A 57,671-nucleotide genomic window follows, 5' to 3' on the forward strand; every position below is an offset into this window, starting at 1 on the left:
TTATATGTAAAAGAGCTATTAGTAGGTTTTCAGTCAAATGCAGCAGTACGTCATGTTTTTATTGATGAAGCACAAGATTTCTCGCCGTTTCAGTTTGCTTTCATTCAGCGTATTTTCCCAAGAGCAAATCTAACGATACTAGGTGACTTGAACCAATCGATTTACGCGCATGCGTCAGATGAAACGTTCAGTATGCTCAAAAACTTATTAAACAAGAAGAATCCTGAAACGATTACTTTGCAGAGAAGTTATCGCTCTACAAAAGAAATTGTAGAGTTTACTAAAAGTCTATTGAAAGACGGAAGCGAGATTATTCCGTTTAATCGTTCGGGTGAAAAACCCGTTATTACAGCAGTAGATCGTGAAGAAGATCATCTTGATCAGGTGAAGGATCTTGTAGGTAATTGGTTGAACAAAGGTCATGAAACGATAGCAGTGATCTGTCGTTCGGCTAAAGAGAGCAAGGCAGTTTATGAGAAACTGAAAGATAGTCTAGATGTGCGGCTCATGATTGATGAGGATGCTTCTTTTCAAAAAGGAGTAATCGTCATCCCATCCTATTTAGCCAAAGGAATCGAGTTTGACGCAGTAACGATCTTTGATGCATCTGGTTATCAAATTGAACGAGAACGTAAATTGTTTTACACGGTTTGTACTCGAGCGATGCATGAATTAACCGTTTTTTACTCAGGGAAACCATGTCCATTTATAGAAGGGGCATCCCAGAATTTGTATGAAGTTGTTCAGTAAAAAGTAATCGATCCGTTGTTTCTTTAAGAAGCAGCGGATTTTTTTCTCTCATAAAACCTGTTACTTTTTGTTGTTATCTTAATATGTTGCTATTGATCCATTCCTTTCTTCTTTGCAAGTTGGTTGTAGCGGAAGGTTGCCGACTCCTAAGGGCGCGAAGTGGCAGGAGGCTCACCGTTCGCCCCGTGGAAAGCGAACAATCTGCAGCGGAAACCAACTACTTTCAAAAGCAACAATGAATACGAAAACACTCTTTATTTTTGATTTCTTTCTTTTAGGGTAACGATAACAAAAAGGAGGAAAAGGAAATGGCTTTTGATTATGATCTTGACTTTGATACTATCGATTTTCGAAAACATCCTGAAAAGTATCGTGTCGGCCGTGGTGAGCAAGGGGTATTATTAGTGGAACCTTATAAGAGTGAGATCTTGCCGCATTGGCGCTTTAAGACCCCAGAAGAAGCAGAAAAATCTTCTAAGAAGATCTATGAACAGTTTCTAGACTATAAGAAAAATAATGACTTTGTTGGAGCGGATATGGCAAGGAAGTTTTTACAGATGGGATACACACGCGCAAGACGGTACACGAACTATAAAGGCGGAAGGAAGTATAATGAAGAAGGTGAGGTGAACAAACGAAAAATAGATCCTGTAAAAGCAAAATCAGCGTCAATCTTTGAGGAAAAGTGGAAATTAGCACGGACGGATGAAGAATATTTAAAAATGAAAAAAGCACATCAAAAAGAATTTGGGTAAGCATCTCCTTCTAGCAAGGAGATGCATTTTTTCATTATAGTGCTGGTCGTTCTATTATACGTTCACTACCTCAGTTTCAGAAACAAACTCACCAAAAACTAATTTTTCAAGTGGTGCTACAAGAGTTACAAATTCGTCTAAACGTTCTTTCATCTCTGGATCTTGATCGAAGTCCTCCATAGTCATGCGTGCATGTTCTTCAGATTGGAAGCGCAGAAGGCCGATCCAAAGTTCTTCTCCTTCATCAACTTGTAGTTTTTCAGAAATAGAGGAGAACCCATAATTTTTTGGAGAAGTGGATAATTTAAATATCTGTTCTGTTACACCTCCGTATTCTTGAAACTTTTTATTCGATCTTGACGATATTTCAAGGAACTTCTCTTTCACTTCAGGTTTCAATTTATAAAAATATACGAGTAGGTATGCCATCATTTAACCTCCGATTTTTTTAGCCATTTTGATAAAACTCCATCGATTACAACGCTGGGTCTGTCCCAGTGCAATAAGTGTGTCGTATTTGGCACTATATGTAGTTCGCCGTTCGCGTTCTTTCTAAACGTTTCAGCGGTCTGCAATCTCATTTCAGACAATCGCTCAGGTACGGTGGCGACAAGTAGAGTGACGCCTGGCGGAAGAAGGTGATAGATATCTTCTGTTTCGTTCAGATACATGCCACGAATGATATGACGGGCAGTTTCACCTTTAGCATGCCAGCAAACCTTACCTTCTCTTTCGACACCTAGATCCTTTACAGCAATATCTTTTAACGGTGACCACATCAAGTAATTCTTTTTTTCTGCTTGGAAAAAGTCATCCCAAGAATCGAACACATACTCATCAAAATCTTTTTCATAATGATCCATTTCTTCTTCTAAAGACGAAGACCATATACGCTTTGTTTGATAGCCTCCGTCGATTAAAATCGTATCCAAAACGTGTTCAGGATAACGAACCAAATAGTGTAGAGCTAGAAAGCTTCCCCATGAATGGGATATGAGATAGAAATCGCTTACATTTAATTGTTTTAACAAACCATGAAGCCAATCAACAAGTCTAGGCATCTCATAATCCACAGCTGTGTCAAAGGGCTCAGACTTCCCGTGTCCAGGAGCATCGAATGCAATGATATAAAAATTCTTCTGTAACTCCTCGGCAACTTCTAGAAAGCTAAGGCTCGTACTTCCTAATCCGTGTAAGCAAACAATAGTAGGATTGTGAGCTTCACCCCATTCTGTAAGGTGGACTGTTTTTTCTTTGTATGTGATTGAAGATCTTCTCATCACTTTTCCAACTCCTGATTAATCGATAAGTGTTCCGTTTCATTCACTTAGTGAAGTTTTGTATCTTTCAATAGTATCATATTATTATAAAATCGTTTGAATAGTTTGAAAAGAACTAAAGGATTTAGAACCATTAAATGGTAATATGATAGTGTTAAGTTAAATAAAGGAGGATGGTTAAAATGAATAGCAGCCAATATGTAAAGCGATCTTCGTTGCTGCTGCTAGCTATAATTCCTGTATTATTGGTGGGTTATTATTTTGCAGTAAATCATGAGAATCTGTTCTTTCTATATGAGTGGACGTTAATAGTGCTTGTACTTGGAGCAGGTTTAATGTCTTTAACCGGTGCCGTTAAAACAAAAGAAAAAGAAAAGTGGGTCTTACTTTCAATCGTAGCGTTTTGTGTTCAGTTTGCAGTTTTAGGTTTGTTTTTAGGGCCGTTGCATTATTATTCTATGTTTTTTGTGTATTATCCAGCAGCTATACTAGGGATGATTGTGTTTGGAATCACGCTCTCTAAAGTGGATAGCTATCGATTCATTTCTGTTATCTTTATGATAATTTCCGTGCTGCTTATTGTATACATGATTCTCTTACAATCGTTATGGGGGCAAGATCTAACGTAAAGAAAGCGGGGGATTAGATGTTACCGTGTCTTAAGAGAATAACGGTGATCACGTGGAGTCTGCTATTCTTATTAGCGGGGTGTACTTCATTCCGCTCCTCTAATGAAGTAAAAGTGACTTCTGAAATGAATGAGTTGATCTCGGATTATATCATCCAACATTATGATGGCGTATATCCCGAAACGGATAAACAGTTTGAAGTTCATAAGATCTATGGAGCGAAAGAAACTGGAGGAGTAACATCGGTCTATCTATATTCTTTGTTTTTGGGCTTTAACGAAAAAACGAAGACTGAGGGGCAGTCCGGCCATTCCGTTCCTGCCATAATCAAACTCAGGAGTGAAGGCGGCAAGTATGTGATCGCACATTATGAGGAACCGCGGGATGGAGCTGATTTTAAACGATCATTATATAAAATCTTTCCGAGAAAATACGCAGGAAAAGCATTAGAAGACACGAAAAATTCAGCAGATCTTCAAAAGGAAATGAAGCAAAAAGCAGAAATGTGGCTAAGAAAATAGCACTATTTATGTTCACAAAACGTCCTAAAGAAAAGTGATTCAAATCACACATTCTCTTTTATCATTCTTTTACGATAGAGTTGTAAGAAGAATACAAGGGGGAATTGACATGCTACAGCAAAGAACCATTGAAATTATTAAGTCAACCGTACCTGTTTTGCAAGTACACGGAGAAGCGATTACTTCACGTTTTTATGAAATGCTGTTTCAGAAGCATCCTGAGCTTTTGAATATCTTTAACCACGCAAACCAGAAAAAAGGACGTCAACAAGCCGCATTAGCAAACGCAGTATACGCAGCAGCAGCCAATATTGATAAGCTTGAAACCATCATTCCAGTCGTAAAAGGAATTGCCCATAAACATCGGAGTCTAGGCGTGAAGCCGGAGCATTATCCTGTGGTCGGTGAAAACCTGCTACTTGCCATTAAAGATGTTCTTGGAGATGCTGCAACAGATGAGATCATCAACGCTTGGGCAGAAGCGTATGGTGTGATCGCGGATGTCTTTATCGGTATTGAACGTAACATGTATAGTGATGCGGGTTGGGAAGGTTTCAGACCTTTTGCCGTAACTCGTAAAGTAGAAGAAAGCTCTGTTATCACGTCCTTCTATTTAGAACCGGAAGATGGCATGCCACTTGCAAAATTTAAGCCCGGCCAATATGTGAGTATCAAGATGGATATACCAGGTCAGGAACACACACATATCAGACAATACAGCTTGTCTGACGCTCCAGGACAAAGCAGTTATCGGATCTCTGTTAAAAAAGAAATCGGTAGAGATACTGTCGATGGAATGGTTTCCGTTTATTTGCACGAGAGTGTTAAAGAAGGAGACATCCTTCATTTGAGCGCTCCAGCAGGTGATTTTTATTTAAATACAGATTGTGAAAAGCACGTTGTCCTTATAAGTGGTGGTGTGGGACTTACTCCTATGGTAAGTATGTTGAAAACTATAGCAAGTGAGCAACCGGAACGAGGAGTTACATTTATTCATGCTGCGATCAATGGCCAAACACACGCATTAAAGAAAGAAGTACTAGATATTGCAGAAGCTTCAGATCATATCACTACACACTTTGTGTATGAAAGTCCTTTAGATGAAGATTTAGGCTTCACGAAGAGGGGTTACATTGATCAAGCTTGGTTGAAGGAGATCTTACCTATAAAAGATGATGCAGAATACTATTTCTGTGGCCCGATTCCATTTATGAGAGTGATAAATACAGCTCTGCAAGAGTTGAATATACCAAAAGAAAACATTCATTTTGAATTCTTTGGACCTGCCTCTGATCTACAGAAGGAAAGTATCAAGTCATAAAGAAGCAAAACACCTTCCTGAACGCGGAAGGTGTTTTGCTATCTACCGTAATGATAGTGAAAACGTTGTATCATCGATTTGCGTTTCACTAAGAGGAGAACCAATAAGGCCATTAGACTTATTAAAATAATCCATGCCCCTAAATAGATACCACCGATCGTAAATGCTCTAGAAATTTTTACAGAAAAGAAAATCCATCCTACAATGCCTACTGTACCTATGCATAAGTTAAGCATTAGGCTGACAAAGAAGTGGGGAAGCACCATGCCCGTATGTGATACTGTGAATTTAGCGTATTTATAGCTGATCGGTAAACCTAGTAGAAGAAACAAGGTATAAAAAATGACGTTAAGGTCTGCTTCACTCAAAGGGTTCACTCCTTTTTGTTGTGTAATACTCCTTTATTCAAAAAGAACGAAAAACATGACAAATGATAAAAGACTCGATAAGGTAAATCCTTGCCTCATCGAGTCCTTCTTATACATTAATTGTCCGTTCCTGTTTTCATAATCCTATCAAACTGCTCTTGAGACAATTTCTTAACTTGTACAGGAGTTTTTGTCTTTCTTACTCTTCTTGTTCTTTTCGTGTAAGCACCTTTTGCGAGGTATTGACGTTTCATGGCTTCAACCATAAAGTTCAACGCGAGAATGGTAATTGCAAATCCTGCGAGAGGAGCAAATACGATCCAGCGATCACCACGAATTTGATAGTAGTTAGCACCGATCATGCTCGACCATTCATTGATCATAGCAACAGGCACCGTATTATTTTCTAGTGGATCGAGAGTGATAAAGTCAGTTCCACCGATAAAAACTTGTAAAATGCCAAGATGTGCTGCCAGTAGTAGGGTTGCGATTAGCTGTTGGCTGTATAGAATGCTTAATCGCGGTTTTAGATAAGGTAATACGTGTTTCCGAAGCTTGTGAATTCTGCCTCCACCAAGAACTTTAACGGAAGATATAAATTCATTCTCTAAAAACTTTGACGTTTCGTTGGCTACCGTTACCATCACGGTAGGGACTGCAATTAATATGAGAATCAGCAAAGAAAATATGGTTTGTTGATTCTTCGGAACAGACCAAGTGAAAATTTGGAGAACAGGATAGATAAGTAAATAGGCAACAATGGTTGCAGGAGCATAATAAAAGGATTCAAAGAGTTTGCTTGAAGCCCGAAGTATAGGTTTTGGCAGCTGACTCAAGATTAATCCTAGTATCGTTCCGAAAAATAGGCGAGCGAATGCGACTAAGAAGGCAAATCCTAGTGTATACTTTGCGCCGTCGATCACCTTGTGCAACATGCTGACACCAAATCGATCTGTTCCAAATGGCATTTCTTTAAAAGGAGCGATTGGTGCTGAATCAACAGGTTGTTTTTGTTCGTCAAATCGAATTTGCATCACGGGTTGTTTTTCATTCGGTACAAAATGTGAATAGATAATGCTTCCGAAAAACAAGGTGACAATAATTAGAAAGCCACTTAAAAATAACGGACTTCTCCATACAGACATCTTACGCCACCTCCTCATCATTACGCCCTAGCTTATACTCCAGAACGTAAGAGGAAAGTGTAAATAATAGATAAAACGGAACGAACATGAGCAAAACACTAACTGTAATGACATCCGGTGTCGTAGGACCGTTATCTAGCATAAAATCAGTGATGCCGGGAATCGCCATAATGGTTTCTACCATAAAGAGTGTAGAGATTAGTAACCAATACACGTTCTTTGAATAATAGAACAGACTTAAAAGTGAATTTCTTAGCATGTGAATATAAAGGATCAGCGCATATCGTATTCCTTTTGCGCGAGCAAATTCTACATACGTTTTTGAATCTTCATCATCGAGTAGAAACAGCAACGTTCTTATTAAGAAAAGAGTTGGCAAGATGCTCAAGCAAAAAATCGGTAAGAAATAGCTAGGATTTTGATCGCTATGTACGATTGGGAACAAGAGATTTCCCGTATTTCTAACATACAGAATCATGCTATATTGAATGATAACAACGATAAATATATCGGGTAAGGACTCGAGTGAAAAAAACAAGAAGCGAATTCCTTTTTGAATGCGGTCAGGTAAAATCTTGATGATTAAAGCTAGTATGATCGATGAAGCTATGGCTAGAAAGAATGCACCTAATACTAGTTTTATAGAATAAAGATAAGGTTTTAAAATGGTTGGGAATAGTAACTTCTCCTGTTGATATTCATAAAAAGTCACGTTTGAAAACGTTATGAGGTTTATGAACAAATCCCATATCTTATCAAGATAAGGCTCGAAAAATAATCCTAAATCCTGGTTTAAAAAGAGTGCATTCTCGAGTGCACCAGAATCTAGTAAACGAGCAACAGCTTCAATACCTTGAACATTGCTGAAGAATAGATAAGGAAGTGCACCAATGAAAAAAACACCTACGATCGGCATCAAAAAATAAACAATGCGCCGAAGGACAAGCAAATACATAAAATTTTCCCCCTAAATCTCTTTATCTCTTTTTATCTAATAAAGTTAACTATAATCATTCGACATAATCCATTATTTTCCTCTAAAGAGAATAAAAAAAGCTCCCACTTGGGGAACGTTATTTGAGTATGCTTAAGTATGTTTTCCATGGACCGACGTCACAAGCATAACGCTTAGCCAGAATTCTAGTAATCTGATTAATGTGTGTAAGATCATGAACGGCCCAGGTTGAGAGTAATTGGTGTAGGGTTATAGAGCCAAACTCAGGGTGTATTCCAGTTTTATTTTATTGAATGGTATCGTACAAATCGATTTCTAATTGATTACTTACATCAAAGGTATGAAATATCTCGATGTGCCAGTTTTTAAGGAGTCTGTTATATCCATTCTTTTGTATCCAGTTGTGCAACATTTCATAGCTGTTTTTAATTTCATCGTTTCTTCCCATATGTTTGGTCACTGCATATTTTTGAGGTGGTATGGTTAACTTCACCATGCCAGCCGGAACATCTTCATATTTTTCTACTTCAACACAAACCCAGTATCCATCTTCTTGTTTAGTTTGTGCATCAACGACGAACGCACCTATTTGTTTTGATGGATCCACGACATGCTGAATGGACGGTAATTGTGATTGCAGCGTAGTTGAAGCTTTAGGAATTTCGTGAATGTATTGATCTCCCTCACATAGCACCCTTAATCCAACTAACTTTATTTCTTTCCGTTCTTTTACAACGGGTGTTTCATAAACTGCCTTGTTGTTCATAGCAAAAACCCCTTTTTAAGACTATTTACTACTTTCTTCTAGTAAAAAAACCATTATCCTTTATTTCCCTAATAATCGGATTGATTTCCTGTTATTATCAGTTTTCTCCTACCTTTATACCGTTTATTATGAAAGCGCATACAACCTTTGGCGCAAAAGACTGTAATCTTCTTATTTATTTCATTCAAACGTGATAAACTATTGGTGAAACGTTTCGACTGATGATTTCTAAGTATGGAGAGGAGCAATGCATCCATGAAAACAAGTAAAATGATTAGCTTTGTATTAATGTTCAGTTTGTTTGCGAATGTTTTTGTAACATCATCTGCGTCCGCAACTGACAGAGGAAAAGATCATGCATTTCAAATGGAGTTAAAATCAATTGCTAAGAAGACATACAAATTTTATCAAGATCATACTGATCCAAAAACAGGTTTGACCTATGATGAGACTCGATATACAGCAGAGGGTAAAAAAGACGCAACACATACATCTCCTACAAACATTGGGATGTATATGATGAGTACGATCTCCGCTCAAGAGTTAGGTATCATCTCTAAAAAGGAAGCGGTAAAACGTATACAAGTCACGTTGAATACACTTGAAGATTTAGAAAAATGGAATGGATTATACTACAACTGGTATAACACAAAAGATGGTTCGGTTAAAAAGGATTGGGGACAGTTCATCTCACAAGTGGATAACGGCTGGCTGTCTGCAGGGCTGATAGTAGTTGGACAAGCTTATGATGAGCTGAATCCACAAACGAGTAAGCTCGTTGAAGACATGAATTATACGACACTATATGATCCAGAAGTGGGACAATTCCGTGGTGGATATGATGTAGCACAAGGGAAATTAACCGATCATCACTACGGTTTGTTTAACACAGAACCACGTGTAGCAAGTTATATCTCGATTGGTAAAGGTGATGTGCCAAGCGATCACTGGTGGAAGATGTATCGTACGATGCCAAAAGAATGGGATTGGCAAGCACAAATTCCAGAAGGTGAAACTCATGAATATGATGGCGTTTCTGTATTTGAAGGCCATTATGAATACAAAGGTGTAAAATTCGTTCCGAGCTGGGGCGGAAGCATGTTTGAAAGTCTTATGCCTGGAATCGTATTAAATGAGGTTGAACTTGGCAAGAATGCGCTTGGGCTGAACAACAAGCGTCATGTTGAGTTACAGCAAGCTTTTGCAGAAGAAAAAGGATATAAAGCATGGGGCTTTTCTCCATCTGCAACACCAGATGGTTACAGTGAGTTTGCAGCAACACCACTTGGTACTTCTGGATACAAAGATGGCGCGACCGTAACAGCTCATGCATCATTCTTAGCACTAGACTATGATCCAAAAGCTGTTCGAAAAAACATTAAAGCATTAAAAGAGCTCGATACGTATAGCAAGTACGGATTCTATGATTCTGTAAACGTGGAAACAGGTGAAATCGCTAAAGCATATCTCGCGCTCGATCAAGGAATGATCATGGTTTCGATCGCTAACTATCTAAAAGATGGTGTGATTCGCGATTACTTCCACCAAGACCCGATTGGTAAGAAACCTGAGGATCTGTTGAGAAAAGAAAAGTTCTCTATTCAATAATTGTACGCAGCACCCAATTCCAAATGGATGAGGGTGTTTTTTGCTGGAGTTAGCTTGTTTTGTGGGCTTTCAGGTGGAAGTGTAGAGGTTAGAGGTGGTCAGCAGTGATTCATAGGTGCTCTGTATGAGTTTATCGGTAAAACCGAGATGCTTATCGGTGAAAAGATACAATTTAGCGGTGAACGTGTAAGAAAAATAAAAACACGTACCGTAAACGAGGATAAAAGGGTCCAGGATTTTTATGTAGAATCTATTTTTACTGACAGCTGTACCTATCATTTATTCAGCTGGAAATTTAAAAATGGAAGTGAAGAAGAGATGTGCACGAGTTTTGTTTTGCATGAAGAAGAGACGTATATTGGAATGAACTTTGATCTGTCTGAGCGGCCGATTAAAATGACTCTATCAGGTGATAATCAGCTCCTTATTTTGCAAAAAGAAGGCGGCCGTTTCCTACCAGCCATTGGCTTTAATAAAAAAGGAATCTTTATGAATCTTCATATGGTGAACCCGAATGAAGAGGGCAAATATAAAAGGAACAAAAACAGTATACATATGATGAGGTTATTTGATGAAGTGTTGTCTGAAAAAGTAAAAACATCAGTGCTGCCTACCTATCTTCAAGAAAAAGAAATCGTGAATGTTCCTGATTATAGTGTTCAAAGTTTAATAGTTGGTCCTAACAAGAAGTCGTTCCTTGTGGAACCTGGAAGAAAATATATAGACACAGATCAGCTAGAGGATAACTTTATGGTTCTTACAAATTTTTCAGTTCGAGATGCCATGGAACATGAAGATATGACATTACAAGGACCAGGAAGTGATCGTTATCAGCTAGCACATGGTGGATTGGTAAACAGAAGAGATAACTTTTCCGTTGAACAAGGACTATCCATCCTGAAGCAAACCGCTCAAAGAGAAGGGGACTTTCCTACACAGTTATCTATCATATTTAATCCAGAAGAAGAGAACATCTATTTTTCTCTTAAAGGAGATTTCAATAGAATCTATAGGTTTTCTTTCTCAGATCTGTTGATAACAACAGAGAGGGGCTTTGAGCGTGATCTAGGTTTTTTGGTAAAGAAAAAAGGAGTTTTATTGTCAGAGCTTGAGAGTTGGGGATGAAGTAAACAATGAATTGCGGTATTTTGAAGTATGAAAACAATCAATTTTACTTTATAGGCCGTAGTCTTTGATTTATAGTCCTTCAAGAAAATTTATAGTCCTTTAAATCGATTTATGGGCCTTCAAAATTGTTTATAGGCCTTAATAAATAACTTATAGGCCGTTCGACAAAATTCTACATTTCTACATGAATGGTAGTGGAGGTACGTATGAAGAAAACATCGGAGAAAAGACTAAACGCTTTTTTTCTATTAACTGGAATCCTGTTTCTGTACTCTATCTTTTCAAAAATGTATCATTTCAACAGCATCCTAAATGATATTGTTTATGCTTTAGGGTTCATATTTGCAATCCTCATCCATCTTCATTATAGAAAGAAAACCAAGCTCCAAAAAGTAGACAAATAAAACAAAAAGATCCCCCGATTACATGAATCAGGGGTTCTTCACGTTACTCTTCTATTTCATTCCTGAAATGGTATAGCCTTCAATAATGTGCTTTTGGAAGATGATGAAGATGATGACGATTGGAACAACCATGAACGTTGATCCTGCCATCTGCAACGCGAAGTTTCCTCCGTATTGTCCTTTCAAAAGGCTTAATCCGACAGAGAGTGTATACAGACTTTCGTCATTCGCGATGATTAACGGCCACAAGAAGCTGTTCCAGCCCGCGATAAACGTTAGAATACCTTGAACGGCCATAATCGGTTTAGATATAGGCAGGACGAGTTGCATGAACACGCGGAACTCACTTGCTCCATCTAGACGAGCAGCTTCAAGCAATTCGTCTGGGATAGTAGACATGAACTGGCGGAACAAGAAGATGCTGAATGCACCAACTAATCCTGGCAGAACAACACCAGCCATCGTGTTCGTCAAGCCCATCTGGTTTAAGATTAAATAAACAGGGATCATCGTTACTTGTCCAGGAATCATCATTGTTGCTAGTACAAGGTAGAAAAGCTTTTCTCTTCCTTTAAACTTGTACTTCGCAAATGCGTATCCAGCCATCGCATTAAAGAAAAGTCCGACGAAAGAACAGAGGACGACGACGATCGTATTTCGTAAATAAACACCAAAGTTCATGTTCTCAAACAGGTAGATGAAGTTCTCTGTTGTAAAGGTTTCAGGCCACAGAGTCGGTGTGAGCTGAAGGACTTCACTTTCAGGTTTGAATGCAGAAAGGATCATCCAAATAAAGGGGATGGCTACCAAAAGACCGCCAAGCGTCAAGACGATTCCTGCGATCCATTGCTGCATTTTGTATGCTTTTTTCGCATCAGATACTTTTGATTTCATGTTCTCACCTCACGTCCTAAATGTCGGTATCTTTCTTTTGCAATCGGAACTGAATCATCGTGATGATGATGATTGTGACAAACAGGACAAAAGATCCTGCAGCGGCATAACCAAAGTTGCTTAGCTGGAACCCGTTGCGATAGATGAAGAGGGCAACAGATGTAGTGCTATCCAAAGGTCCGCCGTTCGTCATAACGAATGGTTCTTCGAAGAACTGAATCCATCCGATCATCGTTGTGATCGACACGAAGAAGATAGCGTAACGAAGAAGAGGAATCGTAATCTTTGTGAGCTGTTTCCAGTTGTTCGCACCGTCTAGTTGAGCTGCCTCATAATACGTTTTCGGAATTCCTTGTAAAGCTGCTAAGAAAATAATCATGTTCACACCAATCGCGCGCCAAACAGCTAATGCGATCAATGATCCTTTGGCGATCGTAGGGTCTTGTAACCAGGGTATAGCAGGAATGCCGACTAAACCGAGTAGATAGTTGAACAGACCGAACTGTGGGTTGTATAGATACGTCCACACAACAGCTACTGCTACAACGTTTGTGATCGAAGGCATATAAAAAACAAGACGAAAAGCCTTGAAGATACGCGCTGTACCAAAGTTGATCAAAAGAGCGATACCAAGTGAACATGCGATAACGAGAGGAACACCGAATACGACATAAAAGACAGTGTTGCCGATCGATTTTAGAAAAATAGGATCTTTAAAGATATTGATATAGTTTTCGATTCCAATAAAGCTAATATTTGAATAGTCTGCAAGTCCAGCTAGGTCAATATCTGTAAAACTAATCACCAATGCAAGAACAATGGGAAAAAGAGAGAATAAAGCCAATAGTGCAAGCGCTGGTCCAATGAAGAGGTAAGGAGTCGTTTTTGAATAGCTTTTCATGTTTTCACATCCTTCATCGTTACCCGTGTTGATGATAAAAAGGGAACGAGCAGGATAACCTGCTCGTTATACCCCGGATCAACAGGATTTATTTCTTTAAGATCTCTTCAGCTTTTTTGTCGAAGTTATCTAATTCTTTCTGAACATCTGCTCCGCCTCTGTAGATCTTCTCAAAACTCTTTAAATAAGATTGAGCGATTTCTTCCCATTGCTTAATAACAGGCATCGGTTGTGAAGCTTCCATCTGTTCACCGAATGCTTTGTAAAATTCATTTCCAGTAAGAGATTCGTCTTCCCATGCTTTTTGGGTTGCCGGAAGGGAATTCGTCATCTCCATCCATTTTAATTGTGTTTCAGGCTTACTCATATATGCTGCGAATTTTAACGCTTCTTTTTCGTGCTTCGTATGTTCAAATACAGAAAGGTTAGATCCACCTAGTGCTGAAATGTTATTTTCTTTTGCCGGAAGAACAGCCGTACCCCATTTACCTTTAAGCTCAGGAGCTTGGTCGTTGATTAGTTTGATCATCCAAGGACCACTGATGAACATTGGTAGGATCCCGTCTCCACGGAAACCTTGAACGATGTCCATTCCTAGTTCTTCTTTTGGAGCTGCTCCACTTTCATAGAAGCTGTTCAAGTATTCAACCGCTTCAACGAACTTAGGATCATTGAATTTAGGCTCATTGTTAGGTCCTAATAGTTCAGCGCCGTTTTGGCGTGCGAACATGAATGACAAGCTTTGTTCTTTAGCATCGATCGAAATTCCATATTTCCCTTTTCCACGATCAGCTAGCTTATCAGCGGCTTCCTTCAACTCGTCCCACGTTTTAGGAGCTTCTTTAAATCCAGCTTTCTCGAGCAGATCTGTACGATAGTAGAGCAAGCGAGTATCTACGTACCAAGGTACACCGACCATTTTGTCTTCAAACTTTGTCGTTTCAACAGAACCTTCAAAGAAATGTTTTGGATCTAGTTCCGGGTAATCTTTAACATGAGGTGTTAAATCTTTTAATGCTCCAGCGGATGCAAACTCAGGAATCCAAGTTGTACCCATCTGAACAACATCAGGTCCTTTTTTAGAAGCAACGGCTGTTAAAAGCTTATCGTGTGCTTGATCCCAAGGAAGGGCTTGTACTTTAACGTCAATCTTTGGATTTTCTTTTTCAAATTCTTCAGCGATCTTAGGAAGTGACTTTGCTTCTTCACCCATTCCCCAAACCGTAATTGTTGTTTTTCCGTCTTCTGAACCTGAAGAGCAGCCAGCTAAGACGCCGGATAGTACAAGTGCACCAACCATTGACGTAACCATCGATTTTTTAAACCAACGTTTTTTCATGTGAGTTCCCCCTATAATTTGCCTGTGAAAGCAATCAATTTTTATTATTCCCGAATTTTCTTTGAGATTATTGTTGAAACGTTTCGATAAGCACATTATAATTCAAGTTGTAATCGTTTACAACATGGAATTTTCAAAAAGAGTTTTCCTTCCATAAATTGTTGGAAACATAAGGTTTCATATACTATTTTCCTTGTTGCAAAAGGAAATGAAGAAGATAACAGTATGAAACTCAAAAACCTAGGAACTCTCTTGAATTTAATTGAAACGTTTCGATAAAATGCTTTCATTTATGTTAAAAGAGATGAAAACTTCATGTTTATATCAACAGAATTTACTTTATTAAGCTTTATAAACAAATAGGCATCATAAAAGAATTGAGGGATAGACAATGACAACATTAACGAAAGGGAACATCACGATTAAAGCTGGTGACTTTGCATTTGCGTTCTTAAGTACTGGTGATATCTACAAAGCTTCCCACCATGATACGATGATCAACCAATGGATGAGTAATCCGATCGATGGTTCTTTGAACAATCTTTATTTACGTGTGTTTAACAGTGAGGGTATCCATGTAACTCCGCTTCTGGGTAGTAAATCTAACAGCACCGTTTCGTATAATGAGAATCAAGTTTATTGGAGTGGTACGTTTCAAGACATCTCTTATATAGTCACTTTTTCATTAAAAGAAAGTGGTATATGGTTTTGGGATGTTGAACTCGAAGGAAAAGCTGAGAAGGCTGATATTATTTATGGCCAAGACGTGGGACTTGCACATATCGGAGCTGTTCGAACAAATGAAGCATTCATCGCACAGTATGTAGACCATGGTGTGTTTGAAGATGAGAAGCTAGGTTATGTGATCTGTTCACGTCAAAATCAACCGAATGGAAAAGCCTTTCCTTACCTGCAACAAGGATCGTTAACGAAATCTGTTGGTTATATAACGGATGGTTTTCAGTTCTTCGGTACTTCATATAAAGAAACAGATGTACCACAAGCGCTTTATAACGAGAACTTAGCGAGTGAAGTGTATCAATACGAATTCGCTTATATTGCACTTCAATCAGAGCGATTTGCACTTGATGGTAAACATCACATCAATTTTTATGGATTTTTTAAAGAGGATCATCAGGATGCTGTTACATCTATTGAATATAAGGATGAGATTGAATTAGCTTGGAATGAAGTTCAAGCTCAGCTAATTGAAGATACGATTGCGCTTGAAAAAGTTAATCGTAATGACCATTTTGACGGAACATTAAAAACAGTTGATCTTCAAATGGAAGAAGTGGAAGCTCTTTTCCCGGAGCGTATTTTAGAAGAGTATGAAGGAGATACGCTGCTATCCTTTTTTACACCGACCTATGAACATATCGTTTTAAAAGAAAAAGAAAGAATCGTAGAGCGACCTCATGGACATATTCTCGTTACGGGAGATAATGTGTCATTAAAAGAGGACACAATCACGACTACTTCTTATATGTATGGCATTTTCAATTCTCAATTAGTAGTAGGAAACACTTCGTTTCATAAGATGATGACAAATGCACGCAATGCGTTGAATGTTATGAAAACATCTGGTCAACGAATCTATGTTGAGTTAGATGGGAAGCTGAAACTATTAACGATGCCATCGTTGTTCGAGATGGGCTTTAACTATACGCGTTGGTTCTATAAAACGGAAGGTGAGACGTTTATCATCACAAATTACACAACAGTCGATACCCCGGAAGTTGAGCTGCATGTTAAGGCTCTTAGCGGTAGATCATATCGATTCGTTGTAACGAACCAAGTATCCATGAATAATCAAGAATACGAAGTGCCATTTAAAATGGAAAAAGAAGATGGGATCCTTTCATTCTTTGCAGATGATGCTTCTGACAGTGCAAAAACGTATGAAAATTTAAGCTATCGAATGAAGATTACGGGTACCGAGTGGAACGTAATAGACGAGACAATCTTTGGGGATAACATGGATGGTGGATCTGCTTCTCTCGTGGTTTGCGATCTTGAACCAACAAATGAGTGGGGCATCTCTCATCAAGGTCTAATCGACGGGAACAACATTCCGTTCACAAATAAGACGATTGAAACGGAAATCGAGCGCTACCGTACATTTATTCAAAACACGAACCGCGGATTCCGTTTGACTAAGGATGGAGTTGAGACACACGAGCTTCAGAAGATGAATGCCTTAGCTCATTGGTATACCCATAACATGCTTATTCACTATTCGGTACCACATGGTCTTGAGCAATATGGTGGTGCAGCTTGGGGAACGCGTGACGTTTGCCAAGGACCTGCTGAATACTTCTTAGCAACTCAGCATTATGGTGCAGTAAAAGACATCTTGCTTACGGTATATTCTCATCAGTTTGACGAGACGGGTAACTGGCCACAATGGTTTATGTTTGATCAATATTTCAAAATCCAGCAAGATGATTCACATGGAGATATCATTGTATGGCCACTGAAGTTAGTGACAGATTACCTTGCAGCTACGAATGATTTTGAAATTTTACGTGCTGAAGTACCTTACACGTCTAACAGTGACTTTAACTTTACTGAGAATAAAGAAACATTATTACAGCATATTCAAAAACAGATCCGCTACATGAAAGAGAACTTTTTACATGATACGCACCTTTCCTCGTATGGAGACGGTGATTGGGATGATACGCTTCAACCTGCAAATCCACAGCTTAAAAAATTCATGGTGAGTTCATGGACGGTTGCCTTAACGTATCAAGTTATGACTCAGTTCTCCCAACAGTTACAGCATGTTGACGAAGAAGAGGCTTCTAAACTAAGCGAGCTCGCTAAAAATATTCAGGCAGACTATCAAGAGCATATGTTAGGAACCGATGTAATCCCTGGATTTGTTTACATGGAGGATCCAAAATCACCAAAATTGATGCTTCATCCTAGTGATAACACAACGGGTATTAACTATCGTCTATTACCAATGACGCGCAGTATGATTGCAGAATTGTTAACACCTGAACAGGCTGAACAGCACCTTGATCTGATCATGGAAAAGTTTTATTGCCCAGATGGCGTAAGATTGATGGACAAACCTGCTCATTATAAAGGCGGTGTGAGTACGCATTTCAAACGTGCTGAACAAGCATCGAACTTCGGACGTGAGATCGGACTTCAATATGTTCATGCTCATATTCGTTTTGTTGAAGCCATGGCGAAGCTAGGTAAAAAAGAAGAAGTGTGGAGTGGACTAGAAAAAATCAATCCTGTTATGATCCAAGAAAAAGTTCCAAACGCAGAGCGACGTCAGAGTAATGCTTATTTCTCAAGCTCTGATGGTGATTTTAAAACTCGCTATGAAGCGCAAGAACGTTTTGGTGAACTAAAAGATGGTGAAGCCAAGGTTAAAGGTGGATGGAGAATCTATTCTTCTGGTCCGGGAATTTACATGAATCAGTTGATCTCAAATTGTTTAGGTATCCGCCCACAAGGGGAGAACCTAATTATTGATCCAATATTAACAGAAGAAATGAATGGTCTAGAATTGCAGTATATGATCGACGGCAAACCTGTCAAAATGGTATTCCGAGATCGCGGTGGGGAAACGAAGCGACTCGTCGTTAATGGTCAAGAAGTTGAGAGCAGCACATATCAAAATATCTACCGAAAAGGTGGAGTGAGCGTGAATCGCTCTGAATTTGTAAATAAATTGTCAGCAGACGTGAATACCGTAGAGATTTATTCATAACCTTTCGTTATAATAAAGGAAACGTTTGCAACATGAGAGATAGGAGAGAAGTTCGTTGGTAAGTATTAAAGACATTGCAAAACAAGCAGGTGTTTCCATTTCCACGGTCTCCTATGCCTTGAACGGAAGTCCGAAAGTTACGAAGGAAACATCAGCACGAATTCTAGCGATCGCTAAAGAACTTAATTATATCCCAAGCGCAGCCGCTCGTTCCTTGAAAAAACGAGAAACAAAAATCATTGGAATCTATTTAACGAACTATAGTGGAGCTTTTTATGGACAGCTTCTGCAGGGAATGATGGAGACATTAAGCGAGAACGGCTATGAGCTTATCGTCTGTAGCGGAAAAGAGTCACATCGTTTTCTTCCCGAGCGCATGATTGATGGTGCGATCATTCTAGATGCCACATATGAAACGAAAGAATTGTTAAGTCATGCAGAACGAGGACATAAGCTGGTCGTGATGGATCGCAGAATGGATCATCCGAACATCTCTCAAGTACTGCTTGATAATAAAGCTGGGGCTACCCTCGCGATTGATTATCTGGCTGAAAAAGGTCATCGAAAGATCTGTGTTGTTAAAGGTCCAGATATCTCGTTTGATGCGAGGCAGCGGTTAGAAGCTGTACAAAAAGCGGTACAACGCTATTCGCATATCGAGTACATCGAAATCGATGGTGATTTTAACAAGCATTCAGGTGAAGAAGCAGGAAAGAAGATTCATCAAGACTTTACAGAACCTGTAGGTGTATTCTGTTTGAATGATGAGATGGCGATCGGTATGTATAATTATTTCAGCCGTACAAATCTCCGCATTGGTGAAGATGTTCATATTATCGGTTTTGATAATATTGAAGTGTCTCAATATATCCAACCGAGACTTGCGACGATCAATTATTCAAAGCATAAGTGGGGAGCATTAGCTTCTGAACTACTGCTGAATTTAATCCAAAAAAAGCAAAGTCCTGAGCATGAACGAATCAACGTTAGCCTGATTGAAGGAGATTCTGTTCGAAAACGATAAAGAAAAAAGAGGAGCTATTGTCAGCTCCTCTTTTTTTGAGTTATTCAGCTTATTCAGCTTGTGATTGTGGTGATTTTTCTTTTGAAAGGAACCAACCGCCCACAGCGATTAAGACCAATACAACATAAAAAGTGATTTTCCACTCTGGTGACTTTGCAAAACCTTCAGAAAGGATAGCTAGGTCTTTGTGTGCTAGCGTATAAACAGCTAATTTTACACCAACCCATCCTACGATCAGAAAGGCTGCAATTTCAAGGCCTGGCTTGGATTGTAAGAGCTTAACAAAAAAGTTGGCCGCAAATCGCATGATGATGAGTCCAATCAACCCTCCGGCAAAGATTACTAGGAATTTTCCGCCATCTAGGCCGCCTATGTTAGGAAGTCCTGAATCGGGAAGTGCCACTGCTAATGCTACAGCTGCTAGGATTGAATCGACTGCAAACGCGATGTCAGCTAATTCGACTTTCAATACTGTCGTCCAAAAACCAGATTTTTTCTTTGCTGCTTTAGACGTTTCAGTTGATTCATCTGCTTTTTTCACCAACACTTTTCTGAAAATATGGTTGAGGGCGATAAACAGAAGGTACACAGCTCCTATAGCTTGAACCTGCCACACGTTGACTAAGAACGAAATAGCAAATAGTGATGCGAAACGGAAGAAGAAAGCCCCGACTAAACCATAAAACAATGCTTTTTTTCGTTGCTCTTCTGGTAAGTGTTTTACCATGATGGCTAAGACCAGTGCATTATCTGCCGCTAATAAGCCTTCTAATGCGATTAGCACTAACAAGATCCAACCATATTCTAACAAGATAGATAGTTCCATTGTGGTTCCTCCTTTAAAATGATAGATGCATGAATGAAGCGAGAATGATTTACATGAAGCGACCTCCTGATAACAAATAAAAAAAGACCTCTACCAATAGCAGGCAAAGGTCTTACATAGAAAAAGACCCTTACCAACCGAACGGTAAAGGTCTTGCTAACAACGAAATGGTTGCCAATATAGCCGAGAGCACGAAGCTCCGAAATGACGACTATACTGTAAAAGCTACTCCCCTTTAGGAGTTATGAAGTTACTATTATCATATTATGCTCTCTTGGAAATTGTCAATTATTTTATGTCTGGAAAAATGTAGACACAACTAATTGTAGTATCTTTAACATATATACAGGAAAAGAGTGGATGAAAGTTGGACCAACATCAATACATAATAGACATGATAAAAAATGATGATTGGATGATGGAGATTTTACGTGCTGCCAAAACGTTAGCTTTACCAGATTGGTGGATATGTGCAGGGTTTGTTCGATCTAAAGTTTGGGATACACTTCATGACTTTCAAGAAAGAACGAGAATAGCAGATATTGATGTTGTTTATTTCTATCCTGAAGACCTCAAAAAAGAGAGTGAAAGAAAGTATGAGGAAATGCTTTTAGAACTCATTCCAGACTTGCCGTGGTCTGTAAAAAATGAAGCGAGAATGCATCTCGTCAATGATGATTTCGAACCGTACACGTCAACAGTAGATGCGATCTCCAAATTTCCTGAAACGGTAACAGCTCTAGGTGTTAAGCTAAATGAACAGGATGAAGTAATTCTTGCTGCTCCATGTGGAATTGAAGATGTTTTATGCATGGAGGTAAGACCAACGGATAGCTACAGAAGCACTGAAGATCGAAGAAAAAAATATATAGAGCGCGTGAAGAAAAAGAATTGGGAAGCTGTTTGGTACAAAGTTAGAGTGGTCGAATAGAGAAAAGCTTGAGCGCTAGTGCTCAAGCTTCTTTTTTTGACCTTAGATGTTCCTGATAGAAAGTAGAGAGCATCCGGAAATTTGAGATAAAATGAACATGCAGATTTCGTAGTTGCAAATCAATCATACTTCGTGGATGAAGACTCGAATGGTGTTTTAGTTCATCGATTTCTTTTTCAAGACTTAATGTTTGCGTTAATAGGCTGTGCAAATATTCCTTAGTACTTTCTGAATATTCCTCTTGAAACGCGAGATTGATGAGTGTTTCTTTTGCTTCCTTAACCTCAAACTCCATATCAGTTAAGGTTTTCTTGGTGATGGTTATTGAATCTTTGTTGACCAACCAAGGAAGTTCATACATTTGTAATAGATATTCAACATCATTCGTGGTTAAGTCTTTAATGAATTCATCTTTCCTTTGTTGTTTGAGACGAGTTTCATACTCCATTTTGAATGTTTTTAATTCCGATCTATAATCATCTACGAGTATTTGATCTCCACCATAACGAATGGATTTTTTTAGGCTGAGAGGTGAGAATGGAAATACCCAATTAATCAATAAGAGTAGGAGGGCAAATCCAAATAAGGTCCATCGGATTCTTTTTTTCTTCATCCCCGCGTTCCTCTCCCTTAAATAGTACTTTTACTTCTGTATCTTCTTGCGTCAGATGGCCCTGAAGGCTTTTTAGGCTCTTTCGGATCACGTTTTTTTCTTGGTCGGAATAAAGCATAACTTAAACAAAAACCAATCGAGCAAGTGATCCCATAACCAAACACAGCAAACGTATTCAGTCCTTCAAACTTAGCCCAATAGAAGAGAGTGAAACGGTATATCAAAAGAAAAACAATACTTAGTGCTACATATAAAAGAAGATGAAACCTAAATTTTAACCTCATTCTATCTTTAGAAGATTCAATAATAAATGCAATGGGCAATGTGCAAAAAAGAAAAAAGGGAAGTGCTGTAACAATCCCAAAGAATAGACCGAATAACACACCTTGTAGATCAAGCTTAAATGGATTCCCACCTGGAATAGCAAAAAAGAACAGTGCTCCACAAAGTACCGATATTACTGATGAAATGATGACTCTCATAACTATCTCCTAACTACCTGTCGAAGCTTTTCGTTCAAGGCTTCTGAATCTTTATATTCAAATAATCCTAAGCGGTTTCCCCAAGGATCGGAAAACGTAGCCCATTTAACAGGAACTTCGACACGTTCAAAAATTTCAAACTCTTCAATATGTAAAACATCCATTAATCGTTTTCGCTCAGCATGGAGATCAACAACACCTAAACGAAGAGGTCCATTTCCAACAGTGGGTGTTCCCTCAGCAACTTGCAGCCAGCAGTTAGGAAGCAGTTCCCATTCAGCAAACCCATCATGTGGAGTGAAATCAGGTGCACGGTTCAACAGAGTTTCATAATATTTTTGACCATCTTTCATGTTCGATACACGAACTTGAACTGTCATTTCATATATCATATGTAATTCTCCTTTACTTCATTTGTTATCTACTAACAACGTTTTTAGTGAGGCAGAGGTTTCATAACGTTTAATTACTTATTCATACCTTTATTCCTCTTAATAATTGATAACAATAACTTTTTCTCGAAATCAGGAAGATTTTCACTTAATCGTGCTGCCGCTATCGGAATCATCCAACTCTCTAACGTTTTTAAGGAGAACTGGTAATGTCTAGTATAACTTTTTCTATAATACATAGCTAAAAGTTTTCGTACATATAAAGTAGTTCTAAAATTTAGAAAAGATGTGCGATCTTGCAATCCGCCGTAACGCAAGATAAGGAGGGTTCGAGCTAAGTCTGCCATACGGTTGCCACATGTAGCATCAACCCAGTCAATGATTACAGCATTATCCTTTGTGATTAAAATATTGTCAGGATGAAAATCACCGTGACACAGAGATTTGCCTTTAGGGAGTTTTTCTAACTCTTCAAGAATTCTTTTCTTTTGATCTTGAGTTAGTTCTTTTACTGAAGAAATCTTTTGTTTCAACACATCAAATTGTGTGGGAAGAGTAGGTAGTTCCTTTTCATGAACACTTGCTTGAAGAGTCGCCATCCTCCTCAAGTGATGAAGTGCTTTTCTAGGTTGAGATTCTAATAAACTCGTTAACGTGGTACCCTCGACCCTTTTATATATCAGCGCTCTTTTTCCAAAAATCGGTTTACTACACCTAACCTCAGGAACCGAAAGCCTTAACTGGTTGATCATTTTATTGACCTTATACTCATGCTCGATAAAATCATCAGATATGTGACCATGAAAAAGCTTAACAACTTCGTTAGGAGAAAAGATAATGACCCTAGCGGTACTACCCTCGCCTATTATTTGCTTGTGCTCCACGTAAGTTTAAACCCCTCTGCTTGATTATCTATATGGATAATTTTAACACAAATAGCAAGAATAAAAGTTTGAATTTTTCATTTGACTGACTGGTCATGACCCAAGTATACTAACTAATGGTAATCGTGACTAAGTGGTCATATGATAGATGTATAATGAGTAGTTATAACTCAGCGGTAGCATTTATATAATTGAAAGTGCAACTCATGACTAACAAAGAAGCCTTTGAAGTCGAACTACGGGCAATACTTAATCATGTGAAGGATATAGTTTGTGAACGAAATAGTGACCATATAAAACGAATTTTAAAGCCTGGACGGGGATAAACGCTTACGTCCAGCTTATAAGGAGAAAGATGAACATGGAGACAACGCAAAAGCCATTAAACACGAAATTGATATTGGCCGGTTTGATCATTGGTATGTTTTTTAGTGCCTTGGAACAAACGATTGTTGGTACCGCGATGCCAACGATTATTGCGGATCTAAACGGGTTTTCTATCTTTGCTTGGGTGACAACTGCCTATTTAATCACATCAACAACGGTTGTACTAATCGTAGGTAAACTTTCTGACCTTTACGGACGCAGGAAGCTATATTTATTAGGAAACTTTATTTTTATACTAGGATCTGCACTTTGTGGAACAGCAAATTCTATGGAAGAACTTATCATTTACCGTGGGATACAAGGAATTGGTGGAGGAATGATCATGCCTCTATCTCAAACGATTATCGGTGATATCTTTACAGCTGAACAGCGTGCAAAGTGGCAAGGTGTATTTGGTGCGATCTATGGATTGAGTTCTGTAATCGGTCCTTTTATCGGTGGACTTATGGTCGATCATATTAGCTGGCACTGGATTTTCTTGATCAATGTACCTTTTGGAATCATTTCTACAGCAATGATCGTAATCGGAATGAAGAATGAATCGATCAGAGCAGCGACAAGTAAAGTAAATATCGATTATTTTGGTATTTTTACACTGGTTCCAGCCGTTGTATTGCTTTTATTAGGACTTACGTTTGGCGGAGATAAATTTGAATGGGAGTCTACAACAAGCTATTTGTTGTTTGGTGGAGTCATTGTATTATTAGCATTATTTATCACGATTGAAAAACGTGCTGTAGAACCTATCTTAAATCTGTCACTCTTTAAGAATAGAGTGTTTGCAACAACAAATATTTTAGGATTCTTGCTTGGTTTAGGTATGTTTGGAGCTATCATGTTCGTTCCCATGTACATGCAAGGAATATTAGGTGTAAGTCCGACAAAAGCAGGATCAACGATGACGCCTATGATGATTGCGCTAATCACAGCAAGCATAATCGGTGGCCGCTTATTATTGAGACTTAAATTCAGAACAGTTCTAACATCTGGCATGGTGATCACAGCTGTTGGGTTCTTTTTAATGAGTACGATGGGTGTTGATTCTAATGAATTTACAGCATACGCTTATATGGTTATTCTCGGGTTTGGAATGGGTCTTGTTATGCCAACTTTAATGATTGCGGTGCAAAACGAGTTTCCAAAATCACAGCTCGGGGAGGTTACGTCTGCTTCTACATTCTTCCGTTCGATCGGAGGAACGATCGGGATCACGATCTTAAATGCAGTAATGAACCATTCACTCACAGATAAGATAAGTGAAGCAGCAAACGGTGCTTCGAACCCGATTCTTGGAAAAGCGCTTGAAGAGATCGGGAAGAAGACAGATGCGATGTTTGGTATCTTAATCAATCCTGATTTGTTGCCACTTCCGACTGATTTAAAAAAACCTGTCATTGAAACGATTAAAGACGTGTGGTCAACTTCATTCTCAAGCGTATTCTTAACGGGACTTATCTTTATCGGAATTGGAATTTTTGTTGCTTTATCGGTAGGGAACAGTCGTATAAAAAAAGAACCGATCGATCAAAACACGGATCATGAGGAAATTTCGTCAAACCAACCAGTAACTGAATAAACAACAAAGAGCTGATGTGATGATCAGCTCTTTTCAATTATATGCGCATTCATTTCTGAGCTTAACGTTGTTTATTCACCATCATATCCAGAAGTACAGAATCAGTCATACTTGATGTCTCAGCGCCTAATCTGCAGAAATTCTCAATCGTCTTTTCCACATCTTCTTCAATAAATCCGTTTGTCGAAGGAATACACAATCCGTTCGATGCTAATACCGCAGATTGAACAGCTGCACTTGAACATGTCGCCACTTTCATGGCACATCCGGCTTTCGCCCCGTCACAAACCATTCCACTTACGTTGCCTAGTGTATTCTGTATAGCAGCTTTCATTTTTTCTAAATTGTCATCAAGTAAGTAGGTGATAGCTGCAGATGCACTCGCACCTGCGACGGTCACACCGCAAAGTGCAGACAATCGGCCGAATTTTGATTTCATATGAATCGATAGAAGGTGGCTCAATGTCACGGCTCGTAACATCTTTTCTTCAGTTACACCTAGTTTTTCTGCAGCCGCAACAACAGGCATCGTAACCGCGATCCCTTGATTTCCGCTGCCCGAATTTGCCATTACCGGCATAGTCGAACCAGCCATTCGTGCGTCAGACCCTGCAGCAGATAACGCCATACTATACGTAGCTAAGTCATCTGAAAGAATACCCTTTTTTGTTTGGTCGTATAACGTTTTACCGACTCTTAAACCATAGTCATTTGAAAGGCCTTCTTTACAGATTGCAGAATTCAATTCGACACTTCGTTTAACAAGATCCAATCGATGAAGTGGAACTTCAGTAATGAACGTATAAAGGTCTTCGATCGTTAACTCAGGATTATCAGCTTTTTTAGAACTTGAGGACGAACCTGGCCGCGATTCATCTACTAACACTTTTCCGTTTTGAGAGATAAAGCTTATGTTCGTATGGTCACCAGAGATCACAACAGTCGCTTTCTCTGTTGCGGTTTTCACTTCGACTTTAATATATAATTTTTCAGGACCGTCTGCAGTTGCAACTGAAACAATGCCTCTCTGGACTAAATCAATAGCTTTATCTTCCTCATTACGCGTAACACCTTCAAGTACTTGAAGTCCTTTCGACGGATCTCCTGCAATCATACCGAGAGCCGCTGTAAAATCGATACCTGTATGATTCATGCCGGGAATCCCTACAGATAAAGCGTTCTTGATAACATTTCCGCTCGCTTTGACAGAGATTGATGTTACCGGTTCACTAATATATTTTTTGGCAGTAGCTGATGCGAGAGCGATTGCAACAGGTTCTGTGCACCCAAGTGCAACAACGAGTTCTTTTTCAAGAAGTCTACATATGTTTTCGTTAATCATGAAATCCACCTCATTCATTCCGCTATAATCTCTTTCTTTACAATAACTGGTGTGAGAGGTAAAAAGAAAGAGGTAAATCTTATAAATTACAAAGTAAACGCTTAAAATAATAATTTTGAAGGGTCATAAAAATGATTAAAGGAGAAAATTTTAATTGAAAACAATTTTAACAAAGATTTTACTAAAATATTTTAATGGAATTAATGGGATATCCATAGAAGAAGAACTGCACAAAACGAGTTGGCACAAAGATCTTCATTACAAAGTTAGGATCAATGGCAGGTTGTTTGCTGCTCGTTTTCTTCCGAATGATCGTTCACCCAACCAGGAATTTGGTGAGCTTACTAATGATGTTTTATTAGAACAATTAAATTTTTGTCTATTCCTTAATAAGCACGAAATACCATTTATGAAGTTACGAACAACAATAGAAGGAGAATTGTTCACGACTGTTGAGATTGAGCATATCATATATCGATTTGTCCTTTTTGAATGGATTGAGGGTCATCATATAACAAGTTATGTTGGTACAAGTGCAGAAAAATTCGGACGAGCTGCTTGGGAATTTCACGAGAAAGCTAGTCAGTACACATCAGATATTTTTAGTAAGACGTCTCATACCGTTGGCTATACATCATTTTATGACCAACTCAATAAAAAAATATTAAACGTTGAATTGTCGATACAACATTCTCATCAAATGAAATACTATTTAGAGATGTGTAAATTTCATTTGGAGAACGCAAGCACTAGAAAATTGGATTTTATTGTTCAATCAGATTTAAATCCCCTTAATGTGCTTTGGGATGCCGAAGAAAGAATTAAAGGATTTGTTGATTTTGAGTCTATTGGATATACCGATCGAATCGAGGGATTAGCATGGTTAATTAAGTGGTACTCGAGAACGAATGGCATCCATTCTCGAAAGATGTCTTCAGAGGTAGCAGCAGCATTTCTGAAAGGGTATCAAATAGATAGAGATATTCTACGATCTGAAAAAGTAAGATTATCTTCATTATTGTGGCTATCGGGCTGTTTAAATTGGAATTTTGTAAAAAGAACGATACAGATTTTAAAAAATCAGCCTGAACTTCTCAATGACCACCTTACATGGTATAGAGAAAGAGGTGATTCACTTACTGACTTACTACATTTTGTTTGAAAGAAAACGATTTCTATTAAAGAAGTTTGATTTTACTGTTTAGGAATATATCGATTTTCCCTCTCAATAAAACCTTGTTTTACTGTTTTCCAATCTTCTTTTGTAATGGAATACAAAACGGCATTGCGAATATAGCCATTTGAGAGAATGCGTTCATTCCTAATAAGTCCCTCTTTCACAGCACCTAATCGTTCAATCGCTTTTTGTGAGCGCTCATTTCGCTCGTCAGTTTTAAATTGCACACGAATAAAATCTAAAGTTTCAAAGCAGAACGTTAGAAGCAGTTGCTTACATGAAGCGTTTACGAATGTACGCTGATAATCTTTTCCGTACCAAGTGGAGCCTAACTCACACGAACGTTGAGTAGGATTTATTTCGTAAAGACGAGTAGTACCTACAATTTTCTCGTTTCTCTTGTTCACAATAGCAAATGGTAGAGCTAAACCTTCTTCACGATGTTGTATCGCATTATTGACCCAGTCATCCATTTCCTGTTGTGTGTTGATTGTAGTTAACATATAAGCCCAATTTTCAGAGTGATTAATTTGAAATAGTGGTAAAGAGTGTTCCAATTCTAAAGGAATTAGCTTAATATCGTTACTTTCTAAAGTAGGTGGATTTGTAAATAAAGTCTGGTTCTTCATTTTTATCTCTCCTAAAAAACTGATACATATATATGTTAATATTTAGTTATTTCATACAAAGAGGTGACTATTATTTATGGAGTTTTTTATTTTTATAATATTAATCGTATTTTTGTTCGACGCTGCAAAAATCCGTAAGCAAAATGAAACCGTTATTTTACAGAATGAAAAAATGATTGCTCTGCTAGAAGAGATAAAGAATAAATAATTTACTCTTCTTTATAAAGGTTAAAAAATTGATAATGATCTTTACCAGTAATCTTTAATACGAGTTTTTTATTTTCTTTTAGACGATGAACTTCCCCATCAAAAGTTAAGCTTATTTGGTTTGGAAACTGATTTATTGAAAAGGTATATTTGCCAATCTCTGTTTGTTTTTTTTCTTGACTATAAGCTGAACTAAGCGTGAACGTTAGTTCTTTCGGCAGATTGTTTTTATCGTCAATATGTGTGAGCTTAAGTGAATTTGTTTTATCTACAGAGAACCTTGCTCGCCAGTAGTCATTTTCTCCAGAATAAATGATTGCGTCATTTTTGGATGTTGGTCCCTTGGTACTTGAAGTTGGAGCTGAATCTTTAAAGAAGATCGTTAAAACAGAAACAAATCCTATTAATAAAACAGCAGCTAAAATCAGCTTCTTTTTCATCCTCCACCGTTCCTCTCATCCACTACATAACAGTGTATTCTTTATTTAATAGTGAATTCCTTGTTTCAATCATTTCAAGAACGGAGGCCGATTCGTGAAAATTAGAATGTATGAGAGTAAGGATTTTCAGGTTGCAATGGAGTACTGTTTACCACCAGAACAATCATTATTTACGTCTATGCCTGACGAGGTACTGAAAACGTTTCAAAGTGATATCTTCAATCAGCCTTTTGTTATTTATTTTGATCAACAACTTGTAGGTTGGTTTGCTTTATACACAGATCAGTCAGGTAATATTTATACGAATAATAAGCAGGCCATTTTATTAAAATCATTTTCAATCGATGTCAGATTTCAGAAAAGAGGATTTGGGCTCGATTCTCTGATACTACTACCGAATATTGTGAAACAGCAGTACAAAGATAAGAATGAAATTATATTAACCGTTCATGAAACGAACGATGCCGCAATATCTCTTTACAGAAAAGCGGGATTCATCCATGAAGGTGAAAACTATAATGGGGAATATGGCATAGAAATGATTTTTCGTATGGGTATTTAGACCTTTACAAACTCTTAACCAAACCTTTACACCACTCCTTAGTAAATATTGTAATAATTTCTATACATAGACAAAAGGGGTGGCAAGTTTGAAGAAGGTTTTTCAACAAATGCGTTCAAAGATTAAGAGTGTAAAGATTTCTGAACAACTGAAACGAATTACATCACAGAAATTAAAGCTTCATTTACAGACAAAGCTATTATTGATGATGCTATCGTTATTTATCTTAACCATTTCGATCGTAGGTCTTTTTAGTTATAACAAGGCATCTGAAACTACTAAAACAATTATTGAAAATCGTTTAGAACGTGAAACAGAAACTACATATGACATTGCAAAGAATCTTAAATTTAGTTTTATAAGAGATGAAGAAATGTTTAATCAGCGTGTGGCTGAAAGTATCAATTCACAATATGTGGGCCTTCAACAAGATGATATGAAAGCAACTATTTTCTTACTACAAAATGGTACGGTGATTCCGTATAAGACAAGCGGTAAAAAGCCAGTTGCTTTATCCTCAGGTGGTATGAAGAATATCAGTGAGCTAGAAAACGGTGTTCTTCACACGTATATCCAGGATAAGCCTTACACACTAGCAATGAAACAGATCCAAGAGCTGAATGGAATCTATGTGATAGCTGTGGAAACAGAAAGTTACATGCAACCCGTTTATGAACTCAGAAACTTTATAACTGTTGCTGTAATCATTAGTATTCTTTTAACTGCATTAGTAATTATCTTCGTTATCAGAAGCATTACTTCGCCATTATTGGCGCTCAACCAAGTTATGAAACGTGTTCAAAAAGGCGATTTTAAACATAATGTGGATTATCGTTCTAGACATATTGAGATTCAGAGACTCATTGATAGCTTTAACCAGATGATGTTGTTTATTAGAAATATACATGATCAGATCCAACAAATTTCAGGGGAACTAACTGCTCAAGGTAATAAACTTGAACTAACATACAGTGAGGCCAACCAATATAACGAACAACTTGTAAGAAAGATAGAGAATGTGATGACAGGGGCAAAAGAAACGGCGATAAGCTCAGAGCACAGTGTGCGACTATTCACAGATATGCAAGAAAAAGTGAGTGAGTTGAACAAAACGGTGATGACTGTAATGGATGAATTTTTATCTATGAATCATAATGCTGTTGCAGGTCAAGAAAAAGTAGAGAAGTTAGTTGGTGAGATTCATGATAACCATGACCGTTTCTTCCAACTAAACAAGATTATTGATGAGATGGGTACATACTCGAGTCACTCTCAAAATGTCATCTCTACGATTAAAGAGATTTCGGAACAAACAAAACTGCTAGCATTAAACGCTCGAATTGAAGCGGCACGAGCAGGAGAAGCAGGAAGAGGTTTTGCAGTAGTTGCTGATGAGGTAGGAAAATTAGCAGACCAATCGAGTAAAGCAGCGGCAGATATCATTGCGACAGTAAACCAAATGAACCAAACAGCTTTACAGGCGATTCAGGAGTCACGCCTTCTTGGAGAAGCGAATCTCTCACATGTGCAGAAAGTGAAGGATACGACTGGATTCATTCAATATTTAATGAATTCAGTGGTAGACAACAATGAACGAATGGGTGAAATGAGTGTTGCTCTTCAAGAGTTAAAAGTGACGTTGCCTGAAATTGAAACGGCAGCTATTCAATTTTCAAGCATTTCTCAAGAAACTCTAGCAAGTTCAGAAGAGATGTCTGTAACTTCCGTAAAACAGAATGAAAAGATTAAACAGGCGTATCTTGTTGGAGCGACGTTATCGAGCCTGTCCCATCAATTAACTCAGGAAAGTCAGTATAAGCGTGTGAGTGAAGGAAAAGAAACAGCATAAATGAGGAAAGTGACGGGTGGTCCGTCACTTTTTTCAGTTGGTTTAATGTCGAGAAGTAGACTTGTAGATATATGTACAACTCATGATATTTCTGGAATTATACGGTATAAAAGAAATCTTCTTATACACTCTTAACTGGATTCTTTTAATAAAGTGATAAATACTTCATGATATACTTAATGTTCAAAGTTATTTTAATGAGGATAGATATTACATACATCATAGATTAGGGAGGAATAAATCATGTTAAAAAGTGAAGCAGAGTTAGTACTTTCTGCAAAATCCCCTTTAGGTGAAGGACCTTGCTGGGACTCAGAACATGGCGTTCTGTATTGGGTCAGCATATTAGATAAAAAGGTAAACGTCTACGATCCACGTTCTCACCAAAATCGAGAGATTCAACTTGATCAAATGGTAGGAACGGTTGTACCAAGGGAGTCAGGAGGTGTAGTCGTAGCTCTTCAGGATGGATTCCATTTTCTAAATCTTAATACCGAAGAACTTACGCCTATAGTAGACCCAGAACATGAACTTCCTGAAAACCGTTTTAATGATGGGAAGTGTGATCCGTTCGGTAGGTTTTGGGCAGGAACGATGAGTTTAAGTGAAGAAGCTGAAAAAGGCAATCTCTATTGCTTAGGTCACGATCTACATGTGGAAAAGAAGCGAGAAAATTTAACGATTTCAAATGGTTTGGCATGGTCGCCTGATCAATCATATATGTATCTAATTGATACACCAACGAAAAAAGTAACGAGATTCCAATATGACCTTCAAACGGGACATATCCAAAACGCAACAGAAGTGATTTCTTTTCCTGAAGGAGTAGGTGCTCCAGACGGAATGACGATTGATGAAGAGGGCATGCTGTGGATTGCTCATTGGGGTGGTGCTCAAGTTTCTCGTTGGGATCCAGAAACAGGTGAACAGCTATCTTCTATTCCCATTCCATCATTAAATGTTACATCATGCACATTTGGCGGAGAAAATATGGACGAGTTGTATGTAACGACAGCTAGGAAAAACACAAGTGCAGAGAACCTAGAAAGATTTCCAGAAGCGGGTGGATTGTTTAAAGTAAGGCCAGGTGTTAAAGGAATGCCAGCATATTCTTTCAAAGGGTAATAGAGAAACAAACAGCGTTATAATGACGCTGTTTTTTTTTGTTCAACAAAAACTTGCAATCATCGTTTGTCGTCTAATAATAAGAGAGGGGGGAATTGGTATGGAAAACATGTTAGTTGATGTGAGTTCTGTAGAAGATAAAGAGCACATTTTAAACGAAGCCATGAATGAATACGGACAAGACTTGCTGCAGCTCGTTTATTCTTATGTGAATCATACAAGCGTTGCTGAAGATTTAACACAAGATATCTTTGTAAAGTGCTATAACGCACTGCATACATATAACGGCAAATCTAAATTTAAAACATGGCTATGGCGGATTGCCATTAACCATTGTAAGGACTTTTTGAAAAGTTGGTACAACAATAAAGTAATCACCACCGATGATGAGTCTTCTTTTCATCGAACTGAGGTGGATGTCGTTGAGCATGAAGTCATACAAAAAGAAGATGATGAGAATTTAATCCATGCAATTATGCAGCTGGAAATTAAATATAGAGAGGTTATCTATCTTTTTTATTATGAAGAGCTTCCTATTAAGGAGATCGCTTTAGTCACTGAAGTGAGTGACAATACGTCAAAACAAGAATGCGCCGAGCTAAAGAACTATTGAAAATATGTTTGGAGGGTTAGGGATGGAGAACCGTTTAAAGAACTTAAAGAAAATCATGGACGAAAAAACCTTTTCGCATGTAAGGTTCACCGAAAAGCATCGCGAAACCGTACAGAATAAATGGAGTAATCAAGAAGATAAGGAACAGATTGTATTAAATATTTTGCAGTTGTTGAACGAAGAGAAGACAGGTTATCAGTTAGCGAACTTACTTCTTGCACGTGGGGTAAAACAATTTGATGACAATGAAGGATCTCTCTATGTATTGTTGCACTCTTTAGAGAGTAAAGGAGTCGTTCAATCTGAATGGCTATTGAAAGAGAAAACCAAGTATTATCATTTAACACATAAAGGTAAAAGATTATTAAAGCAAGCAGAGCATAAGGAAAAACAATCATCAGTCATTCTACAGCAGTTGATAGGAGGAGCGGAATGGAAAATCGCAGAAAGTCGTTTCTAAACGAAGTGACAAGTCAGATTAGTTCAAAGGAAGCAAAAGAACAAGTTTCTGCTGAGTTGAATTACCATATGAAGGAAACTAAAATGCGATGGGTAAATAAAGGATACTCTGATGTGGATGCCGAACAAAAAGCGATTGAGCAGATGGGAAGTCCGATCACGCTAGGTATTCAGTTAAACAAGATTCATCGTCCGAGAATTGATTGGATTTTGCTCGCGTTATTGACTTCTGTACTCTTGCTAGGTTTTTTACCTGTACTCTCTATGGGGTATGATAGCAATCATTACTTTTTAATGAGAAAGATGATATTGGTTGTCCTTGGTATGATTGTGGCTTTAGGCCTCATGTTTGTTGATTATCGAAAGTTAGTAAGGTGGGGATGGGTGTTTTATGGTGTAGGTATTTTGTTGCTACTATCTTTGCTCTTCTTTTCTAGTGGTACGATTAATGGGAAGCCATTCTTACTAATCGGAGGGCTAACAATAGAAAGCATTGCTGCACTTCCATTCTTTATGATTGCCTGGGCGTGTTCCTTTAATCGAGATACTTTCAAAGTCTATCAATTTATATTATTATTCTTTGTTTCGCTGTTATTATTCTTTATGATTCCAAGTATTGCAACCACTTACTTGTATCTTGCCATGGTGCTATCCATGTTATGGTGGAGCAAATTTTCGACTCGTCAAAAAGGTGTTGTTTCAGGGATTACGATGGGTTCTTTACTATTAATTGGTATTTTCTCTTGGAACTATCAATCTTATTTTATAAAAGATAGAATGCTAGGTTTTCTGAATCCTGGAAAAGTAGCTGATGGAGCAGGATATCAGGTGCTTCAAATTCAAGAGTTACTGTCAAAAGCGGGATGGTTTGGAGGAAATAAGAGTATTCAACAGTTCATACCTGAAGCACACACTGATTTTGCATTTGTTAGCATCACGTATCATTATGGCTGGATAGCAGCGATTTTTCTTATACTTATCCTTTTATTAATACTAGCAAGAGTGGTTATCGCCACACAGCATGTAAGAGATTACTTTGGAAAACTTCTGATCATAGGCAGCTTATCTTTATTACTTTTTCAAATGGTAAGTAATATTGGAATGGCGTTCGGATTTTTCCCTCTTACTAGTATGTCACTGCCGTTTATTAGTTACGGGTTAGTTCCCATTCTATTAAACGCTGTATTGATTGGAGTTGTGCTGAGCGTTTATCGTAGGAAAGACTTAACCAGATCAGCTCTTTAAATTTCTTTAGTGGGTTGTCGATTTTGATGATTTCCGTTCGTTGTATACTTAAAAGAAGAAAAAATAGCTTCTACATACAAGGAGGAAATGGCTATGCTATTCATGCTGATTGTTAAAGCTTCAAAAAATTCGGAAGGTGGTAACCGTCCAAATGAAGAGCTTAATGAAGCGATGCGAAAGTACAATGAAGAATTAGTTAAAGCTGGCGTTCGAGTTCTTGCTAAAGGATTGCATCCAAGTTCAAATGGTATGCGAATTTCTTATCTGCACCCAGGAGAAAAACCAGTGGTTACGGACGGGCCTTTTACGGAAACGAAGGAATTGATCGCTGGATTTATTCTGATCGATGTGGAATCTAGGGAAGAAGCCGTTGAATGGGCGATGAAGATGCCTGATCCACAAGGAAATGGAGAAGGTCAGATTGAATTAAGGCAAGTATTTGAGTGATTTATTCATGCTGCATTTTAAATGGATAGATTGCTAGAGAACCTCTTCTGCATTGGGGTTCTTTTTTTATTAATAAAAATTATTGATTTTATTTATTTTTGAAAGTAATATAGACTAAAATAATACGAAATGAAGGTTTTGTGCTATGGATACGTTTGATAAGAAATTAATAGAACTGTTACAGAAGAACGGAAGAATGAAATGGGCAGACTTAGCTACTCAGGTAGGTCTATCCGCACCAGCGACCTCTGAACGCGTAAACCGCTTGATGGAAAATGGTGTGATCAAGGGATTTGGTGCAAGAATTGAAGCTGATAAAGTGGGAAGTGAACTCACAGCTTTTGTTGCGGTTTCACTGGAACGTCCAGAGCATCGCGCTCCATTCTTAGCACGTATTGAAGAGTTAATAGAAGTGATGGAATGTCATCATATCGCGGGAGAAGATGATTACTTATTAAAAATTCGATCTCGAAACACGAAGGATTTAGATCGAATTATTAGCTATGAATTAAAAGGACTAACAGGGGTTGTTCGTACCAAAACAACGATTGTGATGGATACGACAAAAGAGTCGATCGAAGTTCCTATACAACCGCATGTTTTTTCAGGTGAATAAAAGGTGCTTTCCGGACTTTTTATAAAAGGCTTAATACTGGGAATCTCAATAGCGGCTCCAGTTGGACCAATCGGTGTATTATGCATCCAGCGCACATTAACGCAAGGTCGTGTAGTGGGAATTGTATCTGGATTGGGGGCCGCATGTGCAGATTTACTTTATGGTTTGATTGCTGGGCTTGGTCTTACGATGGTTTCTCAATTTATAATAAGCCAACAATCGTGGATTCAACTTATTGGAGGGGTGTTCCTTTTCTATTTAGGTCTTAAAATCTTAACATCTAAAGCGATACCTATTAATGGGACGCCACAAAAGAGTAGTCTTTCTTCCGCCTTTTTTACAACCTTTCTACAAACATTAACGAACCCCATGACCATACTATCTTTTGCAGGCATATTCACTGGGTTAGGGATCGTTAACACTCACACAATAGCTACCTCTTCCATCACTTTGATAGTTGGAATTTTTTGCGGATCAGCTGCTTGGTGGATCTTTTTAACCTTTACAGTGAGCATAATGAGTAAAAGGATGAATCAGAAGCACATGGTTATGATTAATGTTATATCAGGAATTATCATAGGTTTGTTCGGTGTTGTTTCACTTATACGTTTAATGATTGGATAGTGAGTTTTTAATGTTATTACTAAAGAGTATCATTCTAGGTTTTTCTATATCCGCTCCAGTTGGGCCAATCGGTCTGCTTTGTATACAAAGAACACTCTCACAAGGGAAGTCGGCGGGATTTTTAACTGGATTTGGAGCAGTTACAGCTAACATTGTTTATGCAAGCATTGCAGTATTAGGCTTTTCAGTGTCATCATTATTGATCCAATACGAAATGTTACTTAAAATATTGGGTACCATCTTTTTACTCTACCTAGGGGTGAAAACATTCTTGAAGAAAGTACCAAATCAAGCCGCTCAGTTAGCAGGGGAAAGCAAGTTGATGATGTTTTTCTCTACGTTCTTCTTAATGATTACAAATCCTGTAACGATATTAAATTTTACGGCAATGTTTGCAGGACTAGGATTTGGTGAGAGTCAGATGTCATTACAAATTGGAATGTTCTTAATAAGCGGTGTGTTTATCGGTGCTACCTGTTGGTGGATGTTCTTAAGCATAGTGGTAAGCCTGTTAACAAAAAGTATTCAGCCGCACTTAGCTACCATTAATAAAGGAGCAGGATTATTAATCATTGGCTTAGCTTTAGCGAATATCTTAGCGTAATAAATAAATATAAATATTCGGAAAATTATATTTACTTTTACATCCATATATTTTACAATACAAGAGGTAAGGAAAAAATTTCAAGATAAGGAGGCGTTGGACATGATTAACTTTTTAGACACTACACAATCAACTTTATATTGTCCAATACACAACCTTCTTTTTGAGAACTCGATCTAACCATTGATACGTGAATCAGAGCCTCAGGATGTGTATACATTCTGGGGCCTTTTTATGTATTTTTGTACCTAAAAGTCACCCATTTATTTCTGGGTGGCTTTTTATTTTGAAGAAGCTGAGTAGAACGAACAAGGGTACGATATTGAATATTGAAAAAGCGGAGGTTAGAAAAAATGGAAGTATTGAATACGCACATTACCGATCAGATTACGATAGTAGAATATGATCCGAGCTATGCAGCAGCAGTCGCTGAAATGTGGAATAAGAGCCAAGATGGCTGGGGCGGCGGAAACTCAATCATGACGGAAGATCAAGTATTGAAGAAAGAATCGAACTCATCAAACCTCCATTTATATCTCGCACTCGATGGAGACAAAGTCGTCGGCTACTGCAGTCTGGGCGAATATCGGGAAGATGAAGGAGCACTCTACATTCCGTTGTTAAATGTTAGAGGAGATTATCATGGTAAGAAGATCGGCAAAAAGCTTGTACTAAAAGCGCTACAAAAAGCGGTTGAAATGAAGTGGCCACGTTTGGATCTCTATACATGGCCAGGGAACACGAAGGCAGTGCCGTTGTATAAAAAATGTGGCTTTTTCTGGGAAGATCGGGATGACACGACACACCTTATGAACTTCATGCCTTCTGTGATGCAAACAGAAGCGGTTTTGGATTATTTTACGGATGGAAAATGGTATGAAAACAGTACACGTACCATTGAAACCATCCCGGATGGTATCAACGAAAATGAATTTCATTATTATGAGTATGCTTGGAATCACGAGACTCTGGGTAACTTGAAGATGCAATTCGAGCGTTTCGGAAGAGGGCTTCGCTACATTGAAACAGATGACTATAAAATCTCAGCAACTGTTGAACACTTTAATCTTGTTTTTGGCTCTGAATACAAGATTCGATACCACATGACGAATAAAACAGGTAAGCCATTAACCGTAGAGATTCAAGGTGTGGACGATAAGAACATTCAGTTTGCTACTTCAAAAAAAATCACTGTTCAAAAGGAAGAAGAGATTGAGATTCCTTTTATGGTAAATCCGATTATTGAAGATCAAAGTGTATGGAGAACGCACCCAGCTGTTACTTCTCAATTACTAATCAATGGGAAGAAAGCGGAATTTAGAGTAGGTATTCGTCCTAAGTATCCCGTTAAGTTAAGCTGTAACACGCCAGGTAACCTTAGTTTTGTTGGTAGTTCTTCTCATCTTTATTTTAACTTTGAAAATAACTTTGATGAACAAGTAACGTTTAGCTTTGAACTTCCGTCATCAGAATTGGCTACCATTCAAGATCGTAAGGTGAGTGTTACACTAGCACCGAAAGGAAAGCAATCGGTATCTGTTCCTTTCACGCTAGTAAAACACGGATTTTACTCGGCTGACATTAAAGTCTCGGCAACTAAAATTAATGGAGATATCGTTACTTTTACGAAAAAGCTAGGTGTAGCACTGCAGGGAATTGGAGCTAAATTTGCTGGTGAGTGTGATGATTTTTATCACGTATGCAACGGGCAATATTCAATAAGACTAGATAAGTTCAATAACTGGATCGCACCTGGTAAAGGTGATGTGGATTATAAATTGGCTTTCATGGTGCCTCAACTGGGCAAACCTTTCTCTGAGGAAATTACGCGACTTCGTCCAGAAAAAATTGAACCATTGGAGGAAGATGGTTACTCAGGATTAAGAGCAACTTTTCAATCACAAGCGTTTCCAGAATTGCAGCTTGCAACTGTTGTGAAATTGTACGGTGAAGGTCTAGTAGAAAGATACGATGAAGTAACAAATATTAGCGATGTAGAATCTGCCGCAGAAGTATGGCTGAATACACCGATTATGTGTCCGATGTTAGACAAGGGTGTATTGCCTTACGAGGGAAGATACGTTGAACTCAATGATTCAATGGGATCTGGTTTATCCTATTGGGATCCTAGTAAAATTACGGAAAACTGGCTTTTTCTTCGTGGAAATGATAACCCTAGAGGCATCTCATGGCCGAGAGAAGGGAAGGTGAATTTTTCCGGTTGGTTCATGTATTTTGAAAATAAGTTAGGCAAGATTGCTTCTCAAGAAACAGTTGCGACAAAACCAATCACGATGACAATTGGTGCTTTCCGTGATTGGCAATCATTCAGAGAATTTGCGACGCAAAAGAATGATAAACCAGCCAGTTTGACCAATCATATGAACGTATCGGTTAACAGGGGAAATCCTTTTGTTGATAATGGTGACTGCAAAGCTGTTGTGAGAGATTATAAGTCTTCGTTTTTTAACGGGTTTATTGAAATGAAGTTAGACGATGAGATTCTGCAGAGTCACCTATTCGCTTCAGATGAAGAGTTAACACAGGCCGAGTTTGATATTGAATTACCTGACGATAGAGGGGTACATGTATTAACTTCCAAAATGAATTTAGGTGCTGTTCATATTACACGGCAATCAGCCGCTTTTGTGATGAAGAATACACCCGTTCAGTTGGAAAAGTCGATAAAAGAAGGTCTCGAAGTGTATACCGTAGATAATGGAGAAATGAAGATTTCTGCTTCAGCACAGTTCGCACCATCATTGTTCTCTCTTCAATACAAAGATCAAGAGTGGATGGATTCACCGTTTCCAAAGCCGACACCTAAATCGTGGTGGAATCCTTGGTTCGGCGGAATCGCAGGCCTTCTGACAGGCACGAGTCTTCATTCCTTATTAAAAGAGGAAAGCACTGTTGACTTTGTAGAAAAGGAAGATAGCAAAGGGAATGTGTGGAAAGGTCTCAAAGTCTCTACCATCTACAAAAAACACGAGACGTATAAAGGGATTCAGATTCATAAATACTTCTTGATGCTGCCAGGAGTTCCGGTGCTCTGCCATACAACGGAAATTGTCCAGAACATGAAGAGTTACTTGGATGGTAAGAACTTTTACACAGGATGCTTTTTAAATCCAGGAACAGAGCCTGCGAAGAGCTGGGGAAGCTTCCAGGCTGAAAATGGGGATTGGACCATGGTTTCTGGTGCGAAAGGTGAGCAGGAAATGACTGTTGAACGTAGCGTAATTTACGGATCTGATGATCATGAAAACAAGCTTCAAATTGTAGCGGACCAAAACGCTACACAAGTTGATTCTTATATCAATTTAGAAGTCATTGAGCTTGGGTACTCAGAAAAGATGAACCTTAAGCACGGTGCTAAGCAATTCACTTCCCCTGTGTTTTATGTATTCAATGATAAAGTTATTCCAGATACAGCTTTAGAAGATCTGAAGAAAATAAAATTCAGCTAGAAAGGGCAAACTCATGAAAATTATCGATGCACACATGCATTTTTCAAACATTGAAAGCTTTAAACATACGGCAATAAACCTTTCTAAACTTGACTATTCGTATGAAGGAATTATCAAAGAGTACCGAGAATCTGGCGTTGTGCTTGGCATCGCGATGGGATTAACAGAAAAAGAGGTAGAGGGTTTTCCTGACCCTCTAGCTCCAACTCCAATGGGGATTGATCTGGATAAGCAGGTACCTGAAAACGTCGTGTATTGTGCTGGCATCAATCCGTATCATTTAGGTGAAAGTGAATTGATACAGCTTGAAGAAACGGTTCAGCTTCCAGAAGTTGTTGGTATTAAAATTTACCTCGGTTATTACCCGTACTATGCGTATGATGAGGTGTATCAGCCGGTTTATAAGCTAGCTGCTAAATACGGATTGCCAGTTGTTTTTCACACAGGTGATACTTATTCAGAGCGCGGTTTGTTGAAATACTCTCATCCCCTAACGCTAGATGAAGTAGCGGTTATGCACAGAGACGTAAATTTTATGATGGCGCATTTCGGCGATCCATGGACATTAGATGGAGCAGAAGTTGTTTACAAGAATCGTAATATGTATGCCGATCTGTCAGGGCTCGTTGTAGGAACAAAAGAAGATATTGCAAGATACAAAGATTCACCACGCTTCTTTAATCACTTGCGCCATGCCTTAACGTTCACGGATAACTACGAAAAGTTTTTGTTCGGAACAGACTGGCCACTTGTGCCCGTACAGCCGTATATTGACTTTATAAAAGAAATCATTCCTGAAGAGCATCATGAAGATGTTTTTTACAACACAGCGGTAAAGCTTTTTCCGAAGATTAAGGCGTTTGTAAAATAAACAAATACTTGTGAGAGGCGTGATGCCAATGGTACGAGTCTGTGGTTTTTATAAGGCGTATTTTAATAGATTACGAACTGAAAGAAGGGATCACCACTATGATATCAGGAAAAAAAGTAGAGTTACGGCCCGTTTCACTTGAAGATCATAAGCGAACTTACCACTGGCGAAATGATGAAGAGACCGCTACATTTGATGCGGGCTCTGGTTATTATCGATACAGTCATGTGCCGCTTGAACAGATTGAAGCAAGCTATGAAAAAGATATTCGTACGATTGATAAACGTGAAGTAGGAGAATTCTCGATTTACACAAAAGGGGGAGACGCGCGTCACATTGGTTCGATCGGATACCGCAGCCTAGATATAATCTCACGTCGGTGTGTAGTAGGAATAGGAATCGGTGAGAAAGAGCTTTGGGGCAAAGGATATGGAACCGATGCATTAAAAGCTTTGCTTCACTACCTATTTCATACGATGAATTTAAAACGCGTGCAATTGGATACATGGAGTGGTAACGAACGCGCGATCCGTGCCTATGAGAAGTGCGGTTTTGTGATTGAAGGACGACTCAGGAATGATGCTTATATCAATGGTAAATACTATGACACGATTGTTATGGGCGTTTTGAAGGAAGAGTTTGAGTATAATAAATGAGATTGTATAGGTGTTCGACTATGTAATTTGGATAAAAGGTGAGCTAAATGCTCACCTTTTATTTTTATTATTAAATGCGTTTTAAATGATATAAGAAAAGGTTTCAAATTATGGAAAAAAAGGGGATATGTTAAATAATGCATTAGAACTACAAAAAAAGCATTTATAGGTAAAATGATTTATGTATGTCATTTGTGGTGCCCGGGAAACATGACTTTGTTTTCATTTACTCGAATTACAAAATTAGGTAAAATTTCAGGGATGCTTTAATAAGGAGGCAACAAAGTTGGAAATGGAACTGCTCTCTTCAGAAATTTCATCTGTTCATACAGCAATTAGTCATCTGAATCACGCAGCTATGGTTAAACAAGAACAGTTGGAAAGATTACAACGGTGTGAAAGTCAGCTTGCTCCTCTAGAAGATGACCTTCAAAACTATTCTCGTCTAATAAAAAAGCCTGAGCTTCATTCTGAAAACTGGATGGGTAGTAATGCTCAGGAATTTGAAGGTATACGAGAAGAATCCATGGCAACACCGTTAAATGAACTTATAAATATTCAATATTCACAATTGAAAGAGTCGCTTGCAAACAAGATATCTGAACTTAAAAGTGAGATACAATCGTTACAATCACAAGTTTCAAGTCAACGAGCTAGACTTTCGCAGTTGGAAAGTCAAAGTAAGGAGTTAGCTGCCAATGGGTAAAGAAATAAAAATTGAATTTTCTACCGTTCATACAGCCATATCAAATACGAGATCAGCATTACAGACTGTAAGTACAGATCTGCCTACTGCGGAACTTGGAAGAAATAAACTTGAATCTCTTAATGAAATGCTTACATTGATGAAAAATTTAAACGATGCAGTAATAAATTATCAATCCATGTTAGGTGAACAACTTAATAAAACAGACTCCTTAATTGATACAGTTAAAAAGACAGATGAAACTGCTGCTGGATATACTCGTATAGGAGGGATGGTATGATTGCATTAGATGCCCAAAGTTTAGATACATGGGTAGATTCACTTCGGAAATATTTGGAAAATCAGCTGAACGAAATGAAAGAATTAACCAGTAAAGTAAATGAACTTGCTTCGCTAGACAGTGCGTTAACGGGTGAAGGCGGAGATGCCATTAAGCTTTTTTACCGTGAAAGTCATTATCCGCTCCTTTTATTCTATGAAACAACCGTTACACAAATCCTAACCTTTCTAGATATGTATCAGTCAGAGGAAAGAGCATTTGACTCATCCGGCTCCGCTTATGTAAATACATCCTTTTTAGATCATGAACTGACTACAGTTCTTCAAAAGTTACGAACTGATATCGTTAATCTTACTGATGAAATTAACCAAACAGCTGATACAGTTTCAGATATTGTTTCCCTTCCAAACATCTCAGATGCTCAAGTAATCAATGGCATTAATAAAGGAATAGATCAAGAAAAAAAGACAAGTGAAAATTTAAATCGTTTTGATCAGCAGCAAGTCCAAGGGATTTCAGCATTATTAGGAGATGTATCTCTCTTTACTAATTATATTGAAAGCCTTACGAATGCTGTGTCATCCAGTAAGTTCTCCATGACAGAATACAATTCAGGAGATTTCAAGAAGAAAGAATGGTATAAAGATTTACACGCAACATTATTAATACGCGCAGAGGAACTATTATCGGTAGAACAGAGCGATGAATTAAAAAATAGAAAGTATTCAGATGTAGCACACAGTATACTAGAATATTTCAGTAAAATAAAAGACTCTATGGACTGGGGGGACAATTTGTTTGTTGTTTCAAGGATGGCAGTAGCTGGATACTATACCGTTCTTTCAAGACAAGTAACCATCCATTATCCAAACGGTAAGCCATCTCTTGCCGATCGATTCAAAAGAAACTATACGTTTACGGTTCGTGCAAAAGACTCATGGAAAGCTTCTTCAGGTTATAAAAACCCCGTTGCAAATATGATAAATAAAATGCAGAAGGGTCCACTTCCAACCAATCCTTTAGCGCGTAAAGCAGCGGGATTTGTTAGAGGATATTCTAATCCTGCAAGCTTTTTAAAACATATTACAGGCTTCACCAAGAATAAAACTGCAGCTGAAACTTTAGCAAAGCAAATTGGTGTTTCTACGGAAAGGGCTAAGTTCGGTGTAAAAGATGTTGCGAGTAATGTAGCAAAAGCAAAAGGATTAAGTAGAGTCGCGAGAGGTATACCTATTATTGGAAATGGAATCACGGTTGTTTCAAATTTCTCAGAATTTACAGATCCAAATAATGCAGATAAATCAGTTGGAAATAAGACAGGAAGATTTTTTGCTGGAACTATTACTGATATAACTGCTACTGCGATGGGGGCAAAAGCAGGAGCAATGATTGGTAGTTTTGGTGGGCCAGTAGGTATAGTAGTAGGTGGAGCAGTAGGAGCCGTAGTAGGTGCTGCAATCAGTTCTAAATATGGAGACTCTATTAAAGAAGCTGGCGGTAAGATGGCAGAATCAGCAGTTAAATTTGGGGAAAATGTAAAGGATAAAGCAGGAAAAGCATTTAAATCTATTGGATCTTGGTTTAAATAGGAGGACATTATGGATCATATTATTACTATGACTACTGAAGAATTAGGAGTTTTATTAAGTACTGCAGACTACGATGAAGAAGCACGCATTATGATTCATGACTTCATCAAACCTAAAGGAGAAAGTGAACTAATCGCAATTTTTAATACAACGGTCAATCAACTTAGAATGAAGGGCATATGGAATGAGGAGAATCATAAAAATGAATTAAATCCTATAAGTGAAGAAACCATGACCTTCTTAGAAATTTATGCAAATTGTGAATACATGATTAGAGCGACCAATGAGTGGAAAAAGGCGAATTTGGTTCTTCACTATGTTGAAGAAGATACATGGCTATATCATTATATTGATGATAATGTAATACATGAGTTTGCGTTTATGAAGGAAGAGGAAATACCAAATACCTTAAAGGATTTTTATTCTTATTCTTTTACGGAGATTGAATATGATTATAGCTTTTATTTAACTGATAAACAATTTGATGTACTTAGCAACCCTAAAAAGCAAAAAAAGGTAGAGAAGAGCTTTACAGGTACTCATTTGGAAAAAATATCTTTTGAAAAATTTCTTCCGGATTTAAAAGCTAACAATCATATGATGGAGAACATTTCTCTATTCTCAATTGATAAGAGCAGACAATTATATCTTCAAAATGCAGCTTTTTTCTTTAATTCTGCTGTAGGTGTCTGGTTATCGGAATATGAACACGATAAAGATGTTCCAGTGAAGATACATCTTGCGAATGAGGAAAAATGGGATGATATTTTGGAGGGTGTAAGGTCTTTTTCGTCTGAGCAAATAAGAGAGATAGCAAAACTGACATAAAGGAGTATATATGACAGAGTTAATTAGGTACGTTATTCTAGCAATTTTAGCATCACAAGCTGCATATTTTTTTGCGATATTTTTTCTGTACAAAGTTATGATGGATTGGTATGAATGGAGTACTTTCCCTGACCCAAGGAACTTGTTTGAGAAAACCGTAAATTTTTTGACTGCGCTTGTGTTTGGAGTAGCATATTGGGCTGGTTTAAAAGTTAAAAATAAAAATTGGTTTATGAAAAGAGTATATCTTTTGGGTTACGTTTTTGTTTATATCATTCTTGCTGTAATTGTATATAATATTTTAAATTCTATTCTTGAATATCTTGAAATGAACTTTTGATTTGATGACTGAATTAATTAGGTTAGCAATTATATTTGTACTAACTACACAGGGTGGGTATTTTTTAGCCATCTTCTTAGCTGGTCATAGCATGATTGAATGGTATGAATGGAGCATAATACCAAACCCAAACAAGAATATTTTTATCAGCATCACTAATGGTTTTACAGCAAGTTTTATTGGTATAGCTTACCAGGCTGGAAAAAGAGTGGATCATCATAATTTGTTCTTGAAAAGAGTGTATCTTTTAGGTTATGCAATGTTGTTTATTATAGCTTCAGTTACTTTTTATCAAACTGTTGACTATTTTTAAGGTTAATAGAGTACAGATAATTTTATCTGAATAAGAAGTTTAATAAGAGGTAAAGATGATAGAACTCGTTCGAATAGCCTTAGCAGGAATACTTGCTTCCCAAGCTTCATACTTTATTTTACTAATTCTCATATACCAAACCATGATGCATTGGTATGAATGGGGAACTTTCCCAGATCCTAGTAATATATTTGAGAAAACCGTGAATTTCTTAACTGCACTCGTATTTGGTGTCGCTTATTGGGCAGGTTTAAAAGTAAAAAAGAAAAAATGGTTTTTGAGACCTTTGTATCTTACTGGTTATTTATTTCTTTATATTATCCTAGCAATAATTACCTTTAAAATAATAAATTCTGTTCTTATTTACCTCGAGAGGAATGTTTTTCTTTAATGACTTAACTGATAAGAATTGGTTTGATGGCGATACTAGGAACGCAAGGAGCTTACTTTTTAGCCATATTTTTAGCGGGAAACACGATGATCGATTGGTAAGAATGGGGCACGTTTAGGAAGGCGGATACCTTTTTTACTAAAACAGTGAATTTTCTTTCAGCTCTTTTCATGGGAAACGCTTATTGGGCTGGAAAAAAAGATGACCATCACAATTGGTTTTTAAAAAGAATATACCTGCTAGGTTATATCTTTATTTATATGATAGCAGGGATTATATTTTATGAGCTATGTGACTATATCTTAAGGTTTATTGAGTATAATTAAAGAATGATTTTAAATTTAAAGTTTGTTTTTGACAACTTTCATAAAACTGATTATACTAATAAAAATTTAACAATTTATGGCTATGAAGAGAAAAGTAGTTAAGTAACATTATTTCCAGAGAGCTCTTGGTTGGTGTGAAAGAGCAATAATACCTTAACGAAAAAAGACTCTGAGCTTTGTACGGATGCAAAGATATCTTTGCTGATACTACAACGGGATCTCCCGTTATAGAGATAGGGTATACGCAAGTGATTCTTTTTCATTGCCGTACCTGAAGAGGTTGATATGGTGACATATGAACAAACTGAGGTGGTACCGCGAAAGCTAATAAGCTCTCGTCCTCAAGATGAATAATCTTGGGGGTGAGGGCTTTTTTGTTTTTCTTTTCTTAAAAAATGAGGAGTGATTTAAACATGCATTGGGCATTTCGTATAGCAGAAGAACTAATAAGAAAGCACCCAGATCGAGAGACGTTTGTTTGTGCATCAGGCATCAGTCCATCGGGCTCGGTTCATATCGGAAATTTTCGAGAAGTGGTTACCACATACTTTGTTGTAAGAGCATTGCAACACCTAGGTAAGAATACGCGTTTTATCTTTTCATGGGATGATTTTGATCGTTTTCGTAAAGTCCCGAAAAATATTGATCCGACTTTTGAGCAATATATTGGAATGCCATACTCAGAGATCCCATGTCCGTTTGGGTGCCACAGTTCTTACGCTGAGCACTTTGAAAAAGAGTTTGAACAGTCATTGAGAGAGTTCGGGATCGTTCCTGATTTTATTTATCAGAGCAAGGAGTATCAGTCAGGAAGGTATAATACTCAGATCGTTCATGCTCTTCACAATCGCAAGCAGATTTATGATATCTTAATGAACTTTAAATCTAGTGAACACAGTATGGAAGAGCGAGAGCGCTTTTATCCGATAAATGTGTATTGTGAAACTTGCAGGAAAGACACAGTACACATTCACGAATTTCAAGATGAAAGATTAAGCTACACTTGTTCATGTGGTCACTCAAACTCTATCGAGGTAGCACTAGCGACTTACATCAAGTTGAATTGGAAAGTGGATTGGCCGATGAGGTGGATGGTTGAGGATGTGGTGTTTGAACCAGGTGGCAGGGATCACTCATCCTCGACGGGGAGCTACAGAGTTTCAAAGGAGATTGTTGCTGAGATCTTTAACCATCAAGCTCCCCAGTATGAGCCGTATGATTTTATTAGCATTAAAGGGACTGGTGCAAAAATGTCCAGTTCTTCGGGCAACAACATTACACCTGAAGAACTGTTGAAGGTCTATACACCTGAAGTGATCCTTTTCATGTTTGCAAAATATCAGCCGAATGCGCCCTTTCATATCGGGTTGGATGAAGATGTGATTCGAAACTATACGGAATTTGAGAGGTTTAGTCAGGCAGATCAGGGTCTGCTGAAAGAGGAGATCAGATGGGCGCTAGATTTGTCAGCTGTGAATTCTGGAACACGTCGAGTGCCAAGGTTTAGTCATGTGGCGAGCATCTTGCCACTTGTAAATTTCGAAGCTTCTTTAGTTCGTGACGTATTGGGAAGAACAGGTGAGGAGTATGCGTTGGAAGAGGTAAGAGAAGTTTGTGCGCGAGCGGAATATTGGCTGAGAAACTGGTGTCCTGAGAAAGTGCTTGTAGTTAATGAACAAAAGAACCAAGAATATTATGCTTCACTGACTGATACGGAGAAGGAGTGGGTTGTAGGATTTGTAGGCGTGCTGCAGGATGAAGTACAACTACAGGATGATGAGTTTATGAGAAAAGTTTACGATATCTGTCATGTGGATGATCCCAAAGTGAAAAGAAACAACCAAAAAAGGTTGTTCAGCATCATCTATCAGCTTGTTTTGAACACCAATAGTGGTCCGCGCATACCTTTACTTCTTCATTCTATAGGGAGAGAGCGGTTGGTTGCTTTACTGCAACATTAATACTGTCCACTTTGGGAGAGTTACTGTCCAGTTTTAAAAAATACTGTCCACTTCTGAAGATTTACTGTCGACTTTTACCAAAATACTGTCCACTTTCAAATAAATACTGTCCATTCGACAATTCAGCCATTATAAAAGGTGACGCCACCATAGCGTCACCTTTCCTTATCATCATTTCTTCAATTCCTGCCCCATGCCTTTCAAAAAGTGAAGACCAAAGCCGATTGCTCGATTAATATCAGGGTCCTTCAGAGACTTCACAAGATCGAACGCCCCAACCTTCTTATCGCTCTCCACAAAATCTTCCCCCTGCTTCAAGCCAGAAACGACACTATCCAGCAGCTTAGCGGTAACCTCAGGGTCCATCTTTGTCAATAAGCCTGCTGCACCCATCAAGTTGTTAATCATGTTCGTAACGGGTTCCCGCGTTGCTTGACCAAGGGCGATGTTTGCAATTTTATCTTTTGCGACAAGCATGGAGTTTGCCGCTTCCAATGCGCCGATTTTGTCTAGCTCCCCAATAAAATCAAGTGCCTTAGTAAGTGCAGCATCTTTTTCAGCTAATGCTTTTTGCAGTTCAGTTAGCTTCTCTTGCTGAATCTGCTCTTCGGTTTTTACACTCTTTTTTATAACCGTAGTTGGTTTTGCCATATGAATTCCGCCCCCTTACACTTCATCCGTCAAGTGAACATAGCCCGGACGATTCCATTTACGCTGTACTTCAACACCGTTTTGTGGATAGCGTTTTTTATTTCTTGGGTTGTTGCCAGGTAGTTTCACTTCACCTTCACGGCTGATGATTTCCATTCGTACCTTCGTTTGTTTATAGGCTGGTGTATGTGTACGATGATCAACAGCTGGACCAGTTAAAAAGTTGATTGCAGTCTCGTTATTCACAGAGTTCATCGGAAGATACAGCTCGTTGTTTTTTACACGATCTGTAACGAGTGCGTTTAACTTCACGGCTCCAAACGGCGAGATCAACCGAACGACGGATCCATCGATCACACCGCGTTCTTCTGCAAGAGTAGGTGATACTTCAACAAAAACATCAGGCACTTTATGCTGAATGCCTTTTGATTTGTTTGTCAGATTGCCTTCATGAAAATGTTCGAGCATGCGTCCGTTGTTGATATGAAGGTCGAATTCTTCTGGAAACTCTGCCGGGTGCATCCAATCTGATAGTGCAAATCGTGCTTTTTTGTCAGGGAAGTTAAAGCCATCTGTGTAAAGAAGCGGTGTGCTTTTACCACTAAAGTCTCCCCAAAGGAAGCTGCCCCAGCCTTCTAATACATCATAGTTTGCTTCTCCAAACAGGGGAGCAAGTCCCGCCATCTCTTCAAAAATTTCACTCGGATGACTGTAGTTCCAATCTGCACCCATTCGAATGGCGATCGCTTGGATGATTTCCCAGTCAGGACGAGACCCACCTGTTGTAGGTAAGGCTTGGTACAAACGCTGCACACGACGTTCCGTATTTGTAAATGTTCCTTCTTTTTCTAAAGAAGGAGCTGCAGGCAGAACGACATCCGCGTATTGTGCGGTTTTCGTTAAGAAAATATCTTGGACCACAAAGAATTCAAGCTGACTAAGCATCTCATGAACATGGTTGGAGTTTGAATCAACGAGCGCCATGTCTTCACCGACTAAATACATCGATTTGATCTCGCCCGTTCCGATTCCCTCGACCATCTGGATGTTGTCTTTACCAGGTTTGCTATCAATCGTTACGCCGTATGCTTTTTCAAATTTTGCTCGAGCAAGATCATCTGAAATATGCTGATACCCCGGAAGCCAAGCAGGTAACGTACCCATATCGCAAGCCCCTTGAACGTTGTTGTGGCCACGAAGCGGGTAAGCACCTGCACCCGGACGACGATAGTTGCCGGTTGCTAACAATAAGTTCGAGATGGCAGCAGAAGTGTCACTTCCACCCGTGTTTTGCGTTACACCCATTCCCCAAAGGACGCATGTGCCGTCAGCGTCGCGAATCATTTTCGCCACGTCTTTGATTGTTTCTTGTGAAAGCCCAGTATGTTCCTCGGCATATTCTAACGTATATTTTTCCAAAACTTCTTTAAAGTCTTCTAAGTAATGAACATTCTCTTCAATAAATTTCTGGTCGTGCCAGCCTTGATCAATCATGTACTTCGTAACGGCCATGAGCCAAACTTGGTCTGTGCCTTGCTTAGGACTCATGAAAATATCTGAGCGTTCCGCGAGTTCATGTTTACGAAGGTCCGCTACGATTAATTTTTGTCCGTGCAGTTTATGCGCACGCTTTACACGAGTGGCAAGAACGGGATGTCCTTCTGTCGGATTCGCACCAACAACGATGACTAGGCCAGCTTGCGCGATATCTTGAATCGTTCCTGCGTCACCACCCATACCGACCGTACGGAACAATCCATCGGTTGCAGGAGACTGACAATAACGAGAGCAGTTGTCAACATTGTTCGTGCCGATGATCTGACGCGCGAACTTTTGCATCAAGTAGTTCTCTTCATTCGTAATTTTGGATGACGAAACAAAGCCAAGTGCGTTGCTACCGTGTTTTTCTTTTATTGAGGTCATTTTTTCAGCGATTACGTTTAACGCTTCATCCCAGGTCGATTCCACAAACACGCCGTCTTTTCGAATAAGCGGGGTAGTGAGGCGTTCTTCGCTATTTACGAAATCCCAGCCGAACTTTCCTTTGACACAAGTTGAAATTGCGTTCACAGGACCTTCACTTGGTTCTACCTTTAAAATCTTTCTGCCTTTCGTCCAAACTTCGAACGAACAGCCAACTCCACAGAACGTACAAACCGTTTTTGTCTTTTTCGTACGTGTTTCACGCATAGCAGCTTCTACTTCAGATATCGCAAAAATACCACTATATCCAGGCTCAACTTCTTTAACAAGTTCGACCATCGGCTCAAGTAGATCTTCTTTCAATCCTGTCATGAAACCCGCTTCGCCAAGCATTGATTTTTCCATAAGAGCGTTACACGGGCAGACGGTAACACATTGTCCGCAACTGACACAAGAGGAATCGTCGATACTTGATCCAGCATCCCATATTACGCGCGGGCGTTCGCGTTCCCAGTCTATGGAGAGTGTTTCGTTCACCTGCAGGTTTTGACACACTTCAACACACTGACCGCACGTGATACATTGGTTGGCATCATATCGGTAGAACGGGTGAGACATGTCAATATCCACTGGTTCTTCTTTTGGCGAGTAGGGAACCGCTTGGTGTTCGATTTCCATCAACTCAGCAGTATTATGCAGCTTACAGTTGCCGTTGTTGTTATCACAGACCGTGCAATAGAGAAGATGGTTCTCGAGCAAGCGGTCCATCGCCTCGTTCTGTGCATCCTTTGCTCTCGTAGAAGAGCACTCGATCGCCATACCGTCGAGTGCCATCGTTGAGCATGAACGCATCAGCTTGCCATCTACCTCCACGATACATGTATCACACGTTTCGATCGGATCCACTTGTGGGGTATAACAAATCTGGGGGTGAGATAGTTCGTTTTTATTGATAATATCGAGAATGGATGTGCCAGAAGGAGCTTCATATTTGTTGCCGTCGATTGTAATTTGAATCATCTTATCCATTAAGAATCTTCCTTTCGTTTAATACTTCTAGTCATCGTAAACGTATGATTGTACAAAAAAATCCACCACGAAAGCACAGATTCTATAGACGTACAGAAAATGTGAATTCATGGTGGAATAGTGTAATAGCAGGTCATACCATTAGGCCAATCCAACATTAGATCTCTTTTATTTTAATTAAAAGATAGATCATTATGTAATTTATTAAGATGGAAGAAAAAACAGTGTGAACGATCTTCTCTACCAACTTTTCTCTTTCATTATAGCGTTTACATCATCAAGAAACAACAAGACTTGTATTCTAGCTTTTCATTTTAATCACGTGCGAAAAGTAAGTACATCATGTATGATTAGTAAAAAATGGAGAAATAGTGGTGATGTTCGAATGACGAAGAAAGTGCATGACTTCAACGATATTATTCGTAAACTTCGTAAGAACTTATTAGGAAAAGGACCTGAGAAAATTCATACGGTCTTTGTGGAAAACATGGCGATCTCAACCATGTACGGAAATTTAACACCAACTGAAAAATTCATCGCCCGAACGGCAGAAGGCAAGGAGATGGTGCATGCTGCAAGGACTCGCCTTATTCAGGACGTTTATGCAACAGCTCCACCAGATGGATTAGAAGATGTGACCGGTGCAAAATTCGTTCATCTGTTCTCAGATTTTAAAGTGGATGAAGACATGGCTGTGTCTGTCTTTGTTTTTGATAAACCGATTGCATAGCGAAAGGGTGATTGTCTTATGAAACCGATTGTGACTAAGCGCAGCATTCTGCAGATTAAGAAAGGACTTGCAGCGAACGTAGAAGACACAATTGTGACCGAACTTCCTGTAACGATTAAGATCAATGGGGAAGAATTTGTAACGATGGTATGCAGCCCTGAGTACATTGAGGATATGGTCGTAGGCTATCTCGCCTCTGAAGGAATCATCCGCAACTATAAAGATATTAAAGACCTATGGATGCAGGAAGACGGAAGTTTTGTACATGTGACGACTGATCCTTTAAATCCGGTCTATCAAAATCTGCAGAATAAAAGATACATAACTTCATGCTGTGGCATGAGCAGGCAAGGCTTTGTTTTTGCGAATGATGCTCGTACGGCGAAATCTATGAATGAAGTCAGGGTGCGAGTTACGCCTAAGGACTGCTTCCGTTTGATGCGAGAGATGCAGAAAGGAGCAGGCATTTTTCAAGAAACAGGCGGTGTGCATAACGCGGCACTTTGTGATGTGAACGGAATCGTGCTGAGCCGGATGGACATAGGTCGTCACAATGCCCTCGATAAAATTTATGGATATTGCTTGAAGAATGATATTTTCATAGGGAATAAGATTCTCGTGTTTAGTGGTCGGATTTCTTCTGAGATTTTATTAAAAGTAGCGAAGATTGGCTGTGAAATCGTCCTCTCTAAATCAGCTCCCACAGAATTTGCTCTGCAATCAGCGGAAGAATTAGGAATTACTACAGTTGGTTTTGTAAGAGGGGATTCTATGAATGTGTATACACGTCCTGAGCGGATTGTTGTACAAAAAGAAAGCAGTTCCGCCGATTAAAGCGAAACTGCTTTCTTGTTTTACCAACTGCGCTCTATCCAATCGTTTTGAACCTTTGTTAATCGCTTCTTCTTTCCTCGGCGATCACTTCCATATACATCATCTACATACCATCCTCTACCGTTAACAGAAGCATCGGTTTCATAGAGAAAGCGAACAAACTTTGTTCCTTCAGGGAGCTTTACCTTTTCGCGATCCCATGTTTCGTCTTTTCCGGTATATGTGTTTGGTAGTGTTGTCCACGTTTCATTGTCACTTGAAACATGAACGGAACCTTTGTCACTTCCATCTTCAATACTGAACCAATGGTTAAAATGAAGAGTATCCTGATTTTTACCGACTTCAAATGTTAGTTCTTTTTTCAGGTTATCGCCATATCCAGCAAACCAAGCTTTATCTTTGTGATGAAAAGGAACTGAAATTGCATCTGCTGTTAGTTGTGCGACCTTACGTCGTATCGGATTCATAGAAACCGTCGCTCGAGAAGGGTGGACGCGATTCGTTAAGGTAAGTACAATCGTTTTATTCTTAGGTGAAACAACCATGGAGGTCCCGGTGTACCCAGTGTGTCCAAGTGTTTGTTCATTGCTTAGAGCATCCATGTACCACCCTTGATTTAATTCCCAGCCTAGTCCGTGTGAGTTTGATGGAAACTGTGGTAGCTGGTTTTCTGTTAATAAGCTAACCGTTTCAGGCTTGAGAATCTGTGTTTTACCATACTTACCATTCTGTAATATCATATGGCCGAAAATAGCGAGATCTTTAGCGGTGGAAAAGACGCCGGCATGTCCTGCAACGCCATCTAAACTCCACGCGTTCTCGTCATGCACACTTCCCCAGACCATGCCGCGGCCGATTGCTGGCTGATATTCAGTAGCAGCGATTCGGTCACGAAGATCTGCCGAAGGGTTGTACATCGTATCTTTCATTCCGAGCGGCTCGGTGATGTTCTTTTTTACAAAGTCGTCGAGACGTTGACCTGACAGTCTTTCAACTAAAACACCTAGAGTGATTAAATTTAGGTCACTGTATGTATACGTTGTTCCAGGCTCATTCTTTAAGCCGTATTTTAAGGCGATCTGCAGTCGTTCCTCGCGATTTGCTCCCATACTGTATAGAGGAATCCATGCAGTAAACCCTGAAGTATGCGTCATGATCTGCCGGATAGTTACGCTCTCTTTTCCGTTTTCATTGAACTCTGGAATGTATTTTCCGACAGGGTCATCTAGATTGAATTTTCCTTGTTCATATAGCTTCATTGCAGCCGTTGTGGTGAAGAGTTTGGAGATCGAGGCAATATCGAAAATAGTGTCTTTTCTCATCTCAACAGGATGATCCATTTCTGTGAACTGATCGTCTATGTAGCGAGCGGAATAGCCATATGCATCATGCTTTGCGATACTTCCACTTCTAGCGATGAGAACGACAGCGCCTGGCATGGTTCGTTTCTCAATCTCACTCTCAATAAACGGACCGATTTGCTCTAGTGGTTCTCGTTTTAGTGAAGCATTTTCTGGTGTTCCCGGATGTAGAACAGGTGATGATTTAGAGGGCTGGTTCCAGTCACCGTGGTGCGTTCGATTATGATGTTGGGAGGAGGAGCCCTCTGCAAAAATGGCAGGAGTAAAACTGGATAACAACATGGCTGTACTAAGCATGGTACAAACTAAAACACGTTTTCCTCTCATAAGTCATTCTCCTTATTCTGAATATTCTAACACTTACTTACAGTAGCAATCTGGAGAAAAGGTGTCTATCACTCGGAAGTCCCACAGCATTTTGTACTAGTTAAATTGTAAAGAAATTGTAGGAGGTCTGACCCGGGTCAGACCCCCTACAATTTAAAGGAACTTTTCATCTTTTCTCGAATAGTTACAGTGGAGAAAGAAGAGAGGAGACTAAAATCGTGCTGTTACAACTAACACCTGCTTTTATCACGTTTTTGTTAACCGTAATATTTGCGCCTCTGTTAATTATGACGTTAAAAAAACTTAAACTCACACAGCCCATTCGAGTAGAACTTCCACAAGATCATCAGGAAAAGAAGGGAACACCCTTAATGTTAGGAAGTGTGTTTTTTGTAGGGATTTTCGTCGCGCTTTATTCCACGACCAGTCCAGTCATGCTCTTTTTAGTGGCAACGTTTATACTGTTTAGTTTTATTGGTTTTCTAGATGATTTTTGGAAAGCTTCAAAACAAGATCCTGGCGGGGTATCGGGAAAAACAAAGCTAAAATTTCAGTTCGCATTCACCATTCTTCTCTTATATGTTGGCATCGATCTTTTTAACATTGATACAAGCATACGGGTAACAGAATCTTTTAATATTGTTTTTCCGTATATCATCTATTTAATTTTAATTACACTGTTTATTGTCGGGACAGCGAATGCGATTAATTTTACGGATGGTATGGATGGACTTCTAGGCATGGTTGCAATACCTACATACTTCTTTTTCTTTGTAATCACTGAGTATACGGAAGTGAAAGTCTTTTGCTTAGTGATGATCGCTACAATTCTAGGTTTCTTAATCTATAATTTGTATCCCGCAAAAGCGTTCATGGGTGATACGGGATCACTCGCCATTGGAGGAACCTTATCGTTTCTTGCCATCATCGAAAACGTAGAGATCTTAATACCAATCCTGTTTATTATCTATCTCGCAGAACAGCTTTCTGTCATCATACAAGTTGCTTATTTTAAACGAACAAAAAAGAAGCTGTTCCGGTTCACACCCATACATTATCACTACGGAATAAAATATGGATGGTCAGAAAATATGATCGTAACCGTGTTTGCGATGGTTTCTTGGGCGGCTTGTGGCATTTGTTTGATGTATTATGAGGTATTTATGTAGAGAGAGTGACACAATTTGGTGTGTCATTCTCTTTTTTTTGCTGTTGTGTGTTTTTGGAGCGGAATTTTAATCTTTATGTAGATATCGTATAGACTTGGCACCTTATCTCTTATACAGGGTGGGGTATCTGCGCCGGAGCTATTCCCACGAGTTTCATTAATAATCCACCGAATTTTGAACATATATCAGCGAGTCGACATCTTTCGATAAAAATAACTAGTTGGATACCCTCGATCTCCCTAAACACAAAAAAAGCCCACCGAAGTGAGCCCTTCTAACACACATTCCTACCAAATTTCCTCAGCCCATTCTGGGTGATCGATGAACGGGTTACGATTATGCTGATAATCTTCGTAGATGAT

At 38.7% G+C, this 57,671-nt stretch carries 57 protein-coding genes, 2 pseudogenes and 1 other annotated feature (2 of these 60 running past the window's edge); of the genes and pseudogenes, 37 read left to right on the forward strand and 22 right to left on the reverse strand.

The genetic code is table 11. The features are described 5' to 3' along the window. Together helD and IHV10_RS02110 are read left to right on the forward strand one after the other, a co-directional pair. Window positions 1–750: the final stretch of an RNA polymerase recycling motor HelD gene (gene helD, locus IHV10_RS02105; RefSeq protein WP_197127104.1), read on the forward strand. It extends 1,566 nt beyond the left edge of the window; 750 of the gene's 2,316 nt are visible here — the last part of the coding sequence; the start codon falls outside the window, past its left edge; the stop codon is at window positions 748–750. Between the two features lie 308 nt (window positions 751–1,058). After that, window positions 1,059–1,505: a DUF4385 domain-containing protein gene (locus IHV10_RS02110; protein WP_197127105.1), complete on the forward strand. Its 447-nt coding sequence runs from the start codon at window positions 1,059–1,061 to the stop codon at window positions 1,503–1,505. 54 nt (window positions 1,506–1,559) lie between these two features. Here the strand turns inward: IHV10_RS02110 and IHV10_RS02115 are convergent, their stop codons facing one another. Next, a complete protein-coding gene (locus tag IHV10_RS02115) occupies window positions 1,560–1,937 on the reverse strand; it encodes a DUF1428 family protein (RefSeq protein WP_197127106.1) in 378 nt (125 codons plus the stop codon). After that, on the reverse strand, window positions 1,934–2,785 hold the full coding sequence (locus IHV10_RS02120) for an alpha/beta fold hydrolase (RefSeq protein WP_197127107.1): 852 nt from the start codon (window positions 2,783–2,785) through the stop codon (window positions 1,934–1,936). The genes IHV10_RS02115 and IHV10_RS02120 overlap by 4 nt, the downstream gene beginning before the upstream one ends. A gap of 182 nt (window positions 2,786–2,967) precedes the next feature. Here IHV10_RS02120 and IHV10_RS02125 point away from each other — a divergent pair, with 182 nt between their 5' ends. The 3 genes from IHV10_RS02125 (at window position 2,968) to hmpA (ending at window position 5,256) form a co-directional block, all read left to right on the forward strand. Then, entirely contained in the window at window positions 2,968–3,414 is a 447-nt protein-coding gene (locus tag IHV10_RS02125; RefSeq protein WP_197127108.1) for a hypothetical protein, read from the forward strand. A gap of 17 nt (window positions 3,415–3,431) precedes the next feature. Next, complete coding sequence (locus tag IHV10_RS02130; protein ID WP_197127109.1) at window positions 3,432–3,935, forward strand: hypothetical protein; 504 nt, start codon at window positions 3,432–3,434, stop codon at window positions 3,933–3,935. 109 nt (window positions 3,936–4,044) lie between these two features. Then, window positions 4,045–5,256, forward strand: a complete 1,212-nt coding sequence (hmpA, locus tag IHV10_RS02135) for an NO-inducible flavohemoprotein (RefSeq protein ID WP_197127110.1) — start codon at window positions 4,045–4,047, stop codon at window positions 5,254–5,256. A gap of 38 nt (window positions 5,257–5,294) precedes the next feature. Here the strand turns inward: hmpA and IHV10_RS02140 are convergent, their stop codons facing one another. From IHV10_RS02140 to IHV10_RS02155, 5 genes and pseudogenes are all read right to left on the reverse strand, one after another. Next, window positions 5,295–5,624: a hypothetical protein gene (locus IHV10_RS02140; protein ID WP_197127111.1), complete on the reverse strand. Its 330-nt coding sequence runs from the start codon at window positions 5,622–5,624 to the stop codon at window positions 5,295–5,297. Between the two features lie 116 nt (window positions 5,625–5,740). Next, entirely contained in the window at window positions 5,741–6,769 is a 1,029-nt protein-coding gene (locus tag IHV10_RS02145) for an ABC transporter permease subunit (protein ID WP_197127112.1), read from the reverse strand. A 1-nt stretch (window position 6,770) separates the two neighbouring features. Then, window positions 6,771–7,724, reverse strand: coding sequence for an ABC transporter permease subunit (locus IHV10_RS02150; RefSeq protein ID WP_197127113.1), 954 nt, complete (start codon window positions 7,722–7,724; stop codon window positions 6,771–6,773). A gap of 118 nt (window positions 7,725–7,842) precedes the next feature. Then, window positions 7,843–8,007: pseudogene (locus IHV10_RS22695) on the reverse strand (DinB family protein); the annotation flags it as partial. Window positions 8,008–8,010: 3 nt separating this feature from the next. Next, window positions 8,011–8,490 carry a GyrI-like domain-containing protein gene (locus IHV10_RS02155; RefSeq protein ID WP_197127114.1) on the reverse strand — a complete coding sequence of 160 codons (480 nt, stop codon included), beginning with the start codon at window positions 8,488–8,490 and terminating at the stop codon, window positions 8,011–8,013. Between the two features lie 255 nt (window positions 8,491–8,745). Between IHV10_RS02155 and IHV10_RS02160 the strand changes: the two genes are divergently transcribed. From IHV10_RS02160 to IHV10_RS02170, 3 genes are all read left to right on the forward strand, one after another. Continuing rightward, on the forward strand, window positions 8,746–10,098 hold the full coding sequence (locus tag IHV10_RS02160; protein ID WP_197127115.1) for a glucoamylase family protein: 1,353 nt from the start codon (window positions 8,746–8,748) through the stop codon (window positions 10,096–10,098). Between the two features lie 147 nt (window positions 10,099–10,245). Beyond that, entirely contained in the window at window positions 10,246–11,223 is a 978-nt protein-coding gene (locus IHV10_RS02165; protein WP_197127116.1) for a hypothetical protein, read from the forward strand. Window positions 11,224–11,432: 209 nt separating this feature from the next. Continuing rightward, on the forward strand, window positions 11,433–11,630 hold the full coding sequence (locus tag IHV10_RS02170) for a hypothetical protein (protein WP_197127117.1): 198 nt from the start codon (window positions 11,433–11,435) through the stop codon (window positions 11,628–11,630). Between the two features lie 51 nt (window positions 11,631–11,681). Here IHV10_RS02170 and IHV10_RS02175 read toward each other — a convergent pair whose 3' ends face one another. The 3 genes from IHV10_RS02175 to IHV10_RS02185 form a co-directional block, all read right to left on the reverse strand. Then, window positions 11,682–12,524, reverse strand: coding sequence for a carbohydrate ABC transporter permease (locus tag IHV10_RS02175; RefSeq protein WP_197127118.1), 843 nt, complete (start codon window positions 12,522–12,524; stop codon window positions 11,682–11,684). 16 nt (window positions 12,525–12,540) lie between these two features. Further along, window positions 12,541–13,425 (reverse strand): carbohydrate ABC transporter permease, encoded by an 885-nt coding sequence (locus IHV10_RS02180; protein WP_197127119.1) that lies wholly within the window; start codon window positions 13,423–13,425, stop codon window positions 12,541–12,543. Window positions 13,426–13,513: 88 nt separating this feature from the next. Continuing rightward, entirely contained in the window at window positions 13,514–14,764 is a 1,251-nt protein-coding gene (locus tag IHV10_RS02185; RefSeq protein WP_197127120.1) for a sugar ABC transporter substrate-binding protein, read from the reverse strand. Between the two features lie 391 nt (window positions 14,765–15,155). Between IHV10_RS02185 and IHV10_RS02190 the strand changes: the two genes are divergently transcribed. Next, window positions 15,156–18,500, forward strand: coding sequence for a GH36-type glycosyl hydrolase domain-containing protein (locus tag IHV10_RS02190; protein ID WP_197127121.1), 3,345 nt, complete (start codon window positions 15,156–15,158; stop codon window positions 18,498–18,500). 55 nt (window positions 18,501–18,555) lie between these two features. Further along, entirely contained in the window at window positions 18,556–19,524 is a 969-nt protein-coding gene (locus tag IHV10_RS02195; protein WP_144702152.1) for a LacI family DNA-binding transcriptional regulator, read from the forward strand. 49 nt (window positions 19,525–19,573) lie between these two features. On the opposite strand, the gene IHV10_RS02200 is transcribed toward IHV10_RS02195, so the two are convergent. Then, complete coding sequence (locus IHV10_RS02200; RefSeq protein ID WP_197127122.1) at window positions 19,574–20,350, reverse strand: TerC family protein; 777 nt, start codon at window positions 20,348–20,350, stop codon at window positions 19,574–19,576. A gap of 367 nt (window positions 20,351–20,717) precedes the next feature. Between IHV10_RS02200 and IHV10_RS02205 the strand changes: the two genes are divergently transcribed. Continuing rightward, window positions 20,718–21,281 (forward strand): nucleotidyltransferase family protein, encoded by a 564-nt coding sequence (locus IHV10_RS02205; protein WP_231619397.1) that lies wholly within the window; start codon window positions 20,718–20,720, stop codon window positions 21,279–21,281. Window positions 21,282–21,303: 22 nt separating this feature from the next. On the opposite strand, the gene IHV10_RS02210 is transcribed toward IHV10_RS02205, so the two are convergent. The 4 genes from IHV10_RS02210 to IHV10_RS02225 all read right to left on the reverse strand — a co-directional run bounded on the left by IHV10_RS02210 (window position 21,304) and on the right by IHV10_RS02225 (window position 23,652). Further along, a complete protein-coding gene (locus IHV10_RS02210) occupies window positions 21,304–21,894 on the reverse strand; it encodes a hypothetical protein (protein WP_197127123.1) in 591 nt (196 codons plus the stop codon). A 17-nt stretch (window positions 21,895–21,911) separates the two neighbouring features. Beyond that, window positions 21,912–22,376 carry a hypothetical protein gene (locus tag IHV10_RS02215; protein WP_197127124.1) on the reverse strand — a complete coding sequence of 155 codons (465 nt, stop codon included), beginning with the start codon at window positions 22,374–22,376 and terminating at the stop codon, window positions 21,912–21,914. Between the two features lie 2 nt (window positions 22,377–22,378). Further along, window positions 22,379–22,768: a VOC family protein gene (locus IHV10_RS02220; protein WP_197127125.1), complete on the reverse strand. Its 390-nt coding sequence runs from the start codon at window positions 22,766–22,768 to the stop codon at window positions 22,379–22,381. A 74-nt stretch (window positions 22,769–22,842) separates the two neighbouring features. After that, the gene (locus IHV10_RS02225) at window positions 22,843–23,652 is read right to left on the reverse strand and encodes a phosphotransferase (RefSeq protein WP_197127126.1); all 810 of its coding nucleotides are present in this window, start codon (window positions 23,650–23,652) and stop codon (window positions 22,843–22,845) included. A gap of 361 nt (window positions 23,653–24,013) precedes the next feature. On the opposite strand from IHV10_RS02225, the gene IHV10_RS02230 reads away from it, so the two are divergent. Next, a complete protein-coding gene (locus tag IHV10_RS02230; RefSeq protein ID WP_197127127.1) occupies window positions 24,014–25,615 on the forward strand; it encodes an MDR family MFS transporter in 1,602 nt (533 codons plus the stop codon). A gap of 61 nt (window positions 25,616–25,676) precedes the next feature. Here the strand turns inward: IHV10_RS02230 and IHV10_RS02235 are convergent, their stop codons facing one another. Further along, window positions 25,677–26,957 carry a serine dehydratase subunit alpha family protein gene (locus IHV10_RS02235; RefSeq protein WP_197127128.1) on the reverse strand — a complete coding sequence of 427 codons (1,281 nt, stop codon included), beginning with the start codon at window positions 26,955–26,957 and terminating at the stop codon, window positions 25,677–25,679. A 154-nt stretch (window positions 26,958–27,111) separates the two neighbouring features. Here IHV10_RS02235 and IHV10_RS02240 point away from each other — a divergent pair, with 154 nt between their 5' ends. Continuing rightward, window positions 27,112–28,119, forward strand: coding sequence for a phosphotransferase (locus tag IHV10_RS02240; RefSeq protein ID WP_197127129.1), 1,008 nt, complete (start codon window positions 27,112–27,114; stop codon window positions 28,117–28,119). A gap of 32 nt (window positions 28,120–28,151) precedes the next feature. Here the strand turns inward: IHV10_RS02240 and IHV10_RS02245 are convergent, their stop codons facing one another. After that, window positions 28,152–28,763 (reverse strand): GNAT family N-acetyltransferase, encoded by a 612-nt coding sequence (locus IHV10_RS02245; protein WP_197127130.1) that lies wholly within the window; start codon window positions 28,761–28,763, stop codon window positions 28,152–28,154. A gap of 209 nt (window positions 28,764–28,972) precedes the next feature. Continuing rightward, complete coding sequence (locus IHV10_RS02250; RefSeq protein WP_197127131.1) at window positions 28,973–29,410, reverse strand: hypothetical protein; 438 nt, start codon at window positions 29,408–29,410, stop codon at window positions 28,973–28,975. Window positions 29,411–29,504: 94 nt separating this feature from the next. On the opposite strand from IHV10_RS02250, the gene IHV10_RS02255 reads away from it, so the two are divergent. The 21 genes and pseudogenes from IHV10_RS02255 (at window position 29,505) to lysS (ending at window position 49,285) form a co-directional block, all read left to right on the forward strand. Next, window positions 29,505–29,972, forward strand: a complete 468-nt coding sequence (locus IHV10_RS02255; protein ID WP_197127132.1) for a GNAT family N-acetyltransferase — start codon at window positions 29,505–29,507, stop codon at window positions 29,970–29,972. A gap of 88 nt (window positions 29,973–30,060) precedes the next feature. Next, window positions 30,061–31,821 (forward strand): methyl-accepting chemotaxis protein, encoded by a 1,761-nt coding sequence (locus IHV10_RS02260; RefSeq protein ID WP_197127133.1) that lies wholly within the window; start codon window positions 30,061–30,063, stop codon window positions 31,819–31,821. A gap of 243 nt (window positions 31,822–32,064) precedes the next feature. Next, on the forward strand, window positions 32,065–32,946 hold the full coding sequence (locus IHV10_RS02265) for an SMP-30/gluconolactonase/LRE family protein (protein ID WP_197127134.1): 882 nt from the start codon (window positions 32,065–32,067) through the stop codon (window positions 32,944–32,946). A 100-nt stretch (window positions 32,947–33,046) separates the two neighbouring features. After that, window positions 33,047–33,579 (forward strand): annotated as a pseudogene (locus IHV10_RS02270) (sigma-70 family RNA polymerase sigma factor). Window positions 33,580–33,581: 2 nt separating this feature from the next. After that, the gene (locus tag IHV10_RS02275; RefSeq protein ID WP_197127135.1) at window positions 33,582–34,019 is read left to right on the forward strand and encodes a PadR family transcriptional regulator; all 438 of its coding nucleotides are present in this window, start codon (window positions 33,582–33,584) and stop codon (window positions 34,017–34,019) included. Beyond that, window positions 33,992–35,263, forward strand: a complete 1,272-nt coding sequence (locus tag IHV10_RS02280) for an FtsW/RodA/SpoVE family cell cycle protein (protein WP_197127136.1) — start codon at window positions 33,992–33,994, stop codon at window positions 35,261–35,263. Before IHV10_RS02275 ends, IHV10_RS02280 begins: the two co-directional genes overlap by 28 nt. 93 nt (window positions 35,264–35,356) lie before the next feature. After that, window positions 35,357–35,710 (forward strand): YciI family protein, encoded by a 354-nt coding sequence (locus IHV10_RS02285; RefSeq protein ID WP_197127137.1) that lies wholly within the window; start codon window positions 35,357–35,359, stop codon window positions 35,708–35,710. A gap of 145 nt (window positions 35,711–35,855) precedes the next feature. Further along, window positions 35,856–36,326, forward strand: a complete 471-nt coding sequence (locus tag IHV10_RS02290; RefSeq protein WP_197127138.1) for an Lrp/AsnC family transcriptional regulator — start codon at window positions 35,856–35,858, stop codon at window positions 36,324–36,326. A 3-nt stretch (window positions 36,327–36,329) separates the two neighbouring features. After that, a complete protein-coding gene (locus tag IHV10_RS02295; RefSeq protein WP_197127139.1) occupies window positions 36,330–36,950 on the forward strand; it encodes a LysE family translocator in 621 nt (206 codons plus the stop codon). A 10-nt stretch (window positions 36,951–36,960) separates the two neighbouring features. After that, window positions 36,961–37,554 (forward strand): LysE family translocator, encoded by a 594-nt coding sequence (locus IHV10_RS02300; protein ID WP_197127140.1) that lies wholly within the window; start codon window positions 36,961–36,963, stop codon window positions 37,552–37,554. A gap of 353 nt (window positions 37,555–37,907) precedes the next feature. Continuing rightward, window positions 37,908–41,024, forward strand: a complete 3,117-nt coding sequence (locus IHV10_RS02305; RefSeq protein ID WP_197127141.1) for a GNAT family N-acetyltransferase — start codon at window positions 37,908–37,910, stop codon at window positions 41,022–41,024. Between the two features lie 13 nt (window positions 41,025–41,037). Beyond that, window positions 41,038–41,895 carry an amidohydrolase family protein gene (locus IHV10_RS02310; protein ID WP_197127142.1) on the forward strand — a complete coding sequence of 286 codons (858 nt, stop codon included), beginning with the start codon at window positions 41,038–41,040 and terminating at the stop codon, window positions 41,893–41,895. A gap of 98 nt (window positions 41,896–41,993) precedes the next feature. Next, window positions 41,994–42,551 carry a GNAT family N-acetyltransferase gene (locus tag IHV10_RS02315; protein ID WP_197127143.1) on the forward strand — a complete coding sequence of 186 codons (558 nt, stop codon included), beginning with the start codon at window positions 41,994–41,996 and terminating at the stop codon, window positions 42,549–42,551. Between the two features lie 292 nt (window positions 42,552–42,843). After that, complete coding sequence (locus tag IHV10_RS02320; RefSeq protein WP_231619443.1) at window positions 42,844–43,257, forward strand: YwqH-like family protein; 414 nt, start codon at window positions 42,844–42,846, stop codon at window positions 43,255–43,257. Beyond that, the gene (locus IHV10_RS02325; RefSeq protein WP_137790260.1) at window positions 43,250–43,537 is read left to right on the forward strand and encodes a DUF5344 family protein; all 288 of its coding nucleotides are present in this window, start codon (window positions 43,250–43,252) and stop codon (window positions 43,535–43,537) included. Before IHV10_RS02320 ends, IHV10_RS02325 begins: the two co-directional genes overlap by 8 nt. Beyond that, window positions 43,534–45,126, forward strand: coding sequence for a ribonuclease YeeF family protein (locus IHV10_RS02330; RefSeq protein ID WP_197127145.1), 1,593 nt, complete (start codon window positions 43,534–43,536; stop codon window positions 45,124–45,126). The genes IHV10_RS02325 and IHV10_RS02330 overlap by 4 nt, the downstream gene beginning before the upstream one ends. 9 nt (window positions 45,127–45,135) lie before the next feature. Further along, the gene (locus tag IHV10_RS02335) at window positions 45,136–45,954 is read left to right on the forward strand and encodes a hypothetical protein (protein ID WP_197127146.1); all 819 of its coding nucleotides are present in this window, start codon (window positions 45,136–45,138) and stop codon (window positions 45,952–45,954) included. Window positions 45,955–45,964: 10 nt separating this feature from the next. Beyond that, window positions 45,965–46,294, forward strand: a complete 330-nt coding sequence (locus IHV10_RS02340) for a hypothetical protein (protein WP_197127147.1) — start codon at window positions 45,965–45,967, stop codon at window positions 46,292–46,294. 91 nt (window positions 46,295–46,385) lie between these two features. Further along, a complete protein-coding gene (locus tag IHV10_RS02345; RefSeq protein ID WP_231619398.1) occupies window positions 46,386–46,607 on the forward strand; it encodes a hypothetical protein in 222 nt (73 codons plus the stop codon). A gap of 55 nt (window positions 46,608–46,662) precedes the next feature. Further along, window positions 46,663–46,998: a hypothetical protein gene (locus IHV10_RS02350; protein ID WP_197127148.1), complete on the forward strand. Its 336-nt coding sequence runs from the start codon at window positions 46,663–46,665 to the stop codon at window positions 46,996–46,998. A gap of 399 nt (window positions 46,999–47,397) precedes the next feature. Then, window positions 47,398–47,670: a binding site (T-box leader), on the forward strand. A gap of 67 nt (window positions 47,671–47,737) precedes the next feature. Then, window positions 47,738–49,285 (forward strand): lysine--tRNA ligase, encoded by a 1,548-nt coding sequence (lysS, locus tag IHV10_RS02355; protein WP_197127149.1) that lies wholly within the window; start codon window positions 47,738–47,740, stop codon window positions 49,283–49,285. Window positions 49,286–49,456: 171 nt separating this feature from the next. On the opposite strand, the gene IHV10_RS02360 is transcribed toward lysS, so the two are convergent. Together IHV10_RS02360 and fdhF are read right to left on the reverse strand one after the other, a co-directional pair. Beyond that, window positions 49,457–49,936 (reverse strand): DUF1641 domain-containing protein, encoded by a 480-nt coding sequence (locus IHV10_RS02360; protein ID WP_197127150.1) that lies wholly within the window; start codon window positions 49,934–49,936, stop codon window positions 49,457–49,459. A 15-nt stretch (window positions 49,937–49,951) separates the two neighbouring features. Further along, a complete protein-coding gene (gene fdhF, locus IHV10_RS02365; RefSeq protein WP_197128163.1) occupies window positions 49,952–52,879 on the reverse strand; it encodes a formate dehydrogenase subunit alpha in 2,928 nt (975 codons plus the stop codon). Window positions 52,880–53,273: 394 nt separating this feature from the next. Between fdhF and IHV10_RS02370 the strand changes: the two genes are divergently transcribed. Together IHV10_RS02370 and fdhD are read left to right on the forward strand one after the other, a co-directional pair. Then, window positions 53,274–53,618 carry a DUF2294 domain-containing protein gene (locus tag IHV10_RS02370; RefSeq protein WP_137790251.1) on the forward strand — a complete coding sequence of 115 codons (345 nt, stop codon included), beginning with the start codon at window positions 53,274–53,276 and terminating at the stop codon, window positions 53,616–53,618. Window positions 53,619–53,636: 18 nt separating this feature from the next. After that, window positions 53,637–54,452, forward strand: coding sequence for a formate dehydrogenase accessory sulfurtransferase FdhD (fdhD, locus tag IHV10_RS02375; protein ID WP_197127151.1), 816 nt, complete (start codon window positions 53,637–53,639; stop codon window positions 54,450–54,452). Window positions 54,453–54,472: 20 nt separating this feature from the next. Here the strand turns inward: fdhD and IHV10_RS02380 are convergent, their stop codons facing one another. Further along, window positions 54,473–56,140 (reverse strand): serine hydrolase domain-containing protein, encoded by a 1,668-nt coding sequence (locus tag IHV10_RS02380; RefSeq protein WP_231619399.1) that lies wholly within the window; start codon window positions 56,138–56,140, stop codon window positions 54,473–54,475. A gap of 218 nt (window positions 56,141–56,358) precedes the next feature. On the opposite strand from IHV10_RS02380, the gene mraY reads away from it, so the two are divergent. Beyond that, window positions 56,359–57,309 (forward strand): phospho-N-acetylmuramoyl-pentapeptide-transferase, encoded by a 951-nt coding sequence (gene mraY / locus IHV10_RS02385; protein WP_197127152.1) that lies wholly within the window; start codon window positions 56,359–56,361, stop codon window positions 57,307–57,309. Between the two features lie 287 nt (window positions 57,310–57,596). Here the strand turns inward: mraY and IHV10_RS02390 are convergent, their stop codons facing one another. Then, window positions 57,597–57,671, reverse strand: the 3' end of a protein-coding gene (locus IHV10_RS02390) for an endonuclease (RefSeq protein WP_197128165.1). The gene runs 1,104 nt beyond the window's last position; the window shows 75 of its 1,179 coding nt (coding positions 1,105–1,179); the start codon falls outside the window, past its right edge — the gene reads right to left on this strand; it ends in the stop codon at window positions 57,597–57,599.

This window comes from Fictibacillus sp. 5RED26 (assembly GCF_015903895.1).
Taxonomy (GTDB): Bacteria; Bacillota; Bacilli; order Bacillales; family Fictibacillaceae; genus Fictibacillus; species Fictibacillus phosphorivorans.

Coding starts and splice junctions, on each gene's coding strand:
- IHV10_RS02370 (WP_137790251.1), top strand. CDS start 53,274: ATGACGAAGAAAGTGCATGACTTCAACGATATTATTCGTAAACTTCGT.
- IHV10_RS02220 (WP_197127125.1), bottom strand. CDS start 22,768: ATGATATATGAAATGACAGTTCAAGTTCGTGTATCGAACATGAAAGAT.
- IHV10_RS02120 (WP_197127107.1), bottom strand. CDS start 2,785: ATGAGAAGATCTTCAATCACATACAAAGAAAAAACAGTCCACCTTACA.
- IHV10_RS02320 (WP_231619443.1), top strand. CDS start 42,844: ATGGAACTGCTCTCTTCAGAAATTTCATCTGTTCATACAGCAATTAGT.
- IHV10_RS02345 (WP_231619398.1), top strand. CDS start 46,386: ATGATTGAATGGTATGAATGGAGCATAATACCAAACCCAAACAAGAAT.
- IHV10_RS02360 (WP_197127150.1), bottom strand. CDS start 49,936: ATGGCAAAACCAACTACGGTTATAAAAAAGAGTGTAAAAACCGAAGAG.
- hmpA (WP_197127110.1), top strand. CDS start 4,045: ATGCTACAGCAAAGAACCATTGAAATTATTAAGTCAACCGTACCTGTT.
- IHV10_RS02155 (WP_197127114.1), bottom strand. CDS start 8,490: ATGAACAACAAGGCAGTTTATGAAACACCCGTTGTAAAAGAACGGAAA.
- IHV10_RS02145 (WP_197127112.1), bottom strand. CDS start 6,769: ATGTCTGTATGGAGAAGTCCGTTATTTTTAAGTGGCTTTCTAATTATT.
- IHV10_RS02235 (WP_197127128.1), bottom strand. CDS start 26,957: ATGATTAACGAAAACATATGTAGACTTCTTGAAAAAGAACTCGTTGTT.
- fdhD (WP_197127151.1), top strand. CDS start 53,637: ATGAAACCGATTGTGACTAAGCGCAGCATTCTGCAGATTAAGAAAGGA.
- IHV10_RS02350 (WP_197127148.1), top strand. CDS start 46,663: ATGATAGAACTCGTTCGAATAGCCTTAGCAGGAATACTTGCTTCCCAA.
- IHV10_RS02310 (WP_197127142.1), top strand. CDS start 41,038: ATGAAAATTATCGATGCACACATGCATTTTTCAAACATTGAAAGCTTT.
- IHV10_RS02165 (WP_197127116.1), top strand. CDS start 10,246: ATGCTTATCGGTGAAAAGATACAATTTAGCGGTGAACGTGTAAGAAAA.
- IHV10_RS02170 (WP_197127117.1), top strand. CDS start 11,433: ATGAAGAAAACATCGGAGAAAAGACTAAACGCTTTTTTTCTATTAACT.
- fdhF (WP_197128163.1), bottom strand. CDS start 52,879: ATGATTCAAATTACAATCGACGGCAACAAATATGAAGCTCCTTCTGGC.
- IHV10_RS02175 (WP_197127118.1), bottom strand. CDS start 12,524: ATGAAATCAAAAGTATCTGATGCGAAAAAAGCATACAAAATGCAGCAA.
- IHV10_RS02110 (WP_197127105.1), top strand. CDS start 1,059: ATGGCTTTTGATTATGATCTTGACTTTGATACTATCGATTTTCGAAAA.
- IHV10_RS02200 (WP_197127122.1), bottom strand. CDS start 20,350: ATGGAACTATCTATCTTGTTAGAATATGGTTGGATCTTGTTAGTGCTA.
- IHV10_RS02300 (WP_197127140.1), top strand. CDS start 36,961: ATGTTATTACTAAAGAGTATCATTCTAGGTTTTTCTATATCCGCTCCA.
- IHV10_RS02215 (WP_197127124.1), bottom strand. CDS start 22,376: ATGAGAGTCATCATTTCATCAGTAATATCGGTACTTTGTGGAGCACTG.
- IHV10_RS02230 (WP_197127127.1), top strand. CDS start 24,014: ATGGAGACAACGCAAAAGCCATTAAACACGAAATTGATATTGGCCGGT.
- IHV10_RS02150 (WP_197127113.1), bottom strand. CDS start 7,724: ATGTATTTGCTTGTCCTTCGGCGCATTGTTTATTTTTTGATGCCGATC.
- IHV10_RS02380 (WP_231619399.1), bottom strand. CDS start 56,140: ATGAGAGGAAAACGTGTTTTAGTTTGTACCATGCTTAGTACAGCCATG.
- IHV10_RS02245 (WP_197127130.1), bottom strand. CDS start 28,763: ATGAAGAACCAGACTTTATTTACAAATCCACCTACTTTAGAAAGTAAC.
- IHV10_RS02130 (WP_197127109.1), top strand. CDS start 3,432: ATGTTACCGTGTCTTAAGAGAATAACGGTGATCACGTGGAGTCTGCTA.
- IHV10_RS02115 (WP_197127106.1), bottom strand. CDS start 1,937: ATGATGGCATACCTACTCGTATATTTTTATAAATTGAAACCTGAAGTG.
- IHV10_RS02265 (WP_197127134.1), top strand. CDS start 32,065: ATGTTAAAAAGTGAAGCAGAGTTAGTACTTTCTGCAAAATCCCCTTTA.
- IHV10_RS02330 (WP_197127145.1), top strand. CDS start 43,534: ATGATTGCATTAGATGCCCAAAGTTTAGATACATGGGTAGATTCACTT.
- IHV10_RS02280 (WP_197127136.1), top strand. CDS start 33,992: ATGGAAAATCGCAGAAAGTCGTTTCTAAACGAAGTGACAAGTCAGATT.
- IHV10_RS02325 (WP_137790260.1), top strand. CDS start 43,250: ATGGGTAAAGAAATAAAAATTGAATTTTCTACCGTTCATACAGCCATA.
- IHV10_RS02185 (WP_197127120.1), bottom strand. CDS start 14,764: ATGAAAAAACGTTGGTTTAAAAAATCGATGGTTACGTCAATGGTTGGT.
- lysS (WP_197127149.1), top strand. CDS start 47,738: ATGCATTGGGCATTTCGTATAGCAGAAGAACTAATAAGAAAGCACCCA.
- IHV10_RS02305 (WP_197127141.1), top strand. CDS start 37,908: ATGGAAGTATTGAATACGCACATTACCGATCAGATTACGATAGTAGAA.
- IHV10_RS02190 (WP_197127121.1), top strand. CDS start 15,156: ATGACAACATTAACGAAAGGGAACATCACGATTAAAGCTGGTGACTTT.
- IHV10_RS02125 (WP_197127108.1), top strand. CDS start 2,968: ATGAATAGCAGCCAATATGTAAAGCGATCTTCGTTGCTGCTGCTAGCT.
- IHV10_RS02340 (WP_197127147.1), top strand. CDS start 45,965: ATGACAGAGTTAATTAGGTACGTTATTCTAGCAATTTTAGCATCACAA.
- IHV10_RS02335 (WP_197127146.1), top strand. CDS start 45,136: ATGGATCATATTATTACTATGACTACTGAAGAATTAGGAGTTTTATTA.
- IHV10_RS02290 (WP_197127138.1), top strand. CDS start 35,856: ATGGATACGTTTGATAAGAAATTAATAGAACTGTTACAGAAGAACGGA.
- IHV10_RS02275 (WP_197127135.1), top strand. CDS start 33,582: ATGGAGAACCGTTTAAAGAACTTAAAGAAAATCATGGACGAAAAAACC.
- IHV10_RS02180 (WP_197127119.1), bottom strand. CDS start 13,425: ATGAAAAGCTATTCAAAAACGACTCCTTACCTCTTCATTGGACCAGCG.
- IHV10_RS02210 (WP_197127123.1), bottom strand. CDS start 21,894: ATGAAGAAAAAAAGAATCCGATGGACCTTATTTGGATTTGCCCTCCTA.
- IHV10_RS02160 (WP_197127115.1), top strand. CDS start 8,746: ATGAAAACAAGTAAAATGATTAGCTTTGTATTAATGTTCAGTTTGTTT.
- IHV10_RS02285 (WP_197127137.1), top strand. CDS start 35,357: ATGCTATTCATGCTGATTGTTAAAGCTTCAAAAAATTCGGAAGGTGGT.
- IHV10_RS02250 (WP_197127131.1), bottom strand. CDS start 29,410: ATGAAAAAGAAGCTGATTTTAGCTGCTGTTTTATTAATAGGATTTGTT.
- IHV10_RS02315 (WP_197127143.1), top strand. CDS start 41,994: ATGATATCAGGAAAAAAAGTAGAGTTACGGCCCGTTTCACTTGAAGAT.